Here is a 57671-nt window from a genome sequence, read left to right on the forward strand (position 1 = left end):
AACGATACTTTGGCCCTTATATGGAATACCGAAACTATGCATCTGTTGGGGCAAAGTCTGATCATTTATCTACCTTATTTACAGTAGGTTGGCATAAAGGGGAAGGGTATGACCTTACTCCAGATGCTACAATTGGTCCAAGGAACGGGCGTTATGCATCCCTAGCTCCAGGGTACAATCCATATACGTTTGATACACCTCTTGCCAACCAATACATTTTGGCTACGCGTTTTCCTATGTACACTCCACCCTTAGAGTCTACATCAGGAAGTGCTTTTAATGATATGAATTTATCAAATAAGACGGTTTATCGGGCAACTGACAATTTGATTCTCACAGGACAGTTTTATTATAGGCATTTAGACCAATCCGCTGTTGATGCATCACCTCCCAGAACCATTTTTGATCGAAGGAACAAAACACATGATTTTATGGGAGCATTTAACGTAGATTGGATTGCATCTCAAAAAATTAATTTAAATCTTAATGCAAACTATTCCAGATTCCAAGATCTCTATGTGACGGACCAAAGGAAAGCAGATGATTTAGACTCACAACAAAGAACTGACAATGCAGTCACAGAATTGAGAACCAGGGTAGATTATAAAATATCTGAAAATCATGTGACTTCGGTGGGAGCTGAAAATTTACAAGATCAAATCTCTTCGGCAAGGATTGCTCCCGATTGTCGACGAACCTATCCTAATGTTTGTTATGAAGATTTTAATCCATTGTTAACGAAAGGCCAGTCCATCAATGGGAATGCTTACCGATTTCGCAATGCGTTTTATTTGCAAGATGAGTGGAGGGTGTCAGATAAACCAAGAATCCAAATAGTTCCTGGGATTCGGTATGACCACGATTCCATTTATGGAGGGGAGTGGCTTCCCAAACTTGCCGTACGATATGACGTCACGGATCAATTTAGGATCCGAGTGGCAAATGGACTCGGATACCGAGCGCCAAGTTTCCAAGATTTGTATTTTAATTTTTTGAATCCGGGTGTTGGGTATCGTGTGGTTGGGAATTCTGATCTGAAACCAGAATTATCACGAAGTTATAATTTCGGTTGGGAATGGGACATTACCAAACGGATTTGGTATAGCTCAAATTTATTTCATAATAATGTAGATAATTTAATTGGTTACCGAACAAATCCTGTTCGAGATGCATCAGGCCTTATGGTGTTCCAAACATCCAATTACCAAAAGGCAATGACCCAAGGCATTGAATCTTCCATTAGTATCCGTTTGACAGACATCGTGACAACAGGTGTTGGGTATACGTATACAGATACGAAAGATGAATTAACCAATTTGCCATTGGAAGGTCGGGGGCGTCATCGTTGGAATTTGAATCTTAGGGTGGAAGAAAAATCAAGTGGGATTTCCTTATCGGTTTTTGCAGTTGTTTTTGGAAAACAACCATACTACTGTATCAAAAATCCGTTTTGGTGTAATCCTGATTTACCATCTAACTTTGATTCTTTGGAAACTGCCTTAAACCAAGAGTCGCAAAACTCAATTCAAAATCTTTTGGGAGCATTGCCAACGGTTCTTTCTGATTACTGCGCGGAGAAGAATCTTTCCTATTGCACCACAAGTCCCACGTATGGATACCGTATGGTGAATCCCTATACGAATTTAAACATCAGGCTATCGCAGAAGTTTTTAAGCCACTTCCAATGGTTTGTGGGAGTAGACAATGCATTAGATACTTGGGATTTGCAATACAATCCGCAACGACCAAAATTCTATTACTTTGGTTTGGATGGGAAATTTGCTTTTAGTGATGTGAAACTAAAGAATGGAGATTCTTGAATCTAAAAAAAGTTATATTACAAAATTTGAATTCCTGTATACCGTTTGCGGAATGATTGTAATCCAAATTCCCATGTTTGGAAATCTCCAAGTAGGATTACTCTTTCTTTGGCGCGAGTGATTGCCGTGTACAAGATCCTTCGGTTCAGAATGGAAAGATTGTTTTCTGCATCCACATCCAAAGCTGTTATGGGAGGGAGATAGAGTAAAATCGATTTGTATTCCGAACCTTGGCTTTTGTGTATGGTGAGAAAAAAAGCTGGTTCATGGTCAGGTAATGTATCCAGTGCAAAGGAATACAAACGATCTTCAATGGAGAATACTGCCCTTAATTCAGAATGGATCGAAACCACAAGGCCAATGTCACCATTGAATAATTTTCTCATTTGGTCATTTGATTGGATGATGATGGGCATCCCTTCAAAGTAAAACGACTTAGATAACTGGCGGTATTTGAGATTCGTTTCGTTTTTCGGATTTGTGATTTGTTTTTTGGCATAACTCAAAATCTGATTTTGGATGGATTCAATTCCAAAGTAACCATTTCGTAATATCGTGAGACATCTGTACTCATTTAAGATGGATTCAAACATCAATTTATTCTTTGGGTCTTTCAGTGCGTTCGGTTCCCAATGGAGATTTGCGGCTTCTTTAGCAGTGTGTAGATACCATTCTTCCCAAAAAAATGGAACCATACTCTCTAAGTTCCAATCGAGGATCTCGTGATGGTTTCCCTTTGTTTGTTTTGTTTTTTTATCACCTTGGATCCAAACAAAATCCTTTTCCGAATGGAGTTCTGATTTTGTAATAAGGTTTGGTTTTGGGAACGATTTCGTTTCATTACTCTCATCAAAGGATTGTTTGACGACTTCAGCAAACACACTGAATTCAGAATCATTCGAAAACCGGTGGTTACTTTTAAGTTCTGATAAAAATTCTTTTTTGTTTTTTAAGGTAGTTATGAGATCGGTTAATACCTCACCTTGTCCAACCGAAGGAAGTTGGTTCGGATCACCGAGAAGTATTATATGAGTATCAAAATGGATTGCTGAAAAAAATAAATTCATCAATTTTAAATCCACCATGGAGGTTTCATCCATGATGATCAAATCATATGGTAAAGTCCGCTTCTCACCAAATTTGGCTTGGTTTGTTGTTGGATTGATTTTTAATAAATTGTGAATGGTTTGTCCGCGGAACTTGGAAGACTCTGAAGGATTCTCTGCAAATCTTTCTAAATTCCTTTGGATGGATTCAGTTAATCTTTGTGATGCTCTTCCTGTTGGTGCCACAAGTGCAATTCGGTCTATACTAGGGAGTAATTGTAAGCGGTCTAATGCCATTAAGAGAAAGGAAACAACTGTAGTTTTACCAGTCCCTGGGCCACCAGAGATCACTCGGAAGTTGGAAGTGATGACATCTCTGATCGTATCCCTTTGTTCCTTCGCAAGTGTGATCTTTGATTCTCTTTCTAAATCACTCACAATCTTTGTGATTTGGTCAGAAGATGCCGTTGCATTCTTTTTTTGGTTTGTTTTATGGGTTAAGAATGCATTGAGTAAGGATTCGAATTTGATTTTTTCTGAATGGCTTTTTTGCAGATACAACCTGGATTCTGTTCCCTCTTTCTCGATCACAAACGGGAAGTAGGTTTTCAGTTTGTCGATTGTGTTGTCATCTGTGATGGGAAGGTACAAATCTCCGCTTTGGGATTGTACAAGTAAACTTGCAATCGTATCCTTGAGTGACGAGTCCCAATCGGGGAAAAGATTGTATAAGGAATTCACAAAGGATTGGATTTTTTCATCGATCACTTTCATGAATATACCTTTTCTAATTGGTCAGAAGCACTACGGATATAGGCCATCACTTCTTTTTTGATTTCATCAAACTGCTCTAGTGTCCATTCGGAATCAGAATGTTTTAAATCCGAGTAGATACCGGTTTGTTTATCACCTGACATCCCTCGTAAGAATAAATAATACACACCACCAAACTTGTCTAAGGCTCCACTCGGACCAAAGAGAGACTTTAGGTATTCAAATAAAATAAAGGAATACACTGACTTTTGGAAGAGATACCCTTTGTCACGGACGGCACTTACGACTGCTTCACTGCTATAATCGTTGTTTGGTAATAAATTGGATTTATAATCAACAATATAGAATTTCTGATCCTTCACAAACACCAAATCGATGGCTCCTTTTAAGTAGTGTTCGAATCCATCAGTCAATGAAGCTCCACTTTCTTTCAGTAAGTTTTGTAAGAATAAATGGAATTTTAATTCTGCGGACTTTTCTTCTTCCTTTAATTCACTTAAGGATATGGAATTGCCTGTCGCAAGGTTGATCTTTGCTGTCATTGCTTGTTTCAAAAGTTGAGCAACAGTCTCTTCTATTTTAAGTTCCTTACCTTCGACTTCAACGGGATACCTTGCAAACGATTTTTGGTAAGCCCACTTCCATACAGAACTTTGTAGGATCGCATCCACATCCAATTGGAAAATAGAGAAATCACATAATTCAAGAATGTTATGTAAAAAATTTCCGATCTTCGCACTGGAAGGCAATTCAAAAGTCGAACTCACTTCCACATCAGGAGTTTCTTCTAATTCTTTTTTCTTTTCTTCTTGGGTCACATTTAAGTTTTTTTCATTTGCTTGCAAACTTGTGTAACTATGCTGCAAGAGCACTCTACCAATTTTGATTTCAGAAGGGTATAGAATTGGGGAGGTTGGTTTCTTCGATTGGGTGTCATTTGCGGGAAGAGAATTTGTTTTTGTTACTTCTGAAATTTCGTTTGGATCTCGGAATACAAAACTCGATGCAAGAGAAGGATTCTGGTTTCGCAACGATTGGATTCTATCTAATTCTTGGTAGAGGATTTGGCTATACCCAGAATTGGGAAGTTTATTGGCTCCGCCCCAATTGAGTTTGGGAATGTAAAGCCTTAGATTTGGTCGCGTAAGTGCAACATATAACAGACGTTTTTGTTCATTCAAGAAATGATTTTGTTCGTCTTCTTTATCTGGATTTAGATCCCATAAGTCAAGAATCCATTTTCGTTTTTTGCCTTCCGGTGTTTCGATTTCGATCGGGTATTCTTTATTCGTTATACGGTTTCCCCTGTTCCCAAAATAAAATAAGAATACGACTGGCCACTCCAATCCTTTTGATGCATGTATGGTTAAAATTTGTACAGAATCTTCTTCTGTTTCGCGATCAAATAACGGCTCTTCTTCGGGAGATTGTTTTTTTTGTTTGAGCTCACGTAAATGGGAGAGTAACTCTTGCAAACTACAATTTGACTTCAGTTGTATTTCTAATAATTTTTGGAAGATTTGCCGGAAGTTTGTGCGTTTACGTTCCCATTCGAGTGTGCTTTTGCCTTCTTGCCAAAAGAGTTTGGTTTCGTCCATGACAGATCGAAAGAAACTAGCATATCTGTTTTCTTTGACGAGTCTTTGCCATTTGTCGATGAGTGATTTCTCATACGAGTCAATGGAGTGTTCATCAAACTTTTGGATTTCATGTGGGTGGATAGAAAAGATATCAGAGAATAGTATTTTTTTATAACTTTGGGAAGAGTTGGAACTCAGTAAACATTCCAAAAGATTTTGAATTTGATCGGCTTCTCTGGATTGGTAAATCCCTCTTTGTTTGTAGATTGAACATGGGATTCCCGCTTTTGATAGATAAAATTCTACAAGAGCTGATTCTTTTTGGTTCCCACAAAGAATGGCAATGTCCTTTAACCTGATCTCTTGGATTTCTCGTTCGCCTTTTTTGTTATAAGAGAGAGTTGTTTCTTTGGTTTGGATTCGTTTGATTTCATTGCGAATTGTTTCTGCCCAAGTATTTCTTACTTTGTTTATGTTTTGAAACCGTTCCTTGAAATCAAAAATATGAATCGCTGATTCATTAGGATTCACATATTGGTATTTGATGGTATCAGGGTCAGGGGAGGATACTTTCTTATATAAGTAGTTTTCTTTACTGGAGCCTGGTTCTTCGATGGGGAAAAAATGTGTTGTACCAAATTCTTTTGTTTCATCATGGAAAATGGTATTGAGTCCATGGATTAATTCTTTTGTGGATCGATAATTGGTTTCTAAGGTAGCTTTGGATTCGAAGTCACGAGATGCATCTAGATAAATTCCAATATCGGCTCCGCGAAATCCGTAGATACTTTGTTTCGGGTCACCAATACAAAAGAGCATTCTTGACTTTGTATCTTTGTCTAAAAACAAAGTTTTAAAAATTTGGTATTGGTTTTTGTCTGTGTCTTGGAATTCATCTAGGATACAAACTTGGAATCGTTCTTGTAAGGATTGGACCAAGGTTTGGTTTGGGTTACGAACAATCACATCATAAACCTTTAAGATCATTTGATCATAGGTCAGGTATTCTCCTTTATCGATGATGGATTTTGTTTTCGAAGTGAGATCGATCACTGTATTTTGTAAGAAGATGGATCCTTCATAATCCAATTGGTCCAGAGGGAAGATTTCCTTCAGCGAATCGACTACCGATTTTATTTTCCCTTGTAACGCAATGGCAGCTTGGTCTAATTTCTTGGCAATCGTACTCCCTTCCAATAGGAAATAATCGAATCCTGTAGCCTTACCAATATCCTTACCAAGAGAACGTCCTAAATCCGCAATTCGTTGTAATTCATTCGCTATATACTTTTTATCTTCGCTACGGATCGCATTTGCAAATGGCTCAAGTGAGGACCAATTCTCCATCCATTGTGGGATGCTCCCTTTCGCACCTTGTGCATAGATGGATTCACCCGTTGGTCCTTTTAAAGATTCACAGATTGTCATGAGTAAGTCAGAAACGTTGCTTTGGTTTGCATTCTGAATGCATTCGTCTAAGGATACCAATCTTGGGAATACATAGTCCTTTGTGTCGGCAAGGAGTTTAGAAGTTGTGTTAACAACGAGGTCTTCCTTCGTTTTTAAATTAGAGATGAGAATCTCATTTGCGAGTGATTGTTTGTCTCTACCTTCCCATTGGCTCCTTTTGAGCTCGTAAAACGTCTTTCGAATCAATTCTTCATTCGATGTCAGTTTGACATTAGGATTGTTTTGGGTTTCGACTGGGTATTCTGTTAACACCATATTGCAAAAACCATGAATGGTGGAGATCGTAACTTGGTCTAAATCTCGTAGATACTGGTAGTATTCTGGGTGTTTGCCGTTGTCATAGAGCTCTAGGATTTTTAATTTTAATCGGGTCTTTAATTCTCCAGCAGCTTTTTCTGTAAAGGTGAGCACTAAAAATTGCAGTAGTCGATTCTCTTTGATATGATTTGTTACATCATGAGTCATCACTTCACCTAACATTTGCATGATGAGGTGTGTTTTTCCGGTTCCAGCAGATGCTTCGATAAAATTGGGATGGTTACGTAAAGGATGGTCCATGTTCAAAATCCTTTTCTCAGAAGGGGTAAGAGTAGGGGATAGACCTTCTGGAACGAAAATTGGTGCAATAAATCCTTCCCATAAGGCGAAAGTTTCATATGCTCAGACTCGAATTCTAAGATTTGGTCTGCCTCTTCTTCCAAAAATTCCTTCCATGCAGTTTCTAATGCATCACCATCGTCTTCTGAGTGATCCGTTCCCATCTCTGCAAAAAACAAATTGAGTCCAGGATTTGGTATATACATAGGTGGTGATTCATTGATGAGAGTAACAACACTTCGAATGTAATTGGCGGATTCCACTTCAGGTAAATGGTCCAAGGGAAGGATCATATCCTTTTCTTTTTGTTTCGATAGGATGGGGATGATGACTAATTTTTTTCCTATCGTTCGGAAGAGACAGGCGCTTAAGAATAGAAGGATCATCTTACCAAAATAATCTTTTAAGTAATCCTTAAAGTAATCGTTTGGTTTTTCTGGTTTTGGAACAAAACTCCTTGGATAAAACCAATAGTAAGTATCACCGATTGCAATGAGATTCTCCCACTCGCCAGTGATCGACTGGTTTTCATCCAAAGGAAATGATGGTAATTGGAAACCGTCTCGTAGTCCAGTATCACCAATCGAGAGGGAACTCAAATATACCATTTCATTCGCATTCGTAAAGAGTTCTGTTTTTAATGTCTTGTACACTTCTGCAATTGCAGTGAGTTCCTCTAATAAGGATTCTGATGTGACTAAATGGAAAGCTCCATAGGGAAACTCAGCTTTCTTCTCTGCGATTTGACTGAACTCATTTATTTTTTGTGCAATCGTATCTTTGTCCCAAGGCCAAACTCCTTCGTTTGCCAAAGACTCTGTAAAGAGTGGTACAAATTTTGATTTGAATAGGTAAGATTCCAATGAATTGAAATAAAATGGTTCTTCTGCAGACGTTTCCTCTTCGTCGTCAATGAAACCTAAGTTTTCTTTGATGTAAGGGAGAATTGGATTTTTGAATGCAGATGCAATGGATGTAATTGAGATTTCTTTTTTGGATTTGAATTCAGAACTAGGCAAAACCAAATCTTCTAAGGAAGTAAAACTTGGTTTTGGCAATTGAGTCTCTAAACTTCTATACTGTTTTAAATTTCTAGCATAATCATAGGAATGTAGAATTTCCTTTTCATAAAATTGACTATAGGGTGTTAGTGGGATTTCGGTTGCTCTATCGATCCCAAGTGAATTCATGATCTCAAATAAGCTCGAACAAGGCTCAAATTCTTTATCTTCTAATGTATTCTTTCCAACATAGGAAAAAGTGATACTATCTTCTGCTGATAAAATGGTTTCCCAAAGTAACGATTCTTGGATTTCGATTCGATTTAAGTCCCAAGGTTTAGTGTCATTTTTTCTGAGATTAAACCTAGATAGATCTTTGGATCCAGGAAACTTTCCTTCGCCTAACCCAACGATATAGATATGGGAAAACGGAATGGGTCGCATGGGTTGCAAAAGAGAAATGGTAATCCCTTCCGTAAGGTAATTTCCTTTTTGAGTCGCAATGTTGGAAAAAATTTCATCCGTTTGTAATTTCAGGAATTGTAAAAAGTCATTTACGTTGTTCCATTCGGTATCACACCATTTTGCAATCGTATCTAACCATGTTGTCAAATAGATCCTTTCGTTTTCTGTTTCTTCACTAAACTGGAAGAACTGATTCCATTTGGATTCGAATGACTTAAATCGTTCCTCTGCAGGTAACTGTAAAAATTCCGATATAAAAAACGTTTGTAAGGATTTGATTTCTTCCCAAACCAAATTCAAATGCAAAACAGAATCTTCTTCTGCCAAAGGATCTGTGATCATACCCATCTTGTCCCAAGTGGTTTTTTCATCACTGATGACTGATAGGACTGCTCGTTTCACTCCGAAGGAAATGGTATAAGGATTCTCCTCTTTGTTCTCATCATAGAGGGAACCAAGTGAATTGAGAAGTTGGCTTACGGAATTTGTTTGGTCAGAGGATTCGGTTTTGTTTTTGCCAGTGATGAGTGGATTCTCTAGCAATTGAATGAAATCATCTTTTTCGATGCGTTGGTTTAAGAACGATGGGAAGAGAATTGAAAATACTTTGTATAACAAAGAAGAGTCTTTTGCCACTAAATCAGAAAGTGAATAATTCAAACGGTGGAGAGTAGGGGTCTCCTCTAATCTTTGTGTTGTATAAATCCCTCCATGGAAAACCCATTCAATCGCTGCTTTGTAATCATTGGTATTGGGAACAAGGATGGCAAAGTCTAACAGACTTAAAGCCCCTTTGTTTGTGCTGATTTTGTGAAGGATATCATGTGCAATGGATTCCATCTCGCGGTATTCGGAAGGTGCATTCCATACCCGAACGGTTTGGTCATCTAAATAGTTCTCTTCCTTCACTTGTTCTTCCAGTAAGATGGACTTTAGTTTTGCAAGCATACCTCCACTTGCATATTTTGATTTCTCTTTTTGTTTGGTGGTGTTTGAAAATTCTTTTGCTAGATACGATTGTGGTTTTGCAAATTTGGATAAGTAGTTTTTGGCCTTCTCTGGATTTTGTCCAATGACTTTGCCATTATGAAATTGGTAGATATAGATGTTTAAATTTGCATTTGGATTTTTCGAAACTGTTTTCAAAAAATCAATATATGTCCCAGACAAATTGGACAAACAAAAAAAGTGCAAACTCCCTTGGAGGGATAATTCTTTTCCTTTCTCGAGGTAATAGAATAAGTTTTGTTTGCCACCTTGGTTTGTCCCAAGGTAAATTTTTTTTTCCAAGTCCCAATATGGATCCTTTGTGAGTTGGTTTGGGATTTGACTCTTCGTATCCCTTAGCCAGTTGTGAATCCAATCTGACCTATTGAGTTCATAGTCCTTAAAATACTTTGTCAATAGGTCTGATAAGTAGTATAACTTCGGTAAATCGGAAATGTAGGTTTTGATCTCTGGGTGATTTTGGAATAAGGTGCTTTGGTTTTCATAGAGGAAACGAAAACAATCTTTTTTAAATGAATTGTAATCATAAAAGTTTTCCTCTTCTGCCCAAGGAAGAATTTGTAAGGAAGCGAAGATCGTTTTTAAAATCGCTTTTTCTAAAAATGTAAATTCTATGTTGATCGAAAGTTGTGAGTCATTGTATTTCGGGATGTTGAGTTTCAACCAAGGGATCAAATTCGTATTCGGCACAACCACAAGTGGCATACGAAGTGGATTTTCAATTTGTTCCTTTTTAATTTGTTTGGTTAGTTCCGAAGTGATTTCGTGCAGATGGAGTCCTGCAAAATAATGTATTGGCAAAAAAAATCCCTTATTTCAAAAATCAAACATAGTTTCACCTCGTAGAACTTGGGATGCAATCATTATCTGTTGTTCCTTTTTGAAAAAGAAACAATTAGGGCGCCATTTCCGGCTATACGCTCCAATCTTTGCCAAAGGCAAAGGATTTCCGCTACTATCCGGGGCGCTAGAGTATCGAAAATAAAATAAAAATGGGAGAGAAGGTCTCTCCCAAATCTTCACCTAGCAAATACTAAGCGATCTGTAGTTCATTCACTTTCAAACTTAAGTGTTGATGCAGTACTTGTGCTGTGTTTAAAAGTTGTTGTGTAGAGTGAAATTGGTTTTGGAACCGCATACATTGGGTCAATGTTATCAATCGCCAAACCAATGCGAGATCCAGCAGGGAAGTCATGTGCGACAGCTTGCAGGTCTACATTTAGGTCTACGTCTTTTCCTTTCACATTGAAAAGAGTTGCTGTTCCATGGCTGATGAGTTTTCCCGTTCCCCAAAAGTCAACTTCATAGAGGTACACAACTACATGCGGCGCGTAGTCAGAGCTATTGATACGACCTTTGTAAAATGTTCTCCCGCGAAGTTTGAGTGGAGAAGAAAGACTATCAGATAAATACACCATCGCATTGGTTCGATCAATCAAATTTACATTTGTTTTGACTGGAACGGATACGGCACCATCCAATATCTCTGATAAAAGGGGAACTCCAGTTGTGGCACTTGTTCCTCCCGATAAAATTGTATCATTCCCATTACTTGTGTTTGCTGTTGTTGTGATTTTGCCAGGGCTAAAGAGTCCCATGGGTCGTAAGTGGTAAGTCTTTTCAACCTTGGAAGGGTTTGGCCAAGAGGAATAACTCACACGATCACTAGAGAAACGTTTTTGGATTGTCACTTTTGGTTTTGTCATAATTCCATTTTGGATTCCTTTTAACCAATAGTCGAACCAGTCATAGGCATTGGTCCAAACATAATTGTTAATTCCAAGAATCCCACCAATCTCTGCTGTTGCATGGATTCCATTATTTAAATCCAACTTTTTAGGAACCGTGAGTTGTTCGAAGTAGGGAAGGATTTGGTTCGGTTGGAATAAATTATCTTGTGAGTTATTGGAAATGTATACTGGTTTGCCAGATGCATTGAGTTCCGCTACAAAATTGTTAGGTGATCTTTCTCTTGCCCAGGATAATACAGTGGCAACGTCTCTTGTATCCAATAGTTTTTGAAAATTCTCTGCAATGATTGGATCCATCCTTCCTGTGATATAACCTGCGGTGACAAGGAGTAGTCCCCAAACAAGTCTTGGTGATTGGTTGCCATAAAGAGAATCAGGTAAACTTCCCCAACCACTCATAGCCACTGCGGTTTTGATCCTTGGTTCTTTGCTGAGTCCCAGTAATGAAATTCCCGCACCATACGAAATCCCCGCAATACCGATGTTTGACGCATTTACTGGAGCATTCGCTAAAAGGAAATCGATTCCTTTGGAAAGGTCTTCCATATCTTTGGGTCCTGCTACATTGATGAGTCCACCGGATGTTCCGAACCCTCTTGTGTTGTAACTAAACACAACATATCCTTTTTTTGCGAGTTTGGCTGCAGGGACAATGTATTCGTATTCATTGAGCGCCCAGCTATTGACAAATATAATCGCAGGGAAGGGACCTGTGCCAGATTTTGGTATGAACAAGTTTCCTGTGATTTTGACACCGTCGTTACTTAAAAACGAAATGTTATCGTTAAACGAAAAACTTCCATCGTTTTCATTTTGGAATGCCGTTTGTATATCTCTAGTGTATGCAGCATTACTTTGTTGTAACATTTCTGGTGTTGCACTTGTGTTTTGTGAACCGCCATTTAACACCGACAAGATGGCACTCGTTTCTTTTCCGTTTTGGTTTCCATTCCCCCCACACGCCACAAGTAGGAAGTTCCCTACGATGAGGAGGAGAGTGAGATAGTTTTTTTGCTTTTTCATAATTCGCCTCTGAATTGCCTCAAAAATAACATAAAGAGGGAGGGTTTGCGTCTAAAATGGGAATCTTGGACGAAAAAGTAGGTCTAAAATGATAATTTTGTACGTTTTATTCGTACACTCGCAATTCCAAACAGTTGACGAATCCGTGCATATTGTCCGACTTTTGTAGTATGTCTGAGTTTATGGGGTCTTGGCTCCAATTTGGTGCCTGGTATCATTTTGTTTTAGGAATCGGAATCCTCGTAAAAGAGAAAGGTTCCAAAGGGTTTCCCTTTGCAATGATTGCGGCTTTTTCCGGTGGGACACTGATCATTTACGCCTATAGATTGTTTGCGGGATTCGAATTTGAATTTCCAATCCTCAATCATGGGTATGTGCCCATCATCTATTTGATTCCCGGGAGTATGCAGTATACCATTGAACAGTTCTTAAGTACAGAACCAGTTTCTGTTGGCAATCTCAAACGGTTGTACCCAACTTTTGTTGTCGTTCTTCTCCTTGTTTCCTTACAAATCTTCTATCCGCAATCGTTAGAACAATCCATGAAGGAAAGTTTTACGGGACTTCCGTTCTCCATTCCAGAATACTTGGCCTTATTCGGTTGTCTGTATTGGGTGATCAGTTTCTTATGGATGATTTACCAATACCGACATATCCTCTACAACAATCCAAATGAGGAAGCAAAACTTGGTGTCCGAGTTTTGGGGATGATTTTAAAAGGCAATATAACGTTTGCTAGTTTTATTTTTTTAAGCACTTTATTTCGTTGGAACTCTGGGATTTATTTTACAGCAGGAATCGCCACCCTCATGGCAGTCGTTGCATTCATTGGAACAGAAATCAATCATGAGTTGTTCAAGGATATATTACCAGGCCTACGACAATCCTATCGCACTTCCCGAATCCTAAATCTCAATTTGGAAAAGTTACAACAAGACTTAGACCATTTGTTAAAACAAGAATTTGTTTACCGTGAAGAAACAATCAACCTTTCCAATCTCTCGGATCGACTAGGGATCAAGGATTACCAATTGAGTGAGTACATCAATGCCTATTTAGGAATGAACTTCAATCGATTGGTGAATGAATATCGGATTGCAGAAGTTTGTAAGCTCATCGAACAAAATCCAAAAGTCAATTTGTTATCACTCGCATACCAAGTTGGATTCAATTCTAAAGCAAACTTTAATGTGGCCTTTAAGTCATTGAAGAAAATGTCACCGAGTGATTATGCGAAGTTAGTGGGAAAAGGGTAAGGATTATAGAATCCCCAAAACTTAACATAAAAGATGATGGGGATTGTATTTCGATTTTACTTCTTTCCTTTTGGTTTTTTCTTAGAAACTGTATAACCTAAAGTAAATGCCATTTTCCAAATCATCTCTAAATATTCTCCTACTTTTGTAATGCTAGATTCTGTTTTGGAATCGGGTAATACAGACTGTAAATGAAACTCATTAGTTCCAAACCGAACTACATCGGGAGTCATATGGATCCAAGTATGCCAACCATACTCTCTTTGTTCTGGATAAAAGGTGAGTAAAATACCTGGTTCTTCTATCTTTGGCATTGTTGGAATTTGACTTTCTAATTTACGTCTGGCTGCCATATCCAACATCGTACGTGTCTCTGAATTTGGTTTTGTTTCTTTCCAAAGTTTTTGGATCAAATCGTCTCCTTTTTTCCCAAACCATCGCAGGAGAAGTGGTAGTCGTAGTCCTAAACATTCTTCATAGATACTGGAATCGTATGATTCATGATTTGTCATATCTAATCGATTTTTGATCACTTGCGAAATAATTTCAAAAGAAGATTCTCCATCTAACAAAAAAAGTCGAGCCGCAAGTAAATCCTGCCATACATACCATTCAGGACTTGGATTTTTCAATTGTGTTTTAATTGTATTTGAATCCATATTTAAAACCTGATTCCATTTGATCGACTCAGGTTCCATAACTCTCATGAACTGTAATAGATAAGTTTTCCAAGAAGGAGCTACGTAAGGTAGATTGAAAATTTCTATAAAATATGGATACACATCTCGACCCTGAATGAATAGGGCTTTGATGGCTTCCCATCGATCGTAAGAACCCGAATATTTATATTCATCCAAGGAATATCTTAGAGATTCAACAAGCCATGGGCCTCCATAACGCACAACATCCTCATGTTTAAATTTGATTTCTCGAATTTTTTCGAATACATGTTGGATGCTATACTTTTCTGGATGGAGGATTGCCTCTGGTAATAAGGTATTCTTTTTGGAAAGTGCGGAAGCATACTCATCGGAATCATCAAATTTTGGCGCCTCAGAACCAGTGAGTGTTTCCCAAGCACTCCTAGCCTCAACTTCTATATAACTCCACGAATAATCAACCATAGGATTTGGATCAGCATAGATATGATACCAAAGATAATCTTTGAGTTTGACAATTTTTTTCTTTTTAATGCAACGGATGATTCCATAAACTCGGATCTGATCTCCTTTGTTCCCAAGAATCCTTTCCGCAAAGTTCAAATACTCTTTGTTATCTGGTTCCAAAAACAATAGGCCTGCCACATAACATGCTTTTAGGTCGATCGCAATTCCAGGATGATTAGATTCATCAACTCCTGTGAATAATTTGGAGAGTTCTAATTTTGCTTTTTCTGGATCCATTGTTGCCCAAGCAATGGCAGCTTCGGAGATATTAATGATTAGACGTAATTCCAAATAGGAGCCCCTATCTCTCCCATTGATTTGAAAACTCTTTTTTAAATAATCCTCGATGATACCAATATGTTCATTTAAACCTAAATGAGCACATACAGCAAAAGCATTCCCTACGCTCATTCCAAAGTATTTAAAATGGTCACGATAAGTAAAAAGTTTTTTAATTAATTCAATTGAGACTTCATCTAATGTTAAAATTCTTTCTTGTAAGGCTTCGTTCAAATGAGTGTAGGAGGTGAACATGTTGTTTAATGTAGGGCCTTCTTTTTGAACCTTTTGATTGATTTCTTTTACATTGTCAAGGGTCTCGAAAGTACGCCATGCAGCATCAGCTAATACGGATCTGGATTCTTTATGATCACTATTGATTAAAGCCTCTACAACGTATTCCATTCTTGGATCATCTTGTTTGAGTTTATGAACCGCTTCCCTTAGGGAGATCATAGCTTTGTCATCGTCCAACATGCCGATAGTTTTTGTGATTCCACAAAAAGCTTTTTTATTGTCTGCATCATACTTCAGCCCTTGTCGAAAGGCAGCATTGATCACGGTAGAAAGTCGTTTTTCTAATTTTTCTGGATTGTAAGGCCAAGTATTATAAGCACTATCCGTTCGTTCTCTAAAATAGTCTTCAATGACTCTTTTTAGATTAGGATCTTTTTTGGATATTTCTTTTAGAACGATATCATGTGTTGCAACATCATCTGGATAATCTTCTATTAATTGAAAGAGGTCTGAATCTGTTTTCATTCTAGATTCTAATTCTTTTTTGGAAATGGTTTTGAGGTTCGATAATCCTAAACTATCGTTGTATAACTGGATATTTTTTGGTTCAATTTGTTTTGGATCGGCATTCTTGAATGTTTGGGTTCTAATATTTTCTACTTTTTCGGATGGAACATTAAATAGAGTTTTTAAGTTTCCATCCAAATACCCAAGTATATGTTTGCTAAGTATTGGGATAATTTTCCCTTTCGATTTATTTGCAAGTTTGATGGTCTCTCTACATGCATCGTCATTTTTGAGATAGAAGTGGTGGATGATCCAATAAGCAGCCAAGTTTGGGTATTTTTTGATTTCTGGTTTTTCCTCTTCCCAAGTTGTATAAGAGGGCGCATCTGCTAATTTTTCGGTAAATGCATAGGCGGGGTCACCATAACTATGCCCGAGTAACCATGCTGATCTTTCAAACATATCCAATGAATTATGATAGATAGGTTTGTTCTCATAAATTTTAATAGCTTCCTTTTCGAAAGATCGAATCAAACTATCTTTAATATTGGATGCTAAAATTGGTTCTTTTTCTTTTTTATCTGAATTTATTTCTTCAAATTCCTCATCTTCTTCGTCATCATAACTTTCGTTAGTGTCGTTTGTCCAATTCTCTGCAATAAAATGGCTGATCGAAAAATACGGTAAATTTTCTAAAACTCCGATCTCATGGTTGTAATGGTTTACTTCTATGGATTCCTTTTCATTTGGTAGTAGGTTGATCCAACAGCTATCACCACCACCATCAGATGCAAAAGGATACGAACCATTGAATAAAAACATCAATCCACTATAGGTTCCGACTAACCAATTTAATACTTCTTCCGGATCTTTGAATTTAACCAATTTTTCTATAGAAGAAACTGCATAATCAAAACCGCCGTCTTCATCTTCTTCCAATTCGTCTTCTTCGACAGAGTGATGATCGATCATATTCCAAACATCCGCTACTTCATACATAATGGATTTATAAGCTTTTTTTAAATTTTCCCATTCTAAAATTTCTTTTCCAGGTTTGAAACCATACATAGATTCGAAGTCTTTTAAAAAACTTTGATCGAATTTGTTTTTTTGTTTGGCCACATTTAAAAATTTATCTTTTAAGGATTGGAAAACCAACATTCGATCCATGATGATTTCTTTTAGTTTCCCAGAGTAAAAATCTGCTTTTTGTAAGTTTAGTTTTGTGTTTTGTTTCATGACGCTAATTCTTGATTGATAATATAAAATGATTCCGAATAGTGATTTCCGAAAATTTTAAACCAGTGGTCTCCTGAATTGTCTTTTTCAAATCTTAGAACATTTAAATCAGAGGTGATTTTATGATACAAGGGGTGTTGTGTTAAGGTCAGTGTATCTAAATTAAAATTTAATAAGTGTTTTTTTGATGGGGTTTTGTTTCGTTCTTTGAGAAGTAAAGTAAGGTTTGAATGGTCATCTATGGAAATATCTAGAAATTCTAAATAAGATCCAAAATAAGATTTCATTTTATCATCATATAAATCTAATATATGTTTTAATTCGCCTTCTTTGTTTCTTACTTCTAACTTTGAATCGGAATATAGAAAAATTTTGTCTGAGTTGATTTTCACATTCATCGGAGTTCCGCTGCTTGAAAATTCCGATATAAAGTTTCCTTCTAAATTTAGAATGTAAGCTGTATCTAGATTATTTTCAGTAACCAAAATTCTGTCGTTACTGATTTGCTTTAGATTCCTCAGGTTTTGAAATTCTAGTTTTGAATTTAATATTTCCCAATGTGTTCCATTCCATTTATGGATTTGTTTCCTTCCACTTGTGTTGGCAAATATTACATAAGTGTATAAACCTATATTTAATATTTGATACGGTGCAGGATTTGTTAATTTCGGAGAAGGCAGGTTGAAAAATTTATCATCATTGAAATAAATCACCGAATTGGAAGTCCCGAATGAAACGGTATCCGGATTGGAGTGGAAGGGATTATCGCTTGCAAAATAAATTCCAACGGGGAATTCATAACGAGTAATTTCTATGCCATCATTTTTATAAAGTATGGGACTTTGATTCCAGGAACCAATCCAGAGATTACCCAAACAATCTCGTTCGAACAGAATTCTTTCGAATCCCGTAATGATAGAATCTCTATTTAGGTTCTTGGTTATGTTGATTTTGATCTCTTGCATTTTGTTTCTTAAAAACTTTTATGCAACTTGAGAACTATACCTATTTAGGCAATTTATTTTTTATTTAAGTGATTTTGAATTCAAACGCCATGAATATCACTACAAGAAAAGGTGTTTCGTATTAAAATCCACATCGAGAATATTAGGAAATTTGAATGTTCTAGGTCTCATAGAATTCTTTGAGACAAACTTTGAAATTAATTAGCTCTTATTTGAGAAACAATTCATCCGCAATTGTTATTGTCACGACCTTAAAGGTGAAGGCTATTTTCTTACGATAATGGAAGGCTGAATTCTTGAATAAACCGAGAAAATAAATCCACAAACAGATTAACAAATTATAGAAAGCGAAGAACTTAAAAAACATTGCAAAATAAAATTTTTTACACCCAAATCTCCCATTTGTCCCAGGCAACACTTATATTCTGTCCTGTTTGCCAATGAATCCAACCGTTACTTTTTTCCAAAAATTGTGACACTTTCTCCGTTGGCCTTACATCCATTTGTATGAAACAGAACAATTCAAAGAAAATTATTCAAAGTATTACAAAAGATGTGAAGGAGGCAATCCAATCGGGTAGTCTTCAGAAGTGGGTCAAACCTTGGCGGAGTTTTGGATTTCCAATGAATGCATATACATAAAAGTACTATGGTTTACTGAATACCTTTTGGCTTACCAATGACTTAGTGAAGTTTGGGTTTACTTATCCCATTTGGGCCACAGAGAACCAATGGAAAAAACTTGGTTATGCATTGAAAGCAGGGGAATCTCCAAAAACAGAAGTTGTATACCCTTACCATGCTCAAATTCCTATCATTCCCCAAAAGAAAACTGCGGTTGAAGGTGGAGAGGATGAACAAGGTGAAACAGAAATTGAATATAAGTCGTGTTTGGTTCATAGGGTATATCCTGTCCTAAACATCTCACAAGTCAAAATCCCTGATTGTGAATATGAAATGTTTGTCAAGAAGACAGTACAAAATGCTCCGGAAAGCGTTTCTGAGTTTGTGAAATCAATCAAACACAAGATGGAGGAGATTGGAAATGATCGAGCAGCGTATGTCGTGCAATCAGATACAATTTGGATGCCAAAAAAGGAGTATTTCATAAGTGAAGCAAACTACTGGGCGGTTTACTTACACGAGTTAGGCCATTGGACTGGAGCTTTTCACAGATTGAATCGAGATTTTTCTGATGGTATTCGGAATTATGCTTTTGAAGAATTAGTCGCTGAACTTTGCTCGGCTATCTTTGCTGGTGAATTTGGTTTTAGCGGAGAATTGCAACATAAAGAATACATTGGGTCTTGGTTGGTAATCTTGGAAAACAATCCACGAGCGATTGTTAAAGCAGGGTATCTTGCTATGGAAGCTGTGGAGTATCTGAAGAAAGAAGCGAAGAGGGGGTAGGGGATGAGTTTAGAGAGAATACCTGAGAAAGTTTTTTAACTAGAATTTGCAGGTAGAATATTTTTTGAGTTCAAAGATAATTTGTCTTACCTAACAGATATATTGTAAATATGAAGGTTATACAAATCGGTTTAATGAACTTGCAACAAGATCTGGTCTAGAAAGTGTAAAAGTTATTGGTCATGGGAAAGGTTTTGGTTATGATCCGAATAAACCACATCATGCATGGAATGCAGTGAAAATTGGAGGACAGTGGAAACTAATCGATGTAACTTGGGCGTCTGCTGGAGATACAATCTTACAAGACCAAAAACAGTTTTACGACTTTTATTTCTTAACTCATCCTGAATATTTTAATAACGATCATTTCCCAACAAATTCTAAATGGCAATTGTTAGATAAATCGACTCCAAAATCCGAATTCCACAGGACAGTTAGGAAAAGTAGTCAATATTTCAAATTTGGAATTAATAATATTAATTATAATCAATATACAATTCTAGGTGAAGCAATCATATCAATTTTCTTTGATACAACTGAAAATCTAGAAATTCTTGCAAAGTTGAATCAACCTGATAAATATTACTTTGTTTCAAAGATTAAAAAGGTTATGGAATCTATGTTACTTCTCCAGGGAAAGGAACTTTTCCTTTTCTATTGGAATATAAGGTCATCTTTAGTGGAGGCAATCCTTTTAATCAGTTTGTTACCATATATTCTGGTAACCATACAATCCATGACCCTATCCTAAAGTTTTTGAGTGCAAATCAGATGTATGATTTTCAATTCACAGTTCCTGGCGTGAATCGGATCGCCTTTGTAGATGGGAATGGTAAATGGACTTATTTTTTGAATCGAGATAGTAATGATTTTATATTCGTAACTATTTTCCAAAAGGAAAATTAACAATCAACATAGATGTTGGTAAGGATCTCTGGCCAACGATTGCAGAATATTATATGAAATGAGAATATTTTTTTCATTAAATGCTTTATTAGAAAATATGAATTTATTCTACCAACATTCTGTAAAAGTGTCACCCATGTGAGTGATCTAAAGTGTTACCGATGTGCCTTTCTGCACAATGAGACATAGTTCTAATGCGACATATTGTGTATTATGGGAAGTAAAATATTGCTTCACGTAATCATCTACTCAAAATTCGACAGCAAACGAGGGTGTATTGTCGAATTTTAGAGATAGATTTTCCTTCCTAATCAATATTAGGTGCTGGAAATGCTGTACGAAAACACAATATCAGTTTCGATTCATTTGTTTTAACTTGTTTGGATCAATTTGATTCTGTTTCGGATTAAGATTATTCTTCTTCGTATTCTTTACAACTGGGCCTAACTCTTTGTCGGATTCAAACTTCTTGATGAATTGAGTTTGTCTGTTTGGATCAATTTTTGAAAACCTTGAATAAGTGTTGATGGCAAGTTTTCGAAGATGAGAGTTTTCATGGCTGTCTTCAATGGTTTTTTCAAGAGCAACTTGGCTTGTAGGATTTTGGTACAATTCCATTAAACGAATCGCTCTTGCACGGATGAAAACATAGTTATCTTTGGATTGGGCAATTTTGATCAAATATGGTAAGGGAAGGTCTATCACTTTTCCAATTCTTTCTTTGTAAACCTCACCTTCTTCTTGGTGGTGAGAGTTAGAGAGAATCTCTTTGATCTTTAGGTATGTTTGGAGATCTAAATCCTCTGCATTGATTGGAAACATAACAAAGATACAGAGACTTAAAATGATGAATGGGAATCGAACTTGTTTCATTTAATATACCAAAGGATTCAATCTAAGAATCCACCCTTGTTCCGCTGTAATCTCTCCTTGTGTGAAACCAACTGCCCCAGACCAAAACATCATATTCCGCCCGCCTGAATTTGTTCCACTTCCCCCCAAACATTCATTTAAATCGATAATACCATTGAAATTGATATCATTTGAAATATGACAGGTAGGTGTGTCTCGGAGTGGATCTTTATCGGCGATCGCTCCATTATCTCCATATGCTTCTGTGACATGCCAAAGCCCTAAGAAGTGTCCTGCTTCATGAGATAAGGTTTCACCAAGTAATACTTGTTCATCGTAAGTCATCACTTCTCCAGGATTGGAATACAATCGATGTGCATCGACAAAGACAACAATCCCTGATTGTTTGGTTCCGAGAATCGTAGCAGGACCTGGAATTCCACCTGACACACCAAGTACGCCACCATATTGGATTTCCTCTCTGACTATAAAAACATTGAGAGCATTCGGTTTGCCCACAAAACTTGTTGTTTGGAACAATCCACCTAGACTCCCTGGAAATCCAGTCTCGGTTCCAAGATCAAAAATCATATCATAACCAGATAAATCTGCTGATATCACAGACACATTGAGTTTGATTCTGACGGATGACTTTGCATAATTTTCTTTCCATCGATTCAAGGCAACTTCGATAGCTTGTTCTGTTTGGATCGGGTATGCTGGCCCATTCCCTCCATTCACAAAGATGAGATTAACATTCAATTTTTTTTCTGAGTTCCAGAAATAGTTTAATCCACTCGTAGAACTAAGAGCGGTTGAGGTTTGAAAATTGGATTCATCAATCTCCAACTTACGACAGGAATTAACAAAGGTAACCTTCGCACCTGAGGGATCTTCGAAATTAAAATCAACTCCCAATGGTTGCGAAGTGTCTACCGTATTGGAAATGGAAACGGCAGGACTTGTTGCATACGAAGTATCCTTTGCATAAGGTAACATCGAAGTATGGGTGTTAAAACCGATATAAGTTGCTACGTCTTTATTGAGAAACCCAGTGCTAGGATTATTTCGATCCAAATACCATAACGGAAATAATCCACCTGGAATCGAATCAAGATTCTCTAATACGACTTGGACCATGGGACGCGTTTTGTTCAAAGTAACAGGATAAATGGAGGAATATTGGAATACATCTCCATTGGGAGACCAAGCGCCAATCGGAATGGGCTCTATCGATTCCGTTGTCGTACACGGGCCAGTGCTGGAATTGAGTAACGAATTGACGAGAAGGAGCGACAAAACATTGTCTGGGATACCTGAGTCGGCTTTCCTTTTGACACAATGAGAGAGAAAGAGCAGTATAGAAAAAAGAATTAGAATTTTGTACTTTCGCATATTTAGTTCAACAATTCAAATCGTTGGATTTTTCTGAAATATTCAATTCTTTTAAACTGGAAACAATTTTTTTGTCATATATCGGCTGTTCCACGCATTAGATTCAAAATGAAAATTTCAGTGAAAGTGAAAGCAAACCAAAAGACTCAAAGCCTGGAATTTCAATCCGAGACGGAATGCATAGCAAAGTTAAAATCATTGCCAATCAAAGGCAAAGCCAATCAGGAATTAGTTGGTCTTCTAGCAAAACATTTCGGAGTCACAAAAAAGGATATCGAAATCGTTTCCGGCCATGTTTCCCCTATAAAAATCGTGGAAATCTCCAATTTGGATTGATAAGTATCAATCACTCTCTCCTATCATGTTTCGTTTTTTCTGTTCACAGGATTGTTTTAAAAGTATAATCTGTACAAATTGACAATCCACTCGATTTCTGGAAACATAAGATGAAACAGCCTTCACCACTTCTCCAAACCAAAAACCTCGGAAAAACATACCAAGTTGGTGAAGTACCTCTCGTTGCTCTTCATTCGGTCAATGTCGATTTTTTTGAAGGGGAACTGGTTGTCATGTTAGGAGCCTCAGGGTCTGGCAAATCTACCCTTCTCAATATTTTAGGTGGTTTGGATATCGCAACCACTGGAGAAGTGCTTTTCCATGGAAACACATTAGCACTCGAGTCAGATGAAGGCCTAACCCTCTACCGAAGGAACCATGTGGGTTTTGTCTTTCAGTTCTATAATTTAATCCCAAGTTTGACTGCAGAAGAAAACGTAAGACTTGTAACCGATCTATCAAAAAATTCCATGTCACCATTGGAAGCTCTTACTCTTGTGAAATTAAGTGAAAGAAAAGATCACTTCCCAGCACAACTTTCCGGTGGCGAACAACAACGGGTTGCCATCGCGCGAGCCATTGCCAAAAGACCTGAGCTTTTATTATGCGATGAACCAACAGGAGCATTGGATTTTAAAACAGGAAGGATTGTCTTAGAAGCCATTACTGGGATCAACCAAGATTTAGGAACCACAACGGTTGTGATCACCCATAATGAATCGATCGCTCAAATTGCGGACCGAATCATACTCGTAAAAGACGGAACCATTGTTTCTGACGCGAAGAACAAACACAAAAAATCAGTCTCTGAGGTGAGTTGGTGATTGGCTCCACTCTCAATTTAAAACTGTTACGAGATCTAAAAACGATCTCTTTACAAGGTTTAACTGTTGGACTTGTCATCGCTGCAGGTCTCAGTTATTTCTCAGCATCGTGGTCATCCTATTTTTCTTTATTACAAGCCAAGGAACAATTTTACAGCAAACAAAGTTTATGTGATGGGTTTGTGTATTTGAATCGTGCTCCCAATTTTTTAGAACGAAAAATTGCAGACCTTCCTGGGATTACCAATTTCGAAACAAGGATTTCAAAAGAAATCGTTTTGGATTTCCCAAGCGAAGTGTATCCTTCTGCGGCTCAACTTTTATCCTTAACCGATCACATCAATACCATCTATTTAACCAAAGGATCATTACCAAAACAAAACCAAGAAGTGGTGATCAGCGAAAGTTTTGCCAAAGCAAATGATTTAGAACCTGGAGCAGAACTCTCTACGATCATTGGAGGGAAACGTGTCCTACTTACGGTCACAGGCATTGGACTCTCTCCAGAATATGTCTATGTCTTTCGCCCAGGAAACCCTCTCCCTGATGACAAACACTATGGAATCTTCTGGATGAAACGAGAGGCAATCGAAGCCAATTTTAATTTTGAATCTTCCTTCAATCAGGTGATTTTCCAACTCACAAAAGACCCATTAGATCGAAAAAGAACACTACACGACTTAGATTTAATCCTGGATGAATACGGTGGCCTTGGTGCCAAAGAACGAAAGTTTTTACCTTCCGAATCCTTTTTAAACGATGAATTTAGACAACTGAGGACAACAGCAGTTTTCCTTCCTGGAATCTTCCTTGCCATCGCTGCTTTTTTATTACACATCATCTCAAATCGTCTCATCACAAAAGAAAGAGAACAAATCGCAACCTTACGCGCATTAGGATACACTGCCTTACAAATTGTTTTCCATTATCTAAAACTCATTTCCTTTATCACTGCAATTAGCAGTATGTTAGGAATTTTCATTGGGTACATTCTTGGAAACGCGATGACAAACCTATATGGAGAATTTTATAAGTTCCCCCATTTGGTTCCTGTATTCCCACCTCTTTTGATGTTCTTTAGTTTTTTCTTTGGAATCTTCATTGGAGGGATCGGCACTCTTTTTTCCTTATACAGCATCATCAAACTAGACCCAGCTCAAGCCATGCGCCCTGCTCCACCAGGGAAATATTCCATCGCATTTTGGGAATCATGGATCACTGATCTGCAAACCATCCAAAGGATGGTACTCCGAAACTTATTCAAAAGGCCCATGCGGACACTCTTAACGATTCTTGGATTATCCACATCCATTATGATCATGATCATTGGAAACTTCATCCAAGATACAGTTGGTTCACTTTTGGATTTGCAGTTTAATACCATCCAACGTGAGTCACTGACATTAACATTTCGGAATCCCATCCATGAGTCTGTTTTATTCGAACTGAAAGAGATGGATGGAGTTTTCCTTGCGGAAGGGCAAAGGTCCATCCCGATTAAGATGACAAAGGACAGGAAGAGTAAAGACATAGTCCTCACAGGCCTTCCCGATCATTCCGAATTAAGAAAAATTCTCGGACAAGATTTAAAACCCTTACAAATCCCAGTTTCTGGAATCATGGTAAACCAAGATTTAGCAAAACGTATGGACATCCATATGGGTGAAACGATACAAATCGAAACTCTTGATGGAGAAAAAAAGAAATTTTCTGTCCAAGTCACATCCTTTGCCAATGAAATTTTGGGACAAGGTGTATTCATAAGCAAAGAGAATTTAAATCGAATCTTAGAAGAAGGAAATCTCATCAATATTGCTTTGTTAAAAACGGATCCAAACAAAGACATTGAGTTAATCAAAGAATTTAAAGATGATCCACTCGTCATTGGTCTTTTTTCCAAAACAGCCATCCTAAAAGGGTTCCAGGAAGTGATGCAGAGATCGTTACAATCTACTTCTGTTATCATTTTGATTTTTACCGTCATCATTTCGATTGGTGTGATCTACAATACGGCAATGATCACTCTCTCCGAACGGATTTATGAATTAGGAAGTTTGCGGATCTTAGGATTCACGTTAAAAGAGGTATTTGCCATCATTGCTTGGGAATTATCATGGCAAATTCTATGTGCCATTCCCATCGGGTGTTTCTTTGGATACCAAGTGGCAAATTTAATCTTAAATAGTAATGAAACAGAAGGATTCAAAATTCCCGCCACGATTTACCCTTCCACATATTATTATTCAATCCTACTTGCTTTAATCACAGCGGGTATTAGCTATTTGATTGTATTTAGGAAATTAAAAACCATGGATTTATTAAGTGTTTTAAAGGTAAGGGAATAAAAGATGCAAATGGATTTCGTAGAAATATTAAAATCTAAGAATGCAAAGATTGGGATTGGAGTATTATTGCTTGTTGGTTTCTCCTTCTTAATTTTACGCAAGAATCCCAAACCAGTTGAGATCTCAAAAGTATCCAAAGGAACGTACCAACAAATCCTTTCCGTCCAAGGGAAATCAAAGATCAAAGAATTATATACTGTGTATTCGCCTGTGAATGGGGTGATGCGAAGGGTAGAACTCCATGCGGGTGACCAAGTGAGGAAAGGTATGACCCTACTCACTGTCGATTGGGACATTGTCAAAACTGTGAAAGCCAATACGAATGGCCAAATTTTAAAAGTATACAGAGAGAGTGCTGGTCCCGTTGCCATGGAGGAAAGAATCTTAGAGTATGGCGATCTTTCCAAACTAGAAATCATAGCCTATATCTTAACGGAAGACATGCCAGAACTGACATTAGGTGATCCTGTGAATCTGTCTGGATTTGGCGAACAAATCTTAAAAGGGGAAATCGCAAACATTGAACCCGCAGCCATTACAAAGGTATCTTCTCTTGGAGTGGAAGAACAAAGAGTTCCTATATCGATCGCATTTGATCCTCCGAGTGGAATGGGTGATGGTTATGAATTAGAGTGTAAGATCATTCTCTTCGAAAAACCAAACTCCATTCTCATACCAAGTTCAGCACTCTTCCGCCAAGATGACAAATGGGCGGTGTATACAGTTGAGAAGAAAAAAGCAAAATTACGATTTGTAAACGTAGAAAACCAAAGTGAAGGGATTAGTCTCATCAACGATGGTTTGAAGGAAGGAGAATCCATCATTTTGTATCCAGGTGATGGAATCTCTGATGGTACAAAGGTTGTCGCGGAGTAACGCTTATTTGCCTTTGGGAAGAGTGAAGTAAAATTTAGATCCCTTCCCTACTTCACTCTCCACAAAAATTTTCCCATGGTTTTTTTCGATAAATTCCTTACAAAGGATCAAACCAAGAGTTGTGCCTCTTTCGCCTAAGGTTCCTGGCATACTTTTTTGTTTGGCATCAATTTGAAAAAACGTACTTCGAATTTCATCTGATATTCCTGTCCCAAAATCTTCTACTTGAATGGATACATTTCCATCCTTTGGTTCTGCGGTGATCTTTACTTCCCCACCAACATGAGAATACTTAATCGCATTAGAAACTAAATTTCTTAATATCGTTTCTAACATATTCTCATCAGCAAAAACATAAATATCATGCCCAACTAAATTCTGAACCCGAATCCCTTTATTTGATGTCATAAAGGTAAAGTAAGAGATAACAGTATCCACCGACGTTTTCACGGATACATTCTCTGGTAAAAATGATATCTCATTGGTTTGAGACCTAGCCCAAGTTAATAAATTTTCAAGTAAGGCATACACTTCACCTGAGGATTGGTATAAAATATTCAGATCATTTCGCATTCGTTTGGGAGACCTGGTTTCCATATCTTCCAATATCATGCCAATGAATGTATTCATCCCACCGATAGGACCCTTTAGATCATGAGATATGATGGAGAAAAATTTATCTTTTGTTTGGTTTAATAATTGTAGTTCCTTAAAATAACGATTCATCTCCTCTTCTGATTTTTTCCTGCCATCAATATCTCGAGAGACACCGAGTAATTCTATTTCTGAGTTTTGGTTCTTTTGAAAGACGGTATTTGCTTCAATCCAAATCGTAGATCCATCCTTTCGCACTAACTCAAGCTCGTAGGCATAAGGGATTTTCATACTGGAAGTACGAAAATCATTCATCCGTGGGATTAACAATTCCTTCAATTGCAAATAAGAATCTTGTGTATATGCATTCGATAGGTGGTGATCCGATGCTTCCTGAATGGAATACCCTGTCACTTGCGTAATGGAAGGACTGACATACGTAAACTTTTCTAAATCAAAATTCCATACCCAAATGATATCAGTCGAATTTTCGGCGAGCGATTTGTATATCTCTTCATCTTGGATTTGTCCTTTGATAAAGATATCAATGCACATTAATAAAAAACCAAATGTAATCAGGACAGAGATAATATAAAAAAATAAATAGGTAATGTCTTGGATTGGCCCTTTCCCAAATGCAATTTGAGTGACGGAGACTTCCGTAAAAGTATAAACAAGAACTCGGCCAAAAAGAAATAAACCGCTAAAGAGGAAAAAATAAAATATAAAATTCCCTGTTAGTCGTTGTCTTTTGTTCTCAACATAGATCGTTTTTGCTGTGAGAAAAAAATAAACGCTCGGAAAGAAAGAAAGAATCGAGATCCGGTATTGTGGCGGGAATGTTGAAAACTGATAGAGTACCAGTGTTCCAAACAGTACTGCCGCAATGAAGATTCCTACTTTCCAATTCGCTTTTTTCCCAAATAAATTCACAATGATAACATGATAAGACACAATCGATAAGAATATGAAGGTATTACCAAAACTAATGGATACCCAATCAGGGACTTGGCCCCGAAGAGCGCCCATGACAATCCAGCCAAAACCTTGCAACAATGTCGCAAGGGACCAAGCTTTCACCATCCTGAGTTTTTTAAAATAATAACCCGAAGCAAACCATAGGCCAGCGGACATCAAAAGACATCCGACAATATTGATAAAAACAACGGTTCTTGGATCTAAATTCATGAAGTGCGAAAGGATAACGAGTATTTGTACAGAAAATTGATAAGAGGCGAAACGCAACTCATTTTAAAGACCAAGCAGATAATCTGTGTGATTCAGAATGATTCCAATCTAGTAGTTCCACTAAGGATAGTGCGAAACCAATTTAAGTCAAACGAGTGTTATAAAACAAACGATGGAAGAGTATTGTAAGTGATTCTCTAAATTGCTCTGTTTGGTTCTCTTTTGTTCTACCCTTCAATCGTTTACGTGGCTTGTTGGAAACAGATAGTGCGTTCCCATGAATGAAATCAACCAAAATGTCCCTGGTGAGTTCTGGATCTTCGTAGGGACTTGAGGCTTGGATCAAATCTAAAATCAAATCATTTAAGATTTTGACTGCCGGGTATTCCTCGTTTGGACTTTGGATCAGGTATAAAGACAAATCAATGTATTGGATAAAAAAGGATCTATACTCTATAAGCACTGATTCCAATTTTTCTTTCTCTTTCGCTTTTGTTTCCTCCAATTGTAATCCCTCATAAAATTTGCGAAAGACTACATCCACAAGCTCGGCCAAAAGTTGGTCTTTATTTTTGAAGTAATAGTATATCGTCATCGGATCGATTGCTAATGTTTCTGCGAGTTTCCGCATGCTGAAGGATTTTAATCCTTCTTTTTTTAGCAAACGCAAGGCCTGATTTGTGATTTTTTCTTTCATTTTCTGATAATTTCTACAGTGTAGAAATATGATATCATTAAAAGCATATATTGCAACTAGCCTAGACGGATTGATTGCAAAAAAAGATGGATCGGTCGACTGGCTTCACTCGGAAAAATACCATCTGGAAAATGAAGACTTCGGATACGAAAAGTTTATGAAATCCATCGATTGTATCGTGATGGGCAGGATTACGTTTGAAACTGTTTTACAGTTCGAACCCTATCCCTTCGAAAACGTACCTGTCATCGTGGTATCAAACAATCCAAACTACCAAATCGAATCGAAACACCAGATTTCAGTCTTCACACACTCGTTACGAGAACTCATTCCTTTTCTCGAATCGAATCAGTACCAAAATGTCTATGTGGATGGTGGGAAACTCATCCAATCGTTTCTGAACGAATCCCTATTGGATGAAATCACAATCACACAAATTCCCATCCTTCTTGGGAGTGGGATTCCACTCTTTGGTGGGACTGACAAAGAGATTGATCTTAAACATAGAAAAACACAAACCTTTCCCAATGGATTTGTCCAAACTGAATATGAGATTGCGAAATAAGGAATGTTATATGAACATCCGGTTAAGTTAGCGTTAAAAATGAAAATTCCTAATTTAAGACGACAAAGAAAGGCAATTTCTAAAAGAAAATCATTTGACAAAAGAGGTCACAATGGTCACAATTTTAAATTATGATATCGGTCGGAATACGCGAATTAAAATCTCATCTTAGCCAATATATCGAATTAGTTAAAAATGGCGAAAATGTGCTCATTACAGAGCACAACAGAGTTGTTGCAGAACTCAAATATCCTGAAAAAGAAAACTCCGACAAAAATATACAAAAAATTCTGAATCAACTTACAAGCGAAGGAAAATTAATACCTGCTAAACGAAAATCCACACAAATTAGTAAAATTCAAAAACAAAACCTAAATCAAAAAAAACTAGGTGATTGGTGGGCCTTATACCAAGACTCAAAAGAAGATAAGTTTTAATATAGATGATATACTATATTGAAACTAGTATTATACTTTCTATTATTCTAGGGGATCATTTTAACGATAAGGCAGTAAAAATTTGGAATGCTCCTAGCGAAAAAGTGAGTTCTATCCTTACCCTAATAGAAGCGACTATAGTTTTAAGAAGATTCTTTAAAAATAACAAAAAGAACCTTTCTGCGCAATGGCTTTCAAAGCATGAAAAACTTCTAAAAGAATTACTTTCTGAATGTTCCCTCATGAAAATTGACGAGAGTATTCAATCTATAATAGAATTAAAGAAGGAAATTGCAGATTGTAGGTCTTTAGATGGTATTCATGTTGCAACTGCAATTTTCTTAAAAGATGTTATGCGTTCATCAAATTTTGCATTTCATAGTTTTGATACTAGAGTAAATGAAGTAGCTGCAAAATTTGGATTAAGACCAGACGTCGTATAATATCGCGGAAAAGCTGTAGTACGGGACTTAAAGCTAGGGAACATCGTCTCTCTTAAATCATATGCGCAAAGACGAAAAAAACTTAAGTCTGACAAAAAAAATAGGACTTGACTGTAATACACTTCCGTATTACATTTTTAAATTATGATCAGCCTACGCCTGCCCCCAGAACTAGAAAGAAAACTAGATTCATTTGCAAAATCTGAAGGGAAAAGTCGCACAGAAATAGTGAAGGAATCTATTCTGCACTATATCAAAAGTCGTGGGGATAACAAAACTCCCTATGAATTAGGTTTAGATTTGTTTGGAAAATATGATTCTGCGAATTCTGATTTAGCTCAGAATCGAAAAGCTTACCTACAGAAAGCAATCGGAAAGAAGAATGAAAAACGTAGCTCTCATTGATTCCGGTCCTATCATTGCGTTATTCAATTCGAAAGATAAGTTCCACAAACAGACTCTAAAATTTCTTAAATCTTATCATGGTGAATTAGTTTCTTCGTGGCCAGTGATTACCGAAGTTATATATCTGCTTTCTTTCTCAGTTGAAGCACAATCAGACTTTCTTGAATGGATTGAAAGAGGAAGTATCAAAATATTTGATTTAAATATCGAGGATCTTAAATATATTAAAAATCGAATGAGAAAGTATTCAGATCTACCTATGGATTTAGCTGATGCTTCCTTAATGTGTATTTCGGAAAAAATGGGAATCGAACGAATCGTTAGTATTGATTCAGACTTTTCGATTTACAAAAACTTAAAAGGGAAATTTTTACAAAACCTTTTTAAAGTTTAAATCCGACCAAGTGCATAACAGCATTTTGAGAAGGTGCACATAAGATAGAAATAGACTCATGCAAAAAATCCTTTCCCCACATGACGAAAGACTCACCGATTATTCCCTTTTGAAATCGAAGGAATCCCCTTCTGATACATTCGTTGCGGATCATGAAAAAACAGCCGTTAGATTGCTTTTATCAGATTTTGAAGTCCAATCGGTTTTTTGCACAGAGAAATATTGGCAAAAACACAAAGACCTCATCACATCCAAATTACAAAATGAAGAGAAGTGTTTTGTTGCCGATAAATCCATCTTTGAAGAAACCATTGGGTTCCATGTGCACCAAGGGTTTATGGCAGTTGGGAAACAAAAATGGGTAAAAGAAGAAGACCTAACGTTTCCCATCCTTATCCTGAATGCAATCGTTGATAGTGAAAATATAGGCTCCATCCTTCGCAGTGCAGCAGCATTTGGCATCCAATCGGTTCTATTCGATACCAAGTCAGCCTCACCCTACCTCAGACGTTCTGTCAGAGTCTCCATGGGTGCAATCTTCCAATTGAAGGTAGCAAAATCAGCCAACCTACCCGAATCGATTCACCGAATGAAGAAGAGGTCTGCGAAAGTGATCGCACTCGCCCTTCCCAAGGAAAATTCAGATCACATTCCAAAAACAAAAACCATCCAAGAGATGGGAAAACAAGAGAACCTCGTCCTCATCATTGGCAATGAAGCAAATGGGATTGAAGAAAGTGTAATCGATGCATCGGATATGATTGGTTACATCCCTATGAAAAACAAAATCGATTCATTGAATGTATCCCATGCCTTGGCTGTGGCACTTTCACACCTTCTTTAAATCTTAGTTATCCCAATCCCAAAAAAAATCTTTATTCGTCATTTCTGGTTCTGTGTTTTCTTTCGGTGCATTGGGAGAAGGATTGGCATCATCTAAATCACGATTGGCATTTTCTAAATCTAATGTTTCTTTTAACCAATATTCTTCTGTTCCGAAATGAGGGAAAAGAGAGGGAAACGATGGGTCTTCCCAACGTTTTCCAATCCATGCTGCATAATGGATGAATCGAATAATTCGCAATGGTTCAATTAATTTGAGCCAATTTTCATCAAAGTCTGCAAACATACAGTAACCAGCAAAAAAATCAAAGAACTCATGTTTACGATCTGCTTCCCCAAACGGAAGTAACATCCAAAAATCTTGAACAATGGGTCCATGTAAAAAATCATCAAAATCTAAAATGCTAAACCCATCAGGTGAGATTAATAAATTTCCTTTGTGACAATCTCCGTGAATCCTTTGGGAAGGGATTTGGTATTCGTTTGTTAATGATTCAAAGATTGAGAAAGCACTGCGGGCATTTTTTTCGTACCGTTCCGCCAAAGTTTGATTCGTGATGAATTTTTGATCCAAGATATATTGCAGCGCAGTGAGTCCATAACTTGGTATATCAAGTGATGGTCTACTTTTGATCTGACTTCGTTTCCCAACAGAATGGATCCTTCCGAGGAGTGCTCCCACTCGTTCCAAATCGTTTGATTGGATTTCTTCTACAATCCTTCCATTGCGTAAAGGCCAAATGGCAAAGTAAATTCCTTCCCATTCGAAGAGTGTTTTTCCATCAATTGCGATCGGTGCAAGAACAGGGATTTCTTCTGCCGCTAACTCTTGTAAAAAAGCATGTTCTTCTAGGATTTGTTTTTGGTTCCATTTCCCTGGTCGATAGAATTTAACAACAATCCTTCCTGCTTTCACAGTTTCGATATCGTAAACACGATTCTCAACACTATTTAATACAAAATACCTTCCGGTTGTTTCATACCCAAGGGATTCGATCGCATTTAAAATCGTATCGGGGGTTAATTGGTAAAAAGAATGATGAATGTTCAAGTGGATAATCAGATATGTTAGCTAACGATTTTATTACGTCCAGAAGACTTTGCTTCGTATAAATTTTTATCCGCGATTTTTAACAATTCATGATTCGAAGTAAATTCTGTTAAATCTCCACCAGCAACGCCACCACTAAACGTAAAATGGAAAATCTGATCTGTATCCGATTTCATTTCCAGTTTGGAAACATTCTCTCTCACGCGGTCTAAGATTCTTGTCGCATCGGCAACACCCGTTTCTGGGAATAGGATGACAAACTCTTCCCCTCCAAACCGAGAGATGATATCGGATTTTCGAAAACTAGTTTTTAATGCATGGGCCAATTGTTTGATCACTTGGTCTCCAATTTCATGCCCAAATGTGTCGTTGATATTCTTAAATTTATCGAGATCAATCATTGCCAATGATAATAGGCTATTATGCCTTTTGCAACGTTGGAATTCCTGTTCGATCCTTTCTTCCATATAACGTCTATTATATAGATTGGTCATCACATCTCGGATCGCAGTTTCACGCAATTGGTCATGTAACGCTTTGATACGTAAGGCACTAAAAATTCTTGCGAGTAATTCGATTTCTTTGGCAGGTTTGGTGATATAATCTGTTGCCCCTGCTTCTATCGCGATTTTAAAATATTCGGGTTCTGTATGGCCTGTTACCATAATGATGGGAAGCCAACCAACGGGAGATGTAGAGAGTATATCCGAAATTAATTCAATGCCGTTGCCATCTGGCAATTCCCAATCGAGTAATACTACATCGATTGGTTCATTGAGTATTTTTTCCCGTGCTTCTGAAATGGTTTCAGCTTCAATTGCAATGTAACCATTTTTGGTAATCCACCTGCTGAGAACTTTCCTTTGCAGTTCAGAATCTTCAATGATAAGGATTTTTCTAAGTCCTTTTGGCATTCACCTATCGTTTACTTTTTCTTTTTTTTACCTAGTATTTTTTCTACTTCGCCAGGTTCCATTGGAACTTTTACAATGGTCCCACCTTCTTTCCTGACTTGGTCTAAGTCAATAACAGCTCCCGACAATAACCTTGCCGCTTTTTTAGAATTATCTTTCACTCCATAAACAACCCATTTACCACCTTCAAGGGATAACACTAAATATGTACAATCGGCTGCTGCTAAAATGGAATGGGCAGAGATCTGTGCCATGAACTCATAACTGAGTACGATTCCTGTTCCCACAGCGACACCCGATGGCACACCAATCGCTTTGCCAACTTGGTAGACTCCATAACCCGTACCCACTCCAAACGAAGCAGCAGAGCCCACTACACCCACTGTGGCGGACGTAGCCTTGGTGGAAGCATAGGTAACGACCTCAGTGGTGCCAGAAGCCCCAGCGACAGCTCCTCCAGCGACTGTACCCGTCACGGCAAGCCCTCCCCCTAAGACTGTTTGGCCTGCCGTCACACCCACATAACTCATAGGTGCAAGGATGTACTTTCCTGACGACTCAGTGACAAAGGCAGCAGACTTCACGGAGTATGCAGATGACTTTCTAGACATAGCGGATGTGACTTTAGCGCCCTTATCGAGCGACTGGACAGATTCATGTACCACAACTTCTGTACTATTGATGATAGAACCAAGAACGAGTTCAATACTAGGTGCTGTCAAATACACAACACCTTTCCCTGTTAATGTAATTGTCTCGACTAACCCATACATGGTGGTTCCAGCTGCATTCGTACCCAAAGCAACAGGATAGATGAGTCCATTCCAAGTCACATACCCAACGGATAATAAAGCAAACTTACTAATCGGTTTGATAATACTGTCATACAAAATTGCTTTGGTTGCTCTGGAAAAAGATTTTAGCAATGCAGTGGGTATGCCTTCATCTTTGTCTGCAATGGCTTCAATTTCTCCCTTGGCTTTCCCTAACTCTTCCTTTGTATCTTTTCCATATTGGAAAATGGTTTCTTTCCAACTTCCAAATATACTTTCAGAAACAGCAGACCGAATCTCATTGATTTCAGAATTGCGACTAAAAAAACCACCTTTTCGAAAGTCTTCGTAGGATTCATTCCAAGAATTTTTTAATGCTTCATCTAAATCAATGTAACCATAGACAGTGGATTCAAAATCTTTTTGGAAATTCTCTTGGTACTTTTGGAATCTTTTTTTGGCAGAGGGAGATGTATCCTTTGGCATCTCTCGGTTGAGTTGCATCTCTGCCCATTCATCCCACTCCTTTCGAATCTCCGCTGATTTTGCAATCACTGCTTCGTGACTTTGTTTCCCTCGATCAAATGATGATCCTATGAGGCCATAAGATTCCGCAACAGACGTATACATGATGAAGAGACCAGGTTTCGTTGCGTTTTCACTTAAGTACTTCTGGACCTGTTCTCCTTTGTCATTGATATTGCCAGCTGCTTTCCAACTCATCTTCGTTCCTTCTTTGACAATCACAACCGATTCAGATGCTTTGAGGATTGATTTGGAAAATTGTTCGGCAGCAAAATCATAGCGCATTCTGAGAACCGTAATCGATGCTTCTTCCATCGGTGGGATAAACTTAATGCTTGTACCTTTGACTGGCAATGCACCTTGGTAGTACAAAGAGCTATGACCTTCGATCACAAGTTTTTTGGTATTCTTTAATGGATCTTCTGCTTTCTTGTCCGAGCTTGCACAATACGAAATGGAAAGACCTAAAATGAGTCCAAGGATTGGTTTCTTAATTTGATTGAATTTCATTTCGCTTGCGCCTCTAATTTTTTGGAACGTTTCAATTGTTCTGACATCTCGGCATCGAGTACCTTTTTGATGAGTTTAGGATCATCTGATAGAATTTTCACTTTCCCTTTCTTTTTGGCTTCTTCTAAGTTGATTACAGTACCTGTAGGGATATCCTCTTCGTCCAAATAATTTCCTTTCACATAGGCAATCACAACCCTTGGTCCATCATACATGATGAGGATTGGTCCATCGACTGCTGTGAGTAAAATTTGAGGAGGTAAGACGGTGAGTGCCGAGTAACCTAACACAATCCCAGAACTCATTGTATACATCCCTGCTTCTGCTACACCTGTTGTGAGATCATATGTGAGCCCAGTGGCATAGGCAGTTGATTCATAACCCACTCCACCTGTCGCACCAATGGCACCACCAGCCGTAGTTGCCGCAACAGAGGTCACTTGGTTAAAGAGTGCAATCGATGTTCCGGAAGTGTAAGTAGGAACAGTTGCCGATGCAGAGAGAATCCCGATCGAACTAAACATCCCTGCTTCGAGTGTTGGAGAAAATACTCGGTAACCAGCTTTTGATCCATAATAAAAAACAAGCCCTGTGGAAACGAGAGCATTCGAAGAAAAATTCATCCCTTGTGAAAGGGGAACGTATACTCCATTGACGAGTAAAAGTTCACCTGTATTCACAGTTGTTTTGGTGATGGGTGAAACAACTACTTCCTTCAAAGCAACCGTATAACCTTGGAAAATATCAATGAGGGCAAGGAGTGCGTTGTCTCTCTCACCTGATTCTTCGTAATTACGAGTGAATTCATCGGATGCTTTTTTAAAGGAATCACCCCATGAGTTCATTACATTCTTCGAATTGGTTTTCAGAGTGGATGTAAACAGTTGGTTCAGTTGGCCAGATTTTTGATTACGAGCATCCGCATACCGACTCAGTTCTTTATCTAAAAGATCGATGTCCGATTTAACTCTTGGAACTAAATACACATAACCTAATACAAATCGACTGCCTGCTTCACTAAAACTGGATTTGGAGAGTTTCCACTCTTCTTTCGAAAGCTCTACACCTGCATCATAAATATCTTCTGTCCTTCTTGTTCCTTCCGAATACCCGTCTTTTGTCCAATTTTTGACAGCATTCATCGTGTTACCTAGTTTGCCCGGGAAATCTTCGCTTCGTTTTTTTAATTTCACAAGCACCATCGCTTTCGCAACGTTTGCACTCATTAGATTCTCTTTGGAAAGGTCGATTGCCTTTTTCCCGGAAGGAATCACAGCCCAACCTTGCTCATACAGATTTTTTCTGGATCCAATTGAATTGGAAGTTAAGGGAGCAATTTTTTTAAACGTTTGGGGTTTATTGGAAGTGAGGACAGATGTACCGAATACTTTCTCTGATTTTTCTTCACTCAAACAACTCACAAAATTTACGACAAAAAGTAAAAGAACGAAACAATACAATTTCAAATGGTACTTCATAAGTTGGGAGAATGTTATACAAGGAATTGAATCATGCAACTGAAAAATATATTCCTATTGCTTAATCCATGTTTAGTGAAAGTATTTTACTACATACAAGAATTTGAATGACCTATCGCGATCATTCAAAAGACTACATCATATGAAGAAATTAAACATATACTTTGCTATTATTGCGATTTTGTTATGTGTTGCCGTTATCTTTAAGAAAAATAATCTTACCTTCCAAGCACTCATTTCTCTCTTTGCGATCACACCTAATTCTGAAGTTTTTGATTTCAACACTGCCGACCAAATGGCAAAGGAAAAATTGAAATCAAAATATGTTCCAACGCCTGTGTACAAAATTCCAGGACTTGATGGAATCAGTTTTGAAGATTATAGGCAAATCGAATACAAACCTGATGTTGCGATTTGGAAAAATTTAGCACTCCCCTACCAATTGCATTTTTTCCACCCAGGCCATATCTACAGTAATGGGATCAAAATTTATGAAGTGATTGGAGAAAAGCCAGTAGAGATCCCTTATGATTCCTCTCGCTTTCATTTTGGGAACCTTCCCCTCACAGATGATTTTTATGAGTTAAGTAAAAAACTCCAATACACTGGCTTTCGAGTTCACTATCCCATCAACCAAAAGGAGGCTTTGGAAGAATTCTTAGTCTTCCAAGGTTCTTCTTATTTCCGTGCCTTGTCCAAAAACCAAGTCTATGGTTTATCGGGAAGAGGACTTGCCATCAACACTGGCCCTGATGGAAAAGAAGAGTTCCCTATCTTTGAAAGTTTCTATATCAAACGCCCTGAGAAAAAAGATTCCTCCATTTTGATCTATGCCATTATGAATAGTGAATCCGTTGTCGGTGCGTATGAATTTTTTGTTACACCTGGTGAGATCACAACCATTGATGTGCGTGCTAAAATTTACCTACGTAAAAAAATCAAACGACTGGGACTTGCTCCCATCACATCCATGTTTCTCTATGGAGAATCCAATATCCCCATCCTTGGCAACATCCACCCAGAGATCCATGACTCTGATGGACTTCTCACTTATCTTGGAGAAGACAACTGGGAATGGAGACCACTCATCAATCCCAAAAAAACCAAACTCACAAATATCGAACTGAACCATCCCAAAGGGTTTGGACTCATCCAACGAGATCGAAAATTCAAAAGTTACCAAGATGAAAAATTACAATACCACCGTCGGCCAAGCCTTTGGGTAGAACCAAAGGGTGATTGGGGCAAAGGGGACTTATACCTATTGGAATTTACAACCAATCTGGATTCGGATGACAACGTAACTATTTTTTGGGAACCAAACATCCCTCCCAATTTGAATGAAGGATACGAATACCAGTATAAATTGAGTTATACGGAAAAATCTCCAGACTCACACCGTCTGGGAAAGTCATCATCCTATTACAAAGGGACTGACCCTCTCTTTCCAAAAGAAAAGATGTTAACACTTTATTTTACTGGTGATAATCTAAAAGCACTAGATCCAAAAACAGAGCTCAAAGCCATCATCAAAAATGATATGATCCCACCGGATCAAATTCGTTATAAAATCGAAAAGATCCGTGAACTTGACCAATGGAGATTACAAATTTGGCACTCGTCGCCAATCGATGTTTCTACTTGGAATGTTTATTTGGAGAAAGAAAATCAAAAAATCACAGAAACATGGATCTATAGAGATGGCATCTCCAAATAAAACTTTGTACGAAGCTGAGTTCAGTGAACGATTGCGAACCTACCTTTTGTTATCGGGAATTCAAAATGAATATAGTATTTCGAATACTCTTTCCCAATTTTTCCAAAACACTAACCTATCTTATGAGTGGGATAGGGATTGGTCTCTTTGGATGGGTTATATAAACGCAAACAAAATTAGTATGGAATCTCCACTTCCATTCCCAAACAGAGCTTGGCAATTTGGTTCGATGGTCCCCAAGGATTCTGATTGGAAAACCGATCCTATCAAGTCAAAGGAATCCATCATCAGTTCCTTTAAACCCATCTTCGTTTTAGTTTCCATTTTCCTTTGGAGTGCCCTCTACTACCTCATCATCTTTAGGTTATTATGATCCAAATCCATCGAATTTTATTTTTTACAGTCTTCATGATACCCATCATCATTGGGCTCACTACCTTTGCCCAAATCATCTCCTTTGGTGGAGTTGAATTAACCGAATACTACCAATTCATCACCTTACTTTTTCTTTTGCCCATGTTATCCTATGGGGCAACCACTTCTCTTTTTGGATTTTTGATTTCTCTTTTGAAACAGGGTGATCCATTACTCAAAGCAAAAAAAATCCCAGAGAAGGAATTGGACTTTCCAAGTATCGATCGTGTCCCGGTTGCCCTTGTCATGCCAGTCTATGAAGAAAATGAAGTCTCGATCTTTGCAAGGATCAAAGTGATTTATGAATCACTCGAGAAATACCACTCCCTTCCCAAATTAGATTTTTTTATCTTAAGTGATACAAGAACTCCTGAAAAATGGATCAAGGAAGAAGCTGCTTATCTTGAGTTATGTGAATCCACTGGGAACTATCAAAAATTCCATTACAGAAGGAGAAAAAGTAACCTCAACGGAAAGAGTGGTAACATCGCTGATTTTTGCCGTCGTTGGGGCAATCGATACGAGTGCATGATCATACTAGATGCTGATAGTTTGATGAGTGGAGAAATCATTGTCCAACTCATTGCGATGATGGAACAAAACCCAAGGGCAGGCATCATCCAAACCAATTCTAAATTATTCCGTGCCACAACTCTCTTTCAAAAATTAACTGAATTTTCCTCCTATCTCTTTAGTTCTTATTTCTTAAAAGGTGCTAGTTTTTGGCAGATCAATGCCAACAGTTATTGGGGCCATAATGCCATCTTACGCATCAAACCCTTTATGGAATACTGCGCTCTCCCTCATCTCCCTGAATATGGTGGGCTTGGTGGAAAAATCTTAAGCCATGATACAGTCGAAGCAAGCCTCATGCGAAAGGCTGGATACGAAGTCTTATGTGCTTATGAACTCGAAGGAAGTTACGAAGAGAATCCACCAAATATCATCGATGTGTTAAAACGAGACCAGAGGTGGTGCCAAGGGAATTTACAACATTTTTGGTTTTTATTTGGAAAGAAAATTCCCTTTATCAATCGAATCCACATTTTAAATGGAATTTTATCTTACCTCAATTCACCCATATGGTTATGTTATATCCTACTTAGTTTGTGGAATTATATCGAAGAAAGTAAGTTCCTAAACTACTCCATGCTTCCTGAAGAGTTCGAATACTTTAAAGCACAGATTTATGACCCTTTATATTTAAAACTTTTGTATCTTTCCTTACTCCTACTCTTTTTGCCTAGGGTTCTCAGTTACTTAAGTTTACCGTTAAAACAAATCTTCCTAAAGTTTCCGGCCTTCTTTTTAGAGACTTTATTTTCTATTCTCATCGCACCTATCTATATGATTTACCATAGCATTTTTGTGGTGTCTATCTTCTTAAACAAAAAGATCTCCTGGGGACCCCAGAATCGGGATGCGGAATCAAGTTACCCTTTCTCCTATGTGGTTTCTTCCTTTTTTGGAATCACCATCCTGGGGCTTGTTTCTGCTTATATCAGTTACTCTTATTCTCTGATGTTATTTTTCTTAACGATGCCCATTTGGATTGGTTGGACTCTTTCCATCCCACTTGTAATGTTCACAAGCCGCGAACAAAAATCCTTACACTCGTTTTTTGATCTCTCGTACTGGAAACCCACTCGTGGTCTCACAAACAATTTGAGAGAAGAGCTCACTCGCAGTGATGAAAAACGAATGGAAGGAAAAGAAATTTTTTATGCACTTGTGCACCCAGTTTTCCACAAGAAACACAAACAATTACAAGGGAACAAATCTTACCGCTCCAAAGTTTCGGACTCAATTACACATGATTTCGAAATCTTACTGGAACAAGGACCAAAACAATTGGACCGAAAAAAATTACTCAACATCCTTTCCAATCGTGAATTATTAGATTTATTTTTTCAAAAATTTTGGACCTCAGAAAAATCCAAATGGGGAGAGTATTGGAAAGAGATTTGGGAAGAGATCAACCCATCTTCTTTTCCATAATCCTCCAATAATAAGAAGATCGTTTCCAGTCTTCAATAAAACCACAGTGACCACCTTTTGCTTCAATGACCACATCGATGTAAGCTGAACTTGGAATTTCTGTGAACTCTTTCCATGGTATGACTGGATCATCCATAGATGTCAAAATGGTCGTTGGGACTTTGATGGTTCTGAAAAAAAGATCGGACAAAGTATACGATAAAAAGTATTCATCTACAGAACGAAACTGAGAAAACTCCTTCACCATTTTTTCTGTTAACTCCATGACCGATTGGTATTTATCCAAATCATGAAAGGAATACAAATGGGGAAACAGTTGTCCTTTTTTCTCTAAAGATGATTTCCATGAATTTAAAAAATATTTCCGTAGGAATGGATGCTCATCCATTTTGATGGTGGCCCGTTTTGGATCAAGAGCTGGGCTAAAGGCAAAACAATGTTTGAGCCCTGGGATTTTCTCTTCCGCTTTTGCCGTACTATGTTTGCCCGCCATTCTTAAAACAAAATTTCCACCCAGGGAAAACCCAGCCAAATACACGGGAAGTTTGGACTTCACTGACTTTGCTAATGTGAGTACCGCATCATATGTTTCTTCGAGTAAACTTCCGTTAAAGATCCCTTCGTTTAAATGGTGGGTGTCTCCGTGGTCTCGGAGATTCAACCGATAGACAGAATAATCTTTTGCTAAAAAATGTTTGGTGGTCCGAATGATGTAGCTGGAATGGATACTCCCTTCCCAACCATGCACCAAAATCACAATGCCTTTCGGACTTGGAACGTCATGAATCCTTGCAAGGAGTGTGACTCCTTTTTTTGTTCTGACCGATCTCCACTCTCCTTCGAGATTTTTCCCATACGATTTGTCTGCCTTTGACTTAAAGGAAGCCATAAAGGACTGCACCATGGGGCCTGAAAAAAAAGGGATTGGTTTGAATAAACTCATTTTGGTTAGTTCCTAATCTGAAACGAAACTGTTATTTTTCAATAAATTAACAAAACCCCATCCTCATGGATGACTCTTTCCATTGACAAAGGCTTCTCAATGGTTACAATTCCAACATGAGATTCTTAACCATTTCACTTCTTCTTTTTCTCTTCAATTGCCACACTTATACCCCTTGGAAATCCGGATGGAAACAAAAAGATGGATCCGAAGTATTTTATGCAGCAGTCTCTGCAAAAGCGAGTGAACAAGCGATTGAATCTGGTAGTTTAGCAATGCGAAGAACCACTTGCGTAAACGCAACAAACCTTCTTTCCACTTCACCTAAACTAACAAGCATTTTGTTAGAGAATGAATCCGTAGAGCTCTCAGAAACAGAAATCAAAGACTTGGGGCGCCTGATCGCTTCTCACAAAATCAAACCCAAACAAGATTCTTGCCAATCGGAAGAAGGAGGTTTTTTTCTCCCAAGCCCAGCATGGGAAAATTGCCAATGTTTGTACCTCATTGAATACCCAGGTGGCAGATCCCAATTCCGCCAAGACATCACCCAAGTCAAATAACCTCTAAGATTTCGGGGTGGCAAGCCAACGTTCCCAATAGCGTTGTTGTAACCCCGTTAGTTCTTCCGGACTTTTCAGTTTGGCAAGGGACAACCTAGTTGAATCAGACATTGTCTCTGCCATCCACCGTTTGAACTCTCGCCACTTTTCTTCAGCCGATGGTTCTCGTTTCATATGTATATGGTTTTGTTTTTGTACTGTATGATAAGAGGTCGTACTCCGAACCAATTCTGCCTTGGATGCGTTTCCAACACTCTCCCCTACTCGCTTCGCACCCTGATCCAATTGATTCAGCCTTGGACTATCTTCCGAACCTTTCATTTCTTGCAATACGGGTTTTAAAAATCGTTTCCTACCATCAAAGCGAGTTTGCACAAGGAGGCCTTTCGCTTTCAACTGCGAGACCAACCTAGAAATTGTATCCGCTTTCAAATGCAGTATCTTTGCAAAATACTCATTGGATGCATAACAACCTTCCTTTGCATCCAATGATACAATTTCAGCATACAATCGAATTTGATTCGGATTTAAATCCAAATCATACATCCATTGTGCTACCCAAACTCCCGTTCTCTCTTTCCCTTTCATCCTTCCTCTCTTATCCAACAGAGACCTTCGGTGCCCAAAAAACAAAATGTTCTTTGGATTTTTCCGTTACGAAGAAAGCAAAGCTATCGCAACGGTTGATTCATTCGGAAGTTTTTTAAAAACGTCCATGTTTGGAATTCATAGGAATCCCAGGTGATGTATGTTGCGGTATATTGTGGAAGACCGCACAAGAGTATGAGGACACTCGCCCCTACTCTCTTGCTTCTAATCACCAGAATGGATTTTTTTGTCAAGCCTAATGCGACATAATATCTATATGCCAAATCTCTCAAATTTCAGACTCTTTGGTAACGAACTTGATTTTGAATAGGGGAGGGAAGAGAGTCTTTCTGGACTGCTTCCACACAATCCAGAAAGTTTACATCACCCAGTGAAAGGGTTGAGATAATCTTAAAACTGATCCAAAATAGTACAAGAATTTTTCTATTCCCATCCTCATTTTTTCTCTTTCTTTGGGCGCATCGAATCTTCCCATTCCAAAACTTTCGTTCCAAAACGACCAAGCTCTTCGCTCCAAACGATAACCCTTCAGGTTACCGTTTTCCACTACGATCCTTTGCGCAGGGACATCCTACTCTACCAAACTTCTTGAATTGATGATCCAGTCACAAGGTACGCCGGCGTACTTTTTAAAAATTAAATCTAAAAATTTAATTTTCATTGCATCCAAAAGTAGGAACCAAAAAATAAATCTGCAATGAAAATCATTACTGTTGCCAATATCAAAGGTGGAACCTCCAAATCCACCACTGCAATTCACCTCGCACTTGCTCTTTCCAAAAAAGGTTCTACTCTTGCCATTGATATGGACCCGCAAGCGGACCTTTCCGACTTCTTTTTCCCCGAGGAACCAGTTGAGTTTTTTGACTCTGGGAATACGTTGTCCGTCTTAAATGCAGAAACCACTCTCGCCGAATCGATTAAAAAATCAAATAATGTAGATGTGCTACCTTCTATCATAGAACTCTCCGATTTGAGTTACCTTGCCTCCAAAGATTTTTCCATCATCCCAAGACTAAAGAATGTTCTTTCGAAAACTAAATACGACTACGTTGTCATAGACACACCCGGATCTGGTTCCTCTGAAAACATCACATCCTACTTACCAGCTTCAGTAATTCTTGTTCCGGTTACTCCCTCCAAATGGGCTGTCCGCACCGTTGCCCAAGTATTAAAAAAAGTAAGCGAAGCAGAAAGATTCGATGAACAAAGCAAAAAAAAGTCTGTAATGATCCTCCCCTCTCAGTGGGGAACATCCCAAAAACAAATGGATCTTTTGGATAAATTAAGAAACATCAAATCTCTAAAAATTCTAGAACCGATCCCAAAAAACGAAGGTATTAGGGACCGAACAGAGACTGGTAAACCTCTTCAAGAAGGAAGTGCTCCTTGGAAAGCTTTCGAAAATTTAGCGGAGATTCTTAAATAAGGTACGCCGGCGTACCTGAAACAAAAATTATGAAAAACAAAACTAACTTCAATCCTGCAGATATTCTATCCAAAGCTTCCAACAGAACATCCTCACTCAATCCATTTTTAAGTTCTGAAAACGCAAACCAACACCAGACCATTGATATTCCAATGGATCAAATCATCACAGAAAACAATCCTAGAAAAACGTTTAATGATGCCAGCATACGAGAACTTGCCGACTCCATATCCCAATATGGGTTACTACAACCTATTGTGGTCAGAAAAAAGGCAGGTAAGTATGAACTCATCAACGGAGAAAGAAGATACCGCGCTCACAAACTACTTAAATCCAAAACGATTCCTGCTGTAGTCAAAAACGTAGAACAAATCGACATCACAAAATTACCAGAAATCAAACTGGTTGAAAACCTCCAAAGAGAAGACTTATCAGAATCTGACCTTGCCCTATCCCTCCAAGAGCTAAAAAATAGGCACAAGGAAACCAACGAACAATTAGCAAAAAGAATTCATAAATCGGCACAGTGGGTAAAAACTAAAATCGCACATGCTGAGATTTTAAAGGAAACGAGCCTTAACGCAAATGTAGATAAATCTCATCCCATTTACCAAATCCCAACGAGCCTATTCACTGAAATTGCTCCACTCGATGTTTCAAATCGCAAAAAAGCCATTGATTACCTCATCAAAGGTCTCGAGAAAAAAGGTGACTTCCCTTCCAGAAATGACCTTCGTGAATACGTACGACCCCTAAAACCGACCAAACCATCCAAAACAAAACCGAAACTCAAACAACTAGAACTAAAAGATTTAAAATCAAAATTAGCGAAAATCAAAGAAAAGATTTCTGTTTTACAAAATGAAAAGGCAATCTTAGAAGAAACAATTCGAAAGTATAAGAAGTAAAGATGGTTCAAAAACGAATTCAGATCGGTAACTTTTTTTAAGGTTTAAATAGAAAAAAACTTGTACTGTTTTCCAATATAAACTATCTTGTACTCAATCCTTAACTGGGTTGAACAAAAACCCTGGGAAGTGTGGTAGCAACCCAGGGACTTTTCCAACACAAAAAATCCTCTCATCCAAACCTTAGTAAACCTCTCCGGTCCAGTCCCAATCCTCTTACACTCCCCCCAAGGTCCTAATGAGACCCAAGGAGAATTATGTCTCATTTTTTCCATTGACAAATTGGAGAGATCTGTACATGTAGGGAACGTTCGGGGCACACAACCGGACACGGCTCTACCACTTATGCCGTTTTAGTTCAACCCGGAATTTTACCAAAAGTTCCGATGGACGTTCGTAAGAACTTCCAAAACGTTTCTTCTTTCTATGACCGAAGGTTTGTTTGCTTTCATGCAAAACTTCAGATCATGAGAGTAGGGGACAATACATCCTTGCGATGTATCGGCTAAATATAACCAAACACTCGTAGCCGGAGTTGTGTGGGTTTGGAAAAGGAACCTAAAATGAAAACAAACCGAAAAGGAATATGGATCCCCGTTTGGATTGAAAACCTAAACTTATCCCATAGCCAAACAAAACTGTTTGCTGAAATTGTTTCCTTGCATGACAACGGTGGTTGTTTTGCATCGAATCGTTACTTCAGTGAAATCCTTGGGCTCAAAGCAGATACCATTTCGAGACTCATCACATCACTGAAAAAACTAGGGATACTAGAACAAACTGGTTTTGATGGAAGGAGACGATTTTTAAAACCCATCCTTCAATTCCAACCACAAGGCCCGGAAAAAAATCCAAGTCTTACACCAGAAACAAAGGGCATTAAAATCCAAACCAACACCGCAAAGGATTCCAAACCAGCATTGGATTCTTGTTACGTCCCTAGTAGTACAGTACAATTAAAGAATAAGGTACATACAAAAACTTCGTTTGAAGAATTTAAAATTTGGAGCGAAAGAAGTTTGTCCCATTCTACGTTTTCCAAAATTTCACATTTAACTTCGCCAGATTGTTTGGAAGAAGGTTTACAACGGATTTGGAAGCAGTGGATGGAAAAAACAAAAATGAATTCGAATCGGTTTCAGGTAGGGATTGTATGAAACTCTATCGGCATAAAAAAACGGGGAATTTGTACTTACAACTCGATGAAGTGAAAAATTGTACCAATGCAAATGATGGACAAAAAATGTTTTTCTACACGGAATATGGGAAAGAAAATCCAATGAAGTTTGTGAGAGAAATCTCTGAATTTTTGGAGAAATTTGAGGAAGTGAAACTCTCTTAAATTGGATCGTTCTTAAGTGAAAGTTTTAAGTTGCATAACGAAGCATTGTTTCTGCTAACTCGATTTGGCTTTGGTTCAATCGTTTGCCTTCGGAAAGTGGGAAATTGGTTTCTAAACTTAAATTGCTAAATCCGTGGACAAGAGACCAAGACATGAGTGCAAAACTCCTGTGGTTTTCCTTTCTCTTTTTGGTCTTCAGGTAAAAACGACAACCGTGTACGAGTACTGCATACGATCTCAGTTTTGATTGTTTCAATTGTTTGGATTCTTTTTCTCGTTTGGTTTGGAACATCAGTTTATAATAATTGGGATTTTTCAGAGCAAATTGGATGTAGACAAGTCCTAGTTTTACAAAGTATTCGTCGGGATTCTTTTTGTCTTTTGCGACTTTTTTCTGTAAGGAAGCCAATCGATCAAATCCAATCGCAGACAAAATCTCTAAGACTTCGTCTTTATGTTGGAAATGCCTGTAAACAGCTGCATGAGAAACTCCAGATAAATTGGCAACCTCCCTTAGCGTAAAATCGGCCATCCCTTTTTTTTGAAGGAGTTTATGGCAGGATTTAATGATGGAATTTTTTAAATCTCCATGGTGGTAGGTATTTTTTCTCACAAAGATATTCTGGAAAATAAGTTACCATTGGCAACATTTTTTCTTGCTTTTGGATCAAGGAATGTTACTGCTGGTAACATAAGTAGGGAATTTATGCAAACACTAAGCACAGAGGAAACCCAGGCCATTTTACAAGAAATGACCGAAAATTTTAATCATGGTGGTAGAAAAATCACAGTTCCACCTCCCATTTTTGTAGCGATGAATGCTGAGATCATTTCCTACACAAAAGGGAAAAGTATTACTGTTTCATTTCCAGTTACGGAAGACCAAACAAATCCAATGGGAATGATGCAAGGCGGAGTGATCGCTGCCGCATTTGATAATGCGTTTGGACCTCTTAGTTATTTGGTGGCAAAACGCCCAACAACGACAATCGATATGAATATCCAATACATCCGAGGAGTTGCAGTAGGCCAAAAGGTGATCGTAAAAGCAACAATCGAAGCAAAAGGATTTTCAACGATTCATATGGTGGGAGAGATGCGAACGGAAAAAGATAAATTGTTAGCCACTGCGACTACCAATTTGTTGATCTTAAAAATTCCAGGTGGAGTAGGGGAGTAGTCGTTCTCTTATTTAGAATCGTAACGTTCGAGAAGCATTTCAATGATTGTGGGAGTACAAGTCGTTGTATCATTGAAATGTTGGCTCATGATCACACCATGTAAAAATGTTTTGATGAAAATCATTTCTTTATCAGGGTCTTTGATCCCATAAGCCCTAAATCGTTCCCGCATGGCTTCTTTGAAAGGAGCAAACCGTCTCTCCACATTTTCGATCATTTTTTTGGAAAGGGAAACGGCACTTGGTTGGAATAAACATACCGATATCAAAACCATCGTTTTCCGTTCTTCCTTTGCAAATTGGATGGAACGAATGAAAAACTCTCTTACATACTCTTTCGCAGATAAGTTAGGTGGGATATTGTTGTAGAATCTTTCCTGTTTTGCTAAATGGGTATCAATGATTTGTTCAAAGATTTGATTTTTGCTCTTAAAATAATTATAAGCTAAGCCTTTCGAAATTTTTGCATGGTTTGCAATCATTTCCATTGTTGTTTGGGCAAATCCGTGTTTGGAGAAAAGGACAATCGCAGAGGCCAAAATTCTCTCCGTGGATCTCTCCCTAGCTAATTGCTTTTTGTTATCGGATTTATTGGGAATCTTTGGTGGCACTGTCATCACCGTTCCTGTTAATCTGAATTTCGCAAACACTTTTTGGACCAATTTCCCAAGGAATTGGTTGAGAAATCACTTGGAAGCCATCCCTTGCTTCGAAATCTTGTCTGTATGAGTTCATTTACATCCGTAACAGTACTAAAATCTGCAAATATTTACTATGATGGAAAGGTCACAAGTCGTACCGTTTTATTCCCCAATGGAGAGAAAAAAACACTTGGGATCATGATGCCAGGAGAGTATGAATTTGGAGCGGATCAGAAAGAGATTATGGAAATCCAATCTGGTAAATTATCTGTATTGTTACCAGGATCCGAAACATGGCTTCAAATTAACGGACAAGCTACCTTTGAAGTCCCTGCTGGATCCAAGTTCAAATTAAAAATTGAAACAGTAACTGATTATTGCTGTTCTTACGTTTGATCGTCGATTCCTGCATCTGCGGCATTCGCTTTTACAGATTTGATGCCATTTTCGCACGCTTGTTTTGATGAGTATCCTTCACTAGAGGCAATGATTTCACCATTGGCTGCCTTGAGTCGGAATCGGAATTCTCCTGCTTTGTCTTTGTAGATTTCAAACTTTGCTGACATGTACGTATCTCCTTGGAAAGGCAATGGTATCAGATCATTAAAAATTCTGGCAATGAAGTTTTATTTCTAATTTTGAATCATCTCCAGTTAATTTTTTTCATCCAATGAAACAGGAACGTGAAAGGGCCATCAAATGATCCGAAGGGTTTTGAAACAGATTCTATGGCTACTAATTGCATTTTTTTCCATCATTAGTTGCACATCAAAATTACCAGAAAGGCCTATCATCCAATATAGCTTTCAGAATTTAACCTTAGAGCAAGTGCTAAACGACGAGGTGGAATGGTCCAAACCAGAGGAATTGAGATACAATTTTGGATATTGGAAACGGTTTGTTTGGGTTAAGTTCGAACTGCTTAATGCATCCCAATCTCCTTCTCATTACATTTTAGATATCGAATCACCATGGGTCGATGAAGTGGTATTGGCATGGAAGTCACTCGGTAAAGTGGAAACAACTGTCTTTCGGGGAACCGATTCTCATGCACTGAAAGAAATCCCACACCGAAACCCAGTCTTTTCCCTCGATTTGTCACCGAATGAAAAAAGGACTGTTTACTTAAAAATAGCAAATGTTGGGATCCTGTCGGCACCTCTCAGAATCTGGACACGGAATTCCTTCCTAGACCGAGTGGAAAGAGATTACATTGCCAATGGAATTTATTTTGGAATCATCTCTGCCTTATTACTCTATAACCTACTTATTTTTATCAGCGTAAGAGAGAAGGCCTATCTCTTCTATTGCCTGTACCTAACTACACTCCTTGTCAACTATGCACTGCTTGGTGGATTCTTTAAACAATTGTTAATACCAGAATCAACTCTGAATGTGAAACCTTATTTGTATACCTCAGTCAATGCATCTCTTTTGTTTGTTGGCCTCTTTTCATTAACCTTCCTCAATTTGAAAACTGTACATCCTAAATTGGATCGATTGATTTTAGGAAGTGCTGTGGCAATCGGAGTGTATTCTGTTTTTTCGTTTCTCATCCCTTACCATTGGATGGAAATTTCTTTTATCTATACGTTCCCTTATTTCATTCTCTTGTTAGTCTCTGCCGGAATTTACTCCTATTGGAAGGGAGTGAAGTCTTCACTCTTTTTTGTTTCGGCTTGGGTGACATTATTTGTGGGAGTCATTGTGGATTCTTTAACAAAGGCTTCCATCCTACCAACCACTACGTTTGGACGGTATGGGGTTCAAATTGGGACCGCATTGGAAGTTGTTTTGTTTTCTTTGGCTCTTGGACGCAGGTTACGATTTTTATTAGAAGAAAACTTAGCATCCCAAAACCAGTTATCAGCGATTCGTAAAGATTTCGAAATTGCTCGCCGGATCCAAATGAGAATTTTGCCTGCGGAAGTACCAAAGTCGGAGCATATATCAGCCATTGTTTCTTACCTACCTCTCTATGATATCGGAGGTGATTTTTATGATTACTTCGAGACAAATGGGAACGAATTAGGAATTGTCATCGCAGATGTGACTGGGCATGGAGTGAGTGCGGCACTTGATTCTTCGACGGTTAAGATTGCCTTCAGGAACGCAAAAAGCTTTATGCATTCACCAAAGGCATTAATGAGTGAGATGAATCAATTTTTATGCACAAGTTTACACGCACGTTTTGTCAGTGCTGCTTATTTTTACTTTGATTTTGAACAAATGAAACTAACGTTTACTTCCGCTGGCAATCCTCCTTTGATTTTCATTCGAGATGGGGAAGTTCAGTCAGCCGAATGCCCTGGGCTCCTCTTGGGGGTAAGACCCGATTTTTCTTATGAACAAAAGGAAGTATTACTGAAGAAAGGGGATCGGTTGTTGGTTTTTACAGATGGTTTGTATGAAAATTTGAAACCTAACGAAGATTTGTATTCTATCTTATATCCAGAAATTCGACTCATTGCGGGATTATCACATAATGAGTTTCACCAAAAATTATTAGAAAGGTTATCATCTATTAGAACAATTCTAAAGGATGATATTACTTTTATTTCACTCGATCTAGTATGATTCCCTAATATCCTTGTTTACTTTTTTAGAACTTAAGTTTTAAAACTTGAATTTTCGCTAATGATCTGTTAGTATACTCACCTAAAACATGCGTATTTATAACTCTTTCGTTGATTTGAAACAAATCCAATTTTATGGAATGATCCTTCTTTTTTGTATTATTCCTATAACATGTATTTTGCTTTTGCCTGATGTATTTTACAAAGAATATCCCATTGAGTCTTTCGTTGTTTTCCATAATATTACAGAAATTTTTAGTATCATCGTTTCGTTTTCCATTTTTGGGTTAGGGTATTCTTCCTTCCCCCAGAGCCGAAATACACAAACTTACTTTTTAAGTATTGGATTTTTGGTGATCGGGCTCATCGATTTTATGCATACACTCGGATATAAAGGGATGCCTGATTTTGTGACTCCCAATACAGGCAATAAGTCCACTCAGTTTTGGCTCATATCAAGGTTTATTACAGCTCTTGTGTTTATTGTAGCAATTTATGTGAAACCTAACAGACGGTATAGAGCTTTCCCAGGCAATCTATATATTGTCTTTGCGTTTCTATTGGTGGCTTTCGTTTACCAATTGGTCATTTTTAATTCGCATCTCATTCCAGATACATATGTCCATGGTGTTGGTCTCACTCAATTCAAAAAGAATGCTGAGTTAGTGATCATGTGTATGTTGGTTGTGGCTATTGCCTTATATTCCTTATCAAAATCCCTACATTCCGAAAAACAAAGACAATATTTTTTAGCTGCATTTATTATCTGCTTTTTTAGTGAGCTTGTATTTGCAGTGTATACAAGTGTATTCGATGTATTTAATGTATTAGGACATATTTTTAAAGTAGTTGCCTTCCAGTTTATTTATAAAGCAGTTTTTGTTTCTGCGATTAACGAACCTTATGAAAAGTTAATCCATACAAATTCGCTACTTTCCAAAGAAATACAAGAAAACGAAGAGTATGCAAAAGTCATACAGAAGTCATTAAAAGAAAAAGAGAATTTAATTGGTGAGATTTTCCATCGAACAAAAAACTCAATGGAGCTCGTTAGGTCACTTCTAATGATTCAGTCATCAGATTATCCGGATGATCAAAACATACGGAATATCGTGGAGAATACATCTCTCAAAATCCAAACCATGTCCCTCGTGCATGATCATTTGTACCAAAATAAAGACTTAAGTGAAATCCAAGTATCAGATTACCTTTTGTCGCTGACTGAAATGGTGAAACACATGTTCTTAAGTAAAGGCAACGGAGTCGAGATCCAATTAGAAGCGAACCAGGGTGTACTTTTATTGGATACTGCCGTTCCATTAGGATTAATCTTTACCGAACTTCTATCCAATAGTTTAAAGTATGCATTCACGGATGGTACAAAAGGTAAAATTTCGATCAAGTTTTGGATCGATGGGGATAGGTCTTATTTTGAATACAAAGATAATGGAATTGGTTTACCAACTTCATTTGATGTAAATGATCAAAAAAAATTGGGACTAAGCCTTCTTAAGATCATGGCTGAGAAACAAATGGGAGGATCCTTGAGTATTGATGGTACCCAAGGGTTTTCGTTGAAATTCGATTTTCCGAATAATTTATATAAGAGACGGGTTTGAAATTGTTTCTCTTCCTATAACATCATGGACTAACTCAAACCAGATTTTTGATTGAGGGATTCCTGGTTTTCTTTTTCCAAACATTTGTAATATAAGAGTTCCATCTTTGTCAAATAATTCTATAGAGGTAACAATTCCATCTCTTGTTGGTTTGTTTACTACATAGGATGTTTCAATTTGATCGGTTCTTAAGTGTAAATTAAAAATTGGATCTAAAACATTGAACCATGGTCCCATTATTTGTAAATTTTTGATTTTGCCGGTATGGATTTGGATGATACTTGGATTCCCTACAAAAATCATAATTTCGAGATCCATCTTGCTTACCTTGTGCAGTAATTCGAGGAAATCATTAGTCGCTATACGATAGGAAAATTTACCTTCTGCGGCTTGTAAGGAGAACTCACGCGAATAATCGTATTTTCTGAGTAAGGTGAAAAAATCGTGAGTATCTTCTAGTTGACTCCAGTCTTCTATAAATTTTGGGATCAGGTTTTTATCGTTTGATTCAATCTTTCTTTGTCTCGCAACGAATTCATTTGAAAAGCGAATGTTTTCGTCGACAAAGGTACTTTTTAGTGTTTCCCATCCTTCCTCAGAGGATTGTTCAGTATTGTAAATTTTGTGTACTGCTTCGCCTGATAGATCAAAAAATTGAAAACTTTTAGTCATTGAATCATTTTTCGTTTCTTCCACATAAAATCCAAATTTCCAATCCTTCAAAAAGATTCGTAGATCAATGTCTTCCCCGACAGCAAGTGCAGTTTGTCCATTGACTGATAAATTGGAGTAAGTCCCTTTTCTTTCGTGGACACAGGATTCATTGCGAGTCAAAGCCATTACATGCCCAAGTTTTGGAGTTTCCAAAAGGAATTCCGCAAAATTAGGTTTGAGTGTTTTGACTCCATTGCCAATGCGAGTAGCAAGGAGTTCTGCTTCACTTACGTTTAAGTGTTTTGCTGCATCTCGAATTCGTAAGTTTGGGATCTCGGTTTTAAGTGTTTCCCATTTTTGTTTCAAAGTATCGTTCATATTGGACCTCCTATGATCTCTGGTATGATAAAATTGATTTCATTTGTTTTCAGGATTTTTGTTTTGATTCCGAATGCGATTTCTATATTTTTTGTGGTTAACACTTCTTCTACGGAACCGGATTGTATGAGTTTCCCTTTGTCGATAAGTGTAACTCTATCTGCATACTGCGAGGCTAAATTTAAATCATGTAAGATCATAAACACCGCATAACCTTTGTCTGCCATGTGACGACAGATATTCAATGTTTGGTATTGGTTGGGAATGTCTTGAGCAGAAACTGGTTCATCTAGAAAGATGTACCTGGGAGGAGTTTCCCAAACTTGTGCTAAAATCCTTCCGAAATTGATTTTTTGTTTTTCGCCTCCCGATAAAGTAGGGTAGTGTTGTTGTCTTAACATAGTCGAATTCGTAATTTTCAGACAAGTTTCTACGATCTCACTATCTTTCGTTTTATCTGCTACATGTGGGTATCGACCAAGTGCAATGATTTGCTCTGACGGAATCGGAAAGTTGATTTGTGCATCTTGTGTTAAGACAGCTCTCGTCTTTGCCAGTTCGATTTTTGTAAAAGATTCTATTTCAACTTCATTACAATAAACTTTGCCTGATTGGAGTTTTGTGTCACCGCATAGTAAATGGAATAACGTAGATTTCCCTGCACCATTGCGACCAATGAGAACATGGAGTTCGCCTGGTTTGATTTCGATATTGATTCCTTCGAGAATGGGTTTCTTCCCAATTTGATAGGATATGTTTTTACCAATGAGTGTCATAATGACTGTTTCCTCTTTAGGATTAAATTTAGGAAAAAAGGAGCTCCGAGTAAGGCTGAAACGATGCCAACTGGAATTTCGGATGGAGCGATGATCGCTCTACAGATTGCATCAGCAAAACACAAAAGTCCTCCGCCTAAAAAATAAGAAGCATACAATAGGTAACGATAATCTTGTCCGATGGCAAGTCTCACAATATGTGGGACTGCAAGTCCAATGAATCCGATATTCCCAACAATGGAAATACAAGAGCCTACGCTTATCCCAATCAAAACTATCATACATGTTTTTAGAATTTCAACAGAGACGCCTAAATGATTTGCTTCCCGTTCCCCTAAGATAAGTACATTTAATGGTTTGATCAGGAAAGGACTTATGAAAATGGGGAGAAGATAGAAAATAGAAAATGATTTAAGTAGGTTCCATGACGCTCCACCCAAACTTCCCATATTCCAGAGTGATAAATTTCTTAATTGTGATTCACTTGCTAGATAACTTAAAATTCCAATAAAGGAAAAACAAAGTGAATTGACTGCAATGCCAGATAACAAAATTGACTCAATGTCTGTTTTCCCTTTTCTATTTGCGAAAATGAAAATGAGAAAACAGGAGATCATCCCACCAAAAAAAGAAAAAATGACAACACTCCAAATTGTATGAAGGAATGGGATGAATCCGCCGAGTACAATGGCAATCGATGCAAAGAGAGAACACCCAGCAGTGATCCCAATGAGTCCTGGATCAACAATAGGATTTCGAAATAAACCTTGCGCGAGTGCTCCCGACCATGCAAGGGAACCACCCACTAGAATCCCTAGTAAGATGCGAGGGATTCTTAACTCGAAGAAAACTTTTGATTCGATTGAATCCATAAACAAAATTTCGCTCCAATTAATCTTCATCGCTCCGAGTTGAGATGAGATGATGGTTGATAAGACTGCGAATAGAATGCTGAATGAGATAAAGAACTTTTGTTTCTTCATTCCATTTGTTTCCATTTCTCATTTAATGTTTTTAGTGCTTGTGGAAGCCGAGGGCCAAATCCTAACAGCAACTGGTCATCTACTAGGATGATATTTTTTTCTTTCCCCGCCCTGGTGAGTTCGATTCCATTGATGGACCAAATCGCATTCGTACCGCCGAATCCTTCAGCTGATGATTCTGGCATCAGAATGATATCTGGATTGGCTTTCACTAAAGCTTCACTCGTGAGTGGTTTGTATTCTGAAAATTCGGTGATAGCATTTTGTGCACCTGATAGGGTGATCATGGAATGAGCAGCAGTCCCTAAACCGGAAATGAAGATAGAGCTTGGGTTTCTTGAATAAAGAAACATCACTTTCACATTCGTTTTTTTCAGCTGGAGCGATTGTGTTTGTGTTCGAATTTGATTCACAAGACTTTCTGCTTCTTTTTTCTTTCCGAGTAGGTTCCCAACAGCTAACACACGATCAATGGGTGTATCTAGTTTGTATGTATCGGGAAAGAGTGTGACCTGGATCCCAGTCTCTCTAAGATTCTGTATGGTTTGGACAGGCCCTGCTGTTTCTAAACCAATCACTAAGGTTGGTTTAAAACTTAATATGCCTTCCGTTGTTAAGGTTCGTTGGTAACCAACTACTGGTAAAGACGTTACTTCTTTCGGATAACGTGAGGTTGAGTCGATGGCAACAAGTGTTGTATTGGCCTTTAGTGCATACACGATCTCTGTGATTGTTCCATGAAGGGAAACAATCCGTTCCCTTTTCTCGGACAAAAGAGGTGAGGCAAGGCATAGAATCAAAATGGGAAGGGAGTAGAATAGGGACTTGGAAATCTTTTTGTATAGGTTATGCGTATGGATCATGGGCCAAGACTGAGAGTGGGTGTGTCCTTTGTCAATAATAATGAGAATGAGACTCAAAATAATTATTGACGCAATCGGGTAGGTTTCTTTTTTGAGACTTAGAATCAATTAATCAAGGAGAGCATCCATGAAC

50 protein-coding genes (1 of these 50 running past the window's edge) are annotated in these 57671 nt (G+C 37.9%); 27 read left to right on the forward strand and 23 right to left on the reverse strand.

The annotated features are described in order from the left end of the window. A partial coding sequence (locus DI076_RS03785; protein WP_108958686.1) for a TonB-dependent receptor plug domain-containing protein occupies positions 1–1820 on the forward strand: 1820 nt, incomplete at its 5' end. Between the two features lie 17 nt (positions 1821–1837). Here DI076_RS03785 and recD read toward each other — a convergent pair. The 4 genes from recD to DI076_RS03805 form a co-directional block, all read right to left on the reverse strand. Continuing rightward, entirely contained in the window at positions 1838–3640 is a 1803-nt protein-coding gene (recD, locus tag DI076_RS03790) for an exodeoxyribonuclease V subunit alpha (RefSeq protein ID WP_108958687.1), read from the reverse strand. Next, the gene (locus tag DI076_RS03795; protein WP_167396504.1) at positions 3637–7248 is read right to left on the reverse strand and encodes a UvrD-helicase domain-containing protein; all 3612 of its coding nucleotides are present in this window, start codon (positions 7246–7248) and stop codon (positions 3637–3639) included. The genes recD and DI076_RS03795 overlap by 4 nt, the downstream gene beginning before the upstream one ends. 2 nt (positions 7249–7250) lie before the next feature. Further along, positions 7251–10562, reverse strand: a complete 3312-nt coding sequence (locus DI076_RS03800; protein WP_108958689.1) for an exodeoxyribonuclease V subunit gamma — start codon at positions 10560–10562, stop codon at positions 7251–7253. A 248-nt stretch (positions 10563–10810) separates the two neighbouring features. Next, the gene (locus tag DI076_RS03805; RefSeq protein WP_108958690.1) at positions 10811–12535 is read right to left on the reverse strand and encodes an alpha/beta fold hydrolase; all 1725 of its coding nucleotides are present in this window, start codon (positions 12533–12535) and stop codon (positions 10811–10813) included. Between the two features lie 170 nt (positions 12536–12705). On the opposite strand from DI076_RS03805, the gene DI076_RS03810 reads away from it, so the two are divergent. After that, positions 12706–13791, forward strand: coding sequence for a helix-turn-helix domain-containing protein (locus DI076_RS03810; protein ID WP_108958691.1), 1086 nt, complete (start codon positions 12706–12708; stop codon positions 13789–13791). Between the two features lie 56 nt (positions 13792–13847). Here DI076_RS03810 and DI076_RS03815 read toward each other — a convergent pair whose 3' ends face one another. Next, positions 13848–17219, reverse strand: a complete 3372-nt coding sequence (locus DI076_RS03815; protein ID WP_108958692.1) for a hypothetical protein — start codon at positions 17217–17219, stop codon at positions 13848–13850. After that, positions 17216–18184 carry a hypothetical protein gene (locus DI076_RS03820; protein ID WP_108958693.1) on the reverse strand — a complete coding sequence of 323 codons (969 nt, stop codon included), beginning with the start codon at positions 18182–18184 and terminating at the stop codon, positions 17216–17218. Before DI076_RS03820 ends, DI076_RS03815 begins: the two co-directional genes overlap by 4 nt. A gap of 657 nt (positions 18185–18841) precedes the next feature. On the opposite strand from DI076_RS03820, the gene DI076_RS03825 reads away from it, so the two are divergent. Together DI076_RS03825 and DI076_RS03830 are read left to right on the forward strand one after the other, a co-directional pair. Further along, complete coding sequence (locus DI076_RS03825; protein ID WP_282432601.1) at positions 18842–19594, forward strand: zincin-like metallopeptidase domain-containing protein; 753 nt, start codon at positions 18842–18844, stop codon at positions 19592–19594. 235 nt (positions 19595–19829) lie between these two features. Next, entirely contained in the window at positions 19830–20345 is a 516-nt protein-coding gene (locus DI076_RS03830; protein WP_108958694.1) for a hypothetical protein, read from the forward strand. Between the two features lie 506 nt (positions 20346–20851). Here DI076_RS03830 and DI076_RS03835 read toward each other — a convergent pair. Next, positions 20852–21373, reverse strand: a complete 522-nt coding sequence (locus tag DI076_RS03835; protein WP_108958695.1) for a HEAT repeat domain-containing protein — start codon at positions 21371–21373, stop codon at positions 20852–20854. Further along, positions 21374–22747, reverse strand: coding sequence for a M43 family zinc metalloprotease (locus DI076_RS03840; protein WP_108958696.1), 1374 nt, complete (start codon positions 22745–22747; stop codon positions 21374–21376). It lies immediately after the preceding gene. Between the two features lie 108 nt (positions 22748–22855). Between DI076_RS03840 and DI076_RS03845 the strand changes: the two genes are divergently transcribed. From DI076_RS03845 to DI076_RS03860, 4 genes are all read left to right on the forward strand, one after another. Next, a complete protein-coding gene (locus DI076_RS03845; protein WP_108958697.1) occupies positions 22856–23083 on the forward strand; it encodes a DUF167 domain-containing protein in 228 nt (75 codons plus the stop codon). Between the two features lie 110 nt (positions 23084–23193). After that, positions 23194–23907 (forward strand): ABC transporter ATP-binding protein, encoded by a 714-nt coding sequence (locus tag DI076_RS03850; protein WP_108958698.1) that lies wholly within the window; start codon positions 23194–23196, stop codon positions 23905–23907. After that, positions 23904–26252, forward strand: a complete 2349-nt coding sequence (locus DI076_RS03855; protein WP_245918259.1) for an ABC transporter permease — start codon at positions 23904–23906, stop codon at positions 26250–26252. Before DI076_RS03850 ends, DI076_RS03855 begins: the two co-directional genes overlap by 4 nt. A 9-nt stretch (positions 26253–26261) precedes the next feature. Beyond that, a complete protein-coding gene (locus DI076_RS03860; RefSeq protein WP_245918256.1) occupies positions 26262–27128 on the forward strand; it encodes an efflux RND transporter periplasmic adaptor subunit in 867 nt (288 codons plus the stop codon). A 3-nt stretch (positions 27129–27131) separates the two neighbouring features. On the opposite strand, the gene DI076_RS03865 is transcribed toward DI076_RS03860, so the two are convergent. Together DI076_RS03865 and DI076_RS03870 are read right to left on the reverse strand one after the other, a co-directional pair. After that, positions 27132–28910: a PAS domain-containing sensor histidine kinase gene (locus tag DI076_RS03865; protein ID WP_174705017.1), complete on the reverse strand. Its 1779-nt coding sequence runs from the start codon at positions 28908–28910 to the stop codon at positions 27132–27134. A 142-nt stretch (positions 28911–29052) separates the two neighbouring features. Then, positions 29053–29607 (reverse strand): TetR/AcrR family transcriptional regulator, encoded by a 555-nt coding sequence (locus DI076_RS03870; protein WP_108958700.1) that lies wholly within the window; start codon positions 29605–29607, stop codon positions 29053–29055. A 28-nt stretch (positions 29608–29635) separates the two neighbouring features. Between DI076_RS03870 and DI076_RS03875 the strand changes: the two genes are divergently transcribed. The 6 genes from DI076_RS03875 (at position 29636) to DI076_RS03900 (ending at position 32695) form a co-directional block, all read left to right on the forward strand. Then, entirely contained in the window at positions 29636–30172 is a 537-nt protein-coding gene (locus DI076_RS03875) for a dihydrofolate reductase family protein (RefSeq protein ID WP_108958701.1), read from the forward strand. Positions 30173–30303: 131 nt separating this feature from the next. Beyond that, on the forward strand, positions 30304–30609 hold the full coding sequence (locus tag DI076_RS03880; protein WP_108958702.1) for a type II toxin-antitoxin system Phd/YefM family antitoxin: 306 nt from the start codon (positions 30304–30306) through the stop codon (positions 30607–30609). 5 nt (positions 30610–30614) lie between these two features. After that, positions 30615–31052: a PIN domain-containing protein gene (locus tag DI076_RS03885; RefSeq protein WP_108958703.1), complete on the forward strand. Its 438-nt coding sequence runs from the start codon at positions 30615–30617 to the stop codon at positions 31050–31052. A 144-nt stretch (positions 31053–31196) separates the two neighbouring features. Further along, positions 31197–31457 (forward strand): ribbon-helix-helix protein, CopG family, encoded by a 261-nt coding sequence (locus tag DI076_RS03890; protein ID WP_100718585.1) that lies wholly within the window; start codon positions 31197–31199, stop codon positions 31455–31457. Further along, a complete protein-coding gene (locus DI076_RS03895) occupies positions 31435–31851 on the forward strand; it encodes a type II toxin-antitoxin system VapC family toxin (protein ID WP_100718584.1) in 417 nt (138 codons plus the stop codon). The genes DI076_RS03890 and DI076_RS03895 overlap by 23 nt, the downstream gene beginning before the upstream one ends. A gap of 58 nt (positions 31852–31909) precedes the next feature. Then, positions 31910–32695 (forward strand): TrmH family RNA methyltransferase, encoded by a 786-nt coding sequence (locus tag DI076_RS03900; protein WP_108958704.1) that lies wholly within the window; start codon positions 31910–31912, stop codon positions 32693–32695. A gap of 3 nt (positions 32696–32698) precedes the next feature. Here the strand turns inward: DI076_RS03900 and DI076_RS03905 are convergent, their stop codons facing one another. Genes DI076_RS03905 through DI076_RS03920 form a run of 4 tightly spaced genes read right to left on the reverse strand, consistent with a single transcriptional unit; the run spans position 32699 to position 37945 of the window. Continuing rightward, the gene (locus DI076_RS03905; RefSeq protein ID WP_108958705.1) at positions 32699–33745 is read right to left on the reverse strand and encodes a serine/threonine protein kinase; all 1047 of its coding nucleotides are present in this window, start codon (positions 33743–33745) and stop codon (positions 32699–32701) included. A 17-nt stretch (positions 33746–33762) separates the two neighbouring features. Next, positions 33763–34659 (reverse strand): diguanylate cyclase DgcR, encoded by an 897-nt coding sequence (gene dgcR / locus DI076_RS03910; protein ID WP_108958706.1) that lies wholly within the window; start codon positions 34657–34659, stop codon positions 33763–33765. 11 nt (positions 34660–34670) lie between these two features. After that, positions 34671–36467 (reverse strand): hypothetical protein, encoded by a 1797-nt coding sequence (locus tag DI076_RS03915; protein WP_108958707.1) that lies wholly within the window; start codon positions 36465–36467, stop codon positions 34671–34673. Then, entirely contained in the window at positions 36464–37945 is a 1482-nt protein-coding gene (locus DI076_RS03920) for a hypothetical protein (RefSeq protein ID WP_108958727.1), read from the reverse strand. The genes DI076_RS03915 and DI076_RS03920 overlap by 4 nt, the downstream gene beginning before the upstream one ends. A 142-nt stretch (positions 37946–38087) precedes the next feature. Here DI076_RS03920 and DI076_RS03925 point away from each other — a divergent pair, with 142 nt between their 5' ends. From DI076_RS03925 to mdoH, 3 genes are read left to right on the forward strand one after another with little or no spacing between them, the layout of a single operon-like run. Further along, a complete protein-coding gene (locus DI076_RS03925) occupies positions 38088–39662 on the forward strand; it encodes an OpgD/OpgG family glucan biosynthesis protein (RefSeq protein WP_108958708.1) in 1575 nt (524 codons plus the stop codon). Beyond that, the gene (locus DI076_RS03930; RefSeq protein ID WP_108958709.1) at positions 39646–40035 is read left to right on the forward strand and encodes a hypothetical protein; all 390 of its coding nucleotides are present in this window, start codon (positions 39646–39648) and stop codon (positions 40033–40035) included. Before DI076_RS03925 ends, DI076_RS03930 begins: the two co-directional genes overlap by 17 nt. Next, complete coding sequence (gene mdoH / locus DI076_RS03935; protein ID WP_108958710.1) at positions 40032–42074, forward strand: glucans biosynthesis glucosyltransferase MdoH; 2043 nt, start codon at positions 40032–40034, stop codon at positions 42072–42074. Before DI076_RS03930 ends, mdoH begins: the two co-directional genes overlap by 4 nt. Here the strand turns inward: mdoH and DI076_RS03940 are convergent. Then, on the reverse strand, positions 42052–43017 hold the full coding sequence (locus DI076_RS03940; RefSeq protein ID WP_108958711.1) for a YheT family hydrolase: 966 nt from the start codon (positions 43015–43017) through the stop codon (positions 42052–42054). The two genes, mdoH and DI076_RS03940, sit on opposite strands and share 23 nt — an antisense overlap. A gap of 116 nt (positions 43018–43133) precedes the next feature. Between DI076_RS03940 and DI076_RS03945 the strand changes: the two genes are divergently transcribed. Beyond that, a complete protein-coding gene (locus DI076_RS03945; RefSeq protein ID WP_100718574.1) occupies positions 43134–43580 on the forward strand; it encodes a hypothetical protein in 447 nt (148 codons plus the stop codon). Positions 43581–43583: 3 nt separating this feature from the next. On the opposite strand, the gene DI076_RS03950 is transcribed toward DI076_RS03945, so the two are convergent. Further along, positions 43584–44168, reverse strand: a complete 585-nt coding sequence (locus DI076_RS03950) for a helix-turn-helix domain-containing protein (RefSeq protein WP_108958712.1) — start codon at positions 44166–44168, stop codon at positions 43584–43586. Positions 44169–44886: 718 nt separating this feature from the next. Between DI076_RS03950 and DI076_RS03960 the strand changes: the two genes are divergently transcribed. From DI076_RS03960 to DI076_RS03975, 4 genes are all read left to right on the forward strand, one after another. Then, complete coding sequence (locus DI076_RS03960) at positions 44887–45618, forward strand: ParA family protein (protein ID WP_100726768.1); 732 nt, start codon at positions 44887–44889, stop codon at positions 45616–45618. Between the two features lie 29 nt (positions 45619–45647). Continuing rightward, a complete protein-coding gene (locus tag DI076_RS03965; protein WP_108958714.1) occupies positions 45648–46526 on the forward strand; it encodes a ParB/RepB/Spo0J family partition protein in 879 nt (292 codons plus the stop codon). 563 nt (positions 46527–47089) lie between these two features. Beyond that, positions 47090–47683, forward strand: coding sequence for a helix-turn-helix domain-containing protein (locus DI076_RS03970; RefSeq protein WP_167396505.1), 594 nt, complete (start codon positions 47090–47092; stop codon positions 47681–47683). Continuing rightward, a complete protein-coding gene (locus tag DI076_RS03975; protein ID WP_108958716.1) occupies positions 47680–47868 on the forward strand; it encodes a hypothetical protein in 189 nt (62 codons plus the stop codon). Before DI076_RS03970 ends, DI076_RS03975 begins: the two co-directional genes overlap by 4 nt. A gap of 25 nt (positions 47869–47893) precedes the next feature. On the opposite strand, the gene DI076_RS03980 is transcribed toward DI076_RS03975, so the two are convergent. Next, positions 47894–48481 carry a TetR/AcrR family transcriptional regulator gene (locus tag DI076_RS03980; protein WP_108958717.1) on the reverse strand — a complete coding sequence of 196 codons (588 nt, stop codon included), beginning with the start codon at positions 48479–48481 and terminating at the stop codon, positions 47894–47896. Between the two features lie 93 nt (positions 48482–48574). Between DI076_RS03980 and DI076_RS03985 the strand changes: the two genes are divergently transcribed. Further along, positions 48575–49048: a PaaI family thioesterase gene (locus DI076_RS03985; protein ID WP_108958728.1), complete on the forward strand. Its 474-nt coding sequence runs from the start codon at positions 48575–48577 to the stop codon at positions 49046–49048. An 8-nt stretch (positions 49049–49056) separates the two neighbouring features. On the opposite strand, the gene DI076_RS03990 is transcribed toward DI076_RS03985, so the two are convergent. Continuing rightward, positions 49057–49665 (reverse strand): TetR/AcrR family transcriptional regulator, encoded by a 609-nt coding sequence (locus tag DI076_RS03990; RefSeq protein ID WP_100726936.1) that lies wholly within the window; start codon positions 49663–49665, stop codon positions 49057–49059. A gap of 108 nt (positions 49666–49773) precedes the next feature. Here DI076_RS03990 and ppnP point away from each other — a divergent pair, with 108 nt between their 5' ends. Then, complete coding sequence (gene ppnP, locus DI076_RS03995) at positions 49774–50085, forward strand: pyrimidine/purine nucleoside phosphorylase (protein ID WP_100718568.1); 312 nt, start codon at positions 49774–49776, stop codon at positions 50083–50085. Here the strand turns inward: ppnP and DI076_RS04000 are convergent. Beyond that, the gene (locus DI076_RS04000) at positions 50076–50255 is read right to left on the reverse strand and encodes a YegP family protein (protein ID WP_100718567.1); all 180 of its coding nucleotides are present in this window, start codon (positions 50253–50255) and stop codon (positions 50076–50078) included. The two genes, ppnP and DI076_RS04000, sit on opposite strands and share 10 nt — an antisense overlap. Before the next feature lie 133 nt (positions 50256–50388). On the opposite strand from DI076_RS04000, the gene DI076_RS04005 reads away from it, so the two are divergent. Together DI076_RS04005 and DI076_RS04010 are read left to right on the forward strand one after the other, a co-directional pair. Beyond that, complete coding sequence (locus tag DI076_RS04005; RefSeq protein WP_108958718.1) at positions 50389–52266, forward strand: 7TM diverse intracellular signaling domain-containing protein; 1878 nt, start codon at positions 50389–50391, stop codon at positions 52264–52266. An 88-nt stretch (positions 52267–52354) separates the two neighbouring features. Next, positions 52355–53884: an MASE3 domain-containing protein gene (locus DI076_RS04010; RefSeq protein WP_108958719.1), complete on the forward strand. Its 1530-nt coding sequence runs from the start codon at positions 52355–52357 to the stop codon at positions 53882–53884. Here DI076_RS04010 and DI076_RS04015 read toward each other — a convergent pair. The 4 genes from DI076_RS04015 to DI076_RS04030 are packed head-to-tail and all read right to left on the reverse strand — an operon-like array spanning position 53864 to position 57538. Then, the gene (locus DI076_RS04015; RefSeq protein WP_108958720.1) at positions 53864–54916 is read right to left on the reverse strand and encodes a hemin-degrading factor; all 1053 of its coding nucleotides are present in this window, start codon (positions 54914–54916) and stop codon (positions 53864–53866) included. The genes DI076_RS04010 and DI076_RS04015 overlap by 21 nt on opposite strands. Beyond that, positions 54913–55692, reverse strand: coding sequence for a heme ABC transporter ATP-binding protein (locus DI076_RS04020; protein WP_100726759.1), 780 nt, complete (start codon positions 55690–55692; stop codon positions 54913–54915). The genes DI076_RS04015 and DI076_RS04020 overlap by 4 nt, the downstream gene beginning before the upstream one ends. Then, positions 55689–56675 (reverse strand): FecCD family ABC transporter permease, encoded by a 987-nt coding sequence (locus tag DI076_RS04025; RefSeq protein WP_108958721.1) that lies wholly within the window; start codon positions 56673–56675, stop codon positions 55689–55691. The genes DI076_RS04020 and DI076_RS04025 overlap by 4 nt, the downstream gene beginning before the upstream one ends. Further along, a complete protein-coding gene (locus DI076_RS04030) occupies positions 56672–57538 on the reverse strand; it encodes a heme/hemin ABC transporter substrate-binding protein (RefSeq protein ID WP_108958722.1) in 867 nt (288 codons plus the stop codon). Before DI076_RS04030 ends, DI076_RS04025 begins: the two co-directional genes overlap by 4 nt. A 127-nt stretch (positions 57539–57665) precedes the next feature. On the opposite strand from DI076_RS04030, the gene DI076_RS04035 reads away from it, so the two are divergent. Next, positions 57666–57671, forward strand: the beginning of a protein-coding gene (locus DI076_RS04035) for a hypothetical protein (protein WP_108958723.1). 702 nt of this gene lie beyond the right edge of the window; the window shows 6 of its 708 coding nt (coding positions 1–6); it begins with the start codon at positions 57666–57668; its stop codon lies beyond the right edge, outside the window.

It is taken from the genome of Leptospira ellinghausenii (genome assembly GCF_003114815.1).
Lineage (GTDB): Bacteria > Spirochaetota > Leptospiria > Leptospirales > Leptospiraceae > Leptospira_A > Leptospira_A ellinghausenii.

Bases quoted from the DNA above. Each gene is read 5' to 3' on its own strand.
- DI076_RS03915 (WP_108958707.1), bottom strand. From the start codon at position 36,467: ATGAAATTCAATCAAATTAAGAAACCAATCCTTGGACTCATTTTAGGT.
- DI076_RS03870 (WP_108958700.1), bottom strand. From the start codon at position 29,607: ATGAAAGAAAAAATCACAAATCAGGCCTTGCGTTTGCTAAAAAAAGAA.
- DI076_RS03805 (WP_108958690.1), bottom strand. From the start codon at position 12,535: ATGAAAAAGCAAAAAAACTATCTCACTCTCCTCCTCATCGTAGGGAAC.
- DI076_RS03900 (WP_108958704.1), top strand. From the start codon at position 31,910: ATGCAAAAAATCCTTTCCCCACATGACGAAAGACTCACCGATTATTCC.
- DI076_RS03950 (WP_108958712.1), bottom strand. From the start codon at position 44,168: ATGAAAGGGAAAGAGAGAACGGGAGTTTGGGTAGCACAATGGATGTAT.
- DI076_RS03965 (WP_108958714.1), top strand. From the start codon at position 45,648: ATGAAAAACAAAACTAACTTCAATCCTGCAGATATTCTATCCAAAGCT.
- DI076_RS03880 (WP_108958702.1), top strand. From the start codon at position 30,304: ATGATATCGGTCGGAATACGCGAATTAAAATCTCATCTTAGCCAATAT.
- DI076_RS03985 (WP_108958728.1), top strand. From the start codon at position 48,575: ATGCAAACACTAAGCACAGAGGAAACCCAGGCCATTTTACAAGAAATG.
- DI076_RS03860 (WP_245918256.1), top strand. From the start codon at position 26,262: ATGGATTTCGTAGAAATATTAAAATCTAAGAATGCAAAGATTGGGATT.
- DI076_RS04000 (WP_100718567.1), bottom strand. From the start codon at position 50,255: ATGTCAGCAAAGTTTGAAATCTACAAAGACAAAGCAGGAGAATTCCGA.
- DI076_RS03890 (WP_100718585.1), top strand. From the start codon at position 31,197: ATGATCAGCCTACGCCTGCCCCCAGAACTAGAAAGAAAACTAGATTCA.
- ppnP (WP_100718568.1), top strand. From the start codon at position 49,774: ATGAGTTCATTTACATCCGTAACAGTACTAAAATCTGCAAATATTTAC.
- DI076_RS03845 (WP_108958697.1), top strand. From the start codon at position 22,856: ATGAAAATTTCAGTGAAAGTGAAAGCAAACCAAAAGACTCAAAGCCTG.
- DI076_RS03850 (WP_108958698.1), top strand. From the start codon at position 23,194: ATGAAACAGCCTTCACCACTTCTCCAAACCAAAAACCTCGGAAAAACA.
- DI076_RS03885 (WP_108958703.1), top strand. From the start codon at position 30,615: ATGATATACTATATTGAAACTAGTATTATACTTTCTATTATTCTAGGG.
- DI076_RS04005 (WP_108958718.1), top strand. From the start codon at position 50,389: ATGATCCGAAGGGTTTTGAAACAGATTCTATGGCTACTAATTGCATTT.
- DI076_RS03925 (WP_108958708.1), top strand. From the start codon at position 38,088: ATGAAGAAATTAAACATATACTTTGCTATTATTGCGATTTTGTTATGT.
- dgcR (WP_108958706.1), bottom strand. From the start codon at position 34,659: ATGCCAAAAGGACTTAGAAAAATCCTTATCATTGAAGATTCTGAACTG.
- DI076_RS03960 (WP_100726768.1), top strand. From the start codon at position 44,887: ATGAAAATCATTACTGTTGCCAATATCAAAGGTGGAACCTCCAAATCC.
- DI076_RS04010 (WP_108958719.1), top strand. From the start codon at position 52,355: ATGCGTATTTATAACTCTTTCGTTGATTTGAAACAAATCCAATTTTAT.
- DI076_RS03930 (WP_108958709.1), top strand. From the start codon at position 39,646: ATGGCATCTCCAAATAAAACTTTGTACGAAGCTGAGTTCAGTGAACGA.
- DI076_RS03875 (WP_108958701.1), top strand. From the start codon at position 29,636: ATGATATCATTAAAAGCATATATTGCAACTAGCCTAGACGGATTGATT.
- DI076_RS03840 (WP_108958696.1), bottom strand. From the start codon at position 22,747: ATGCGAAAGTACAAAATTCTAATTCTTTTTTCTATACTGCTCTTTCTC.
- recD (WP_108958687.1), bottom strand. From the start codon at position 3,640: ATGAAAGTGATCGATGAAAAAATCCAATCCTTTGTGAATTCCTTATAC.
- DI076_RS03865 (WP_174705017.1), bottom strand. From the start codon at position 28,910: ATGAATTTAGATCCAAGAACCGTTGTTTTTATCAATATTGTCGGATGT.
- DI076_RS04025 (WP_108958721.1), bottom strand. From the start codon at position 56,675: ATGAAGAAACAAAAGTTCTTTATCTCATTCAGCATTCTATTCGCAGTC.
- DI076_RS03895 (WP_100718584.1), top strand. From the start codon at position 31,435: ATGAAAAACGTAGCTCTCATTGATTCCGGTCCTATCATTGCGTTATTC.
- DI076_RS03795 (WP_167396504.1), bottom strand. From the start codon at position 7,248: ATGGACCATCCTTTACGTAACCATCCCAATTTTATCGAAGCATCTGCT.
- DI076_RS04020 (WP_100726759.1), bottom strand. From the start codon at position 55,692: ATGACACTCATTGGTAAAAACATATCCTATCAAATTGGGAAGAAACCC.
- DI076_RS03835 (WP_108958695.1), bottom strand. From the start codon at position 21,373: ATGAAACAAGTTCGATTCCCATTCATCATTTTAAGTCTCTGTATCTTT.
- DI076_RS03820 (WP_108958693.1), bottom strand. From the start codon at position 18,184: ATGCAAGAGATCAAAATCAACATAACCAAGAACCTAAATAGAGATTCT.
- DI076_RS03815 (WP_108958692.1), bottom strand. From the start codon at position 17,219: ATGAAACAAAACACAAAACTAAACTTACAAAAAGCAGATTTTTACTCT.
- DI076_RS03970 (WP_167396505.1), top strand. From the start codon at position 47,090: ATGAAAACAAACCGAAAAGGAATATGGATCCCCGTTTGGATTGAAAAC.
- DI076_RS04030 (WP_108958722.1), bottom strand. From the start codon at position 57,538: ATGATCCATACGCATAACCTATACAAAAAGATTTCCAAGTCCCTATTC.
- DI076_RS03920 (WP_108958727.1), bottom strand. From the start codon at position 37,945: ATGAAGTACCATTTGAAATTGTATTGTTTCGTTCTTTTACTTTTTGTC.
- DI076_RS03810 (WP_108958691.1), top strand. From the start codon at position 12,706: ATGTCTGAGTTTATGGGGTCTTGGCTCCAATTTGGTGCCTGGTATCAT.
- DI076_RS03945 (WP_100718574.1), top strand. From the start codon at position 43,134: ATGAGATTCTTAACCATTTCACTTCTTCTTTTTCTCTTCAATTGCCAC.
- mdoH (WP_108958710.1), top strand. From the start codon at position 40,032: ATGATCCAAATCCATCGAATTTTATTTTTTACAGTCTTCATGATACCC.
- DI076_RS03990 (WP_100726936.1), bottom strand. From the start codon at position 49,665: ATGACAGTGCCACCAAAGATTCCCAATAAATCCGATAACAAAAAGCAA.
- DI076_RS04015 (WP_108958720.1), bottom strand. From the start codon at position 54,916: ATGAACGATACTTTGAAACAAAAATGGGAAACACTTAAAACCGAGATC.
- DI076_RS03940 (WP_108958711.1), bottom strand. From the start codon at position 43,017: ATGAGTTTATTCAAACCAATCCCTTTTTTTTCAGGCCCCATGGTGCAG.
- DI076_RS03975 (WP_108958716.1), top strand. From the start codon at position 47,680: ATGAAACTCTATCGGCATAAAAAAACGGGGAATTTGTACTTACAACTC.